The following is a 57,671-nucleotide window of genomic DNA, read 5'->3' as shown; positions in this document are numbered from 1 at the left end:
TATGTGACCGTCTCAAACGGCAATGCGCCGTCGATGAAAATGGTCTTGCCGTCTACATGGGCAATGCCGTGACCTTCGTGGTCAAGCGATTCGATTTTTGCTATGGGCATGAAAACAACCGGCTGAATTCGATCAGGAAAACCCAACATTGTAGCGGATAGCGCAAGGGTCTGCAGCCTTAAGCCAAAGCAGCCGCCTAGTGTTCCCCCATAGCCGTTCCAGATCTGGCCTGCTACGGGGGAAAAGCTGACGATCAATAAGGGCTGGCTGTCGGGCGTACCACAATTTCACTGACATCCACGTCATAGGGTTGATCAATGGCAAAGGCGATCGCCTTGGCAATCGCTTCTGGTTTGATGGCAATCTTACGGAAATCTTCCATGTACTGCCGGGTGGGCTCATCCGAAATGGAGAGGGCAAGCTCCGACTCAACAACACCAGGGCTGACAATCGTTACCCGGATGCAAGTTGTCTCCTGCCGCAATCCTTCCGAAATCGCCTGGACCGCAAATTTGCTTGCACAATAGACTGCTGCAGCTGGAAAGACCACCCGACCGCCAATTGAGGAGAGATTGATGACATGGCCTCGCCCGCGCGCTGTCCAGCCAGGCAGCACTGCTGCAATGCCATGCAACACACCGCGAATATTCACATTGATCGTCTGTTCCCACTCCGCCACTTTGAGCGCGCTCAACTTGGAGAGCGGCATGATGCCTGCGTTGTTGATCATGACATCAACCGGGCCATTGCCCTTTACGGTCGAAACAGTGGCAAGTGACGAGAAACCGATGTTAGGACTGATTCTACGAATTGACCATTTGATGACCGCCGAACTGGCCATGGAGCTTGATGAAATATCCCCACTGCCTCAGAACAAGCCCAAGCCCCTTTACTCGACACGGCTGGATGACAAGCTTGAGGACTGCACCCTACGCTTGCTGGAAGCGCTCACCACCTATCAGGAGACCAGGCTGCTGGGGCCATCGATTTTGCGTGAGCTGGTGTATCGGGTATTGACCGGTGAACAAGGTGGCAGTCTACGCGCAGCCCTGTCGCAGGGCGGGCATTTCAATCGAATTGCCAAAGCGCTTCGGCAGATTCATGCGCAATACGAGCAGACACTGAACGTCGCCGCGCTTGCTGAAGCCGCCAACATGAGCGTGCCGGCTTTTCATGCGCACTTCAAAGCCGTGACATCGACCTCTCCGATTCAATATATCAAGGCCATCCGTCTGCATCAGGCCAGGCTGATGATGATACGTAACGGCACTACTGCCGCCGCCGCATCCGTGAAGGTCGGCTATGAGAGCGCCTCGCAATTCAGTCGGGAATTCAAGCGGCTGTTTGGCAGAAGCCCGACTGAAGAAGTGCAGACGTCCTGTCGCTGACACAACCTACTTGGAGCCCACCCGCCAAGCCACGGCCCGTTTTTCAATGACTGTATCCCCAGCTCACAGAATCCATCATGAGCGGTGGCACTACAGCCTTTCCGGGTAGCAATGCCGTGTTCTGCCTTACTTTTTGACCCACTCACCACCGGGCTTTTGCACGAACCACCCACCTTGGGCCTTGTCGATCCAACGTTGCGCAAAGGTGGAACGGATCTCGGCTTCCCATTCTGGATGGTTGTTGGCGCGCGCAATTTCTTTATACAGCTGGCCACGGTCACGGTTTTCCTCTGATACCAGCTGATTCGCCTGGGCGCGTTGGGGCAAAGGCACGGCATTGGCATCTCGCAGGGCAACCAGGCCATCCTTGGTCAAACCCACGGCGCCGCTGGCATACAAGGGGGCCAGCGCCCCATGGCGGGATTGCATGCTGCCTTTGATCTGTGAAATGGCCGGGGTATTGACCTCCAGATCGGCAGCCGCCCACACTTGCCCGACCAGTGCGGCACCAATCAACATGCCAGTGACGGTTTTCATCCAGTTCATCTTGGGCTCCTATTGGGCAGAAGGTTGGGCTGCAGGCTTTTGTTCATCGTTTGATTTGGGGTGTTGGCCTTCCTGCCATACCTCATCGATGATCTTGTCCGCAGCTTTCTCAGCCGCAGCTGCCGGAAAGTAGATATTGATGGTCACGCAGGCCGTCATGGCCAGCGTGCAGGCCATGGCCAGTGGCCATTGCCACATTTGTTTTCTGATATTCATCTTGGCTCCTATTGGACAACAGGCTTCAGGTTGTCCCGGGTGATGCGCTTGAGTCGCTCGATCAGCTCATCCCAATCGACTTGACGATTGTAGCCCATCACCGTGATGGCAGGCACGCCCCCGCCCTTGACAATCACATAGCCACCTGGCGCGGGCTCGACGCCCGTCATGGTACAGACACCATTGTGCAAGCGACAACTTAACCCCAGCTGACTGTAGCGGAAGTTCTCGAAGATGCGCAGTACGCTTTTCTGCAGTGCCACCGCCGCCCCACCCCCGCCCAGCGCGGAGATGTTCTGCACTGCGCGTTGGCTGATCCGTCTGGGATAGCTGCCCGCGCTGGACATCAGCTTGGCGTCGAACCGCAACGGCTGCCAGTTTGACAATTCCAGCCCCTGCACCGAGGCATCCACTTTGCCGGCGATGCTGCCAAAGGAAAATGTCTCGGTCAGCATGCCCAGATCCAGCTCGTGCGCGGTCAGATCCGCCGTCAGCGAGGGCACGCCCAGGGGGTTGATCAGCTTCAGCTTGGCCAGCTCGATGGTGCCGTCGAAGACTTTCATCTGTAGCGTGCCATCCATCGACAATATCTGATCGTGAAAACTGACCCGGGGCACTTTGCCTGACAAGGTGCCTTTCATGCTGGGCCAGCCCATGGCGGTGGAGAATCTTGGCATCGAAATCGGCGCCAATGCGCCACTGAATGCCCACTGCCAATTACCAGCCACCTTGGCGGCATGGAAATCCTGCAGATCCAGCCGACCGTCCAGAATGGGCAGGCTGGCCTGTTTGACTTCGACATCCCAGCCATTGAGCCGTAACGGCACCCGCGTTGCGCCGATATCGACCTTCAGCAAATGCCCACCATCGAACGACAGCTCAGCCAACGTCGGCTGGTCCACGCGCCAGGGCAACGTCAGCCCGACCTGCTTCAAGGCGAAACGCTGCTGGTTATCGATCAGATCGGCTTTCCGTAAGGCGATATCCAACGACTGCAAGGCGCCGTCACGCATGCTCAGGTCGATGTCACCCTCGCCAGTCACCTCGAGATCAGCCGCTGCAGTGCCCGCCAGCCAAGGTTTCAGCAGGACGCCATAGGCCTGTGCCAGCGACAGCGATTGTCCGGTCAGGCTCAAGCGCTCAACCCCCTGCGCAGTTGACCAGGCCAAGCTCAATGAGGCACGGCCAATGTCCGCCATGTTCAGCTTGGCCTGATCCACCGACAGCCCGGCAGGTGACCAGACCCCCTGCGCAATGAGCTGATGCCCGCCACGCGGGAAATACATCGGGTTCCAGAACACCTCGCCCTGCTGCCAATCCAGCTGGCCTTGCCACTGCCATTGCTCACCGGCGCGCTGCGCCACCCAGCTCAGCTGTCCAGCCAGCTTGTCCCCGGCGTGCAGGCCCGTTTGATCAGCAAATACCAATTGCTGGATGGCCAGCTGCCCACTCACCGCAGTCACCGCCTGTTGATCCAGACGAATCTGGACCTGGCCGGAGGCACGCCCATTGGTGATCATCGGGCCATCATGGGGCAGCAGTGGCGACAGCCTGGATAGATCAGCCTGCTGCAGTTGGATATCGATCTTGGGGGATCGTCCGGACAGCTGCCCCTCTACCCGCCAATACTCGCCTGGCGGCTGCAGCTCCAGCTTGAAGCGTTTGGCCTGCGGCCAGTAATCCAGCGCGACGGGCACCGGCTTGGGCAATAACAGCTGCCCTTTTTCACACCGCAGGCGCTGTTTCGTCATTTGCAGATCCGGACAGTGATAGCGTACGTTCTGATGTTGATGGCCCTGCCAATGGAGATCGCCAATCCGGGCATCCAGCACTACTTTGTCCTGCATCGTCAATGTCGCGGTCACATCACTCATCCCAACCGCTGGGTGGCTCAAGCCCTTGATATCCATCGACAGCGTAGCCGCCTGCGCTGTGACCGCCATGCTCAGCAGCCATGCCAACCCTACCCGCTGTAACAGGCTGATACGAAATATAAAGAAGTATGGAAACATCAATAACCGGAAATCGTCTAACAGTCACTATTGAGTATGGCAGCCTACGCTGGTTCACATCGGCACCATTTCGGCAGGCCGGTCTACACTGAAAATGGAACATGCAACATGCCTATCCATGCATGTTGCGGCGCACGAAAGCCAAGGCTGGAAAACTTCGATACAATGCGCCCGCGCGGCAACCGTACCACGGTTTCACGCCTATTATAAGGACTGGCTTACCCGGCCAGGCTGGAGCGCTGAGTGACGGGCGGTTTGCGTTTGCCTGTCTCCGGTTTGATTGCCTATGTCGGCCACATGGGTGAGACACCTGGCTTGGCCTCCGTAAGCGGCATTCCACAAGAAGGAAGGAGAATTCGATGACCGCCAATGGTATTACATTGGAGGACAAATACCGCCTGGAGTCTGGGCGGGTGTTTCTCAATGGCACACAGGCGCTGGTTCGCCTGCCCATGTTACAACACCAGCGCGATATCGCCGCTGGCCTCAATACCGCAGGTTTCATCTCTGGCTACCGGGGCTCTCCTCTAGGTGGCATCGACCAGGAACTCTGGCGCGCCCGACAATACCTCGAACAACACACTATCAAATTCCAACCCGGTCTGAATGAAGACTTGGCCGCAACGGCGGTCTGGGGTAGCCAACAAGTCGGCTTGTTCTCTGGCGCCAAATATGATGGCGTCTTCTCCATGTGGTATGGCAAAGGGCCGGGTGTCGATCGCTCGGGTGACGTGCTGCGCCATGGCAATGCAGCGGGCAGCAGCAAGCATGGCGGGGTACTGCTGATCGCGGGGGACGATCATGCGGCGAAATCCTCCACCCTACCCCACCAGACCGATCACGTCTTCGATGCTTTCATGATTCCGGTACTCAACCCAGCCGGGGTACAGGAATTCCTGGATTTTGGCATCCATGGCTGGGCCATGAGCCGTTATTCAGGCTGTTGGGTGGCGCTGAAAGCCATTTCCGATACAGTGGAAAGCTCGGCCATCGTCGAAGTTGACCCGAACCGGGTGCAGGTGAAGTTGCCAGAAGACTTCCATATGCCGCCGGAAGGGTTGAACATCCGCTGGCCCGACCCCCCCCTGGTGGTGGAGGAGCGGCTGCTACATCACAAACTATATGCGGTGCTGGCTTATGTCCGCGCCAACAAGCTCAACCGCATCGTCATCGACAGCCCCAAGCCCAGGCTCGGCATCATTACTTCAGGCAAGAGTTACCTGGATGTGATGCAAGCGCTGGATGATCTAGGTATCGATGAGCGGATGGCAGCTGAAATCGGCCTGCGGGTATTCAAGGTGGGCCTGACCTGGCCATTGGAAAGCGAAGGGGTACATGACTTCGCCAAGGGGCTGGACGAGATTCTGGTGATCGAGGAAAAGCGCCAGGTCATTGAATACCAGCTCAAAGAGCAACTCTATAACTGGAGCGAGGATGTCAGGCCGCGTGTCATCGGCAAATTCGATGAAAAAGGCGAATGGGTCCTGCCTGAAGGCAACTGGCTGCTACCCGCCTGTGGCGAGCTGACCCCGGCCATGATCGCCCGGGTCATTGCTTCCCGCATCGCCCGCTTCCACACCAGCGAAATCATCGAAACACGCTTGGCGTTTTTTGCCGAAAAAGAGCAGGCGCTGAAGCAACCCCGCGAGATCATCGCCCGTCAACCGTATTTCTGCTCTGGCTGCCCACACAACACCAGCACCAAGCTGCCCGACGGCAGCGTGGCTCTGGCTGGCATCGGTTGCCATTACATGGCCATGTGGGTCACCCCTGGCACCAAAATGTTCACCCAAATGGGTGGCGAAGGCGTCACCTGGGTCGGCATCCAGCCTTTCACCGAGACCAAGCATGTCTTCGCCAACCTGGGGGATGGCACGTATTTCCACTCAGGCATCCTGGCGATCCGTGCGTCCATTTCGGCCAATATCAATATCACCTACAAGATTCTGTATAACGATGCGGTAGCGATGACAGGCGGCCAACCCGTCGATGGCACACTGACCGTGCCCATGCTGACCCGCCAGCTGGAAGCAGAAGGCGTCAAGAAGATCGTCATCACCACCGATGACCCGGCCAAATACGAAGGTGTCACTGGTTTGGCGAATGGCATCACCATCCACCATCGCGACGAGCTCGACAACATCCAGAAAATGCTGCGCGAGATTCCAGGGGTGACCATTCTGATCCATGACCAGACCTGCGCCGCTGAAAAGCGACGGCGCCGCAAACGCGGCAAGATGGTTGACCCCGCCAAACGGGTAATGATCAACGAGCGGGTCTGCGAGGGCTGCGGTGATTGCTCCAAACAATCCAATTGCTTGTCGGTGCTGCCGGTCGAGACGGAATTTGGCCGTAAGCGCAAGATCGATCAATCCAGCTGCAACAAGGATTTCTCCTGCATCAAGGGTTATTGCCCAAGCTTCGTCACTGTCGAGGGCCCGGCCAAGCTGAGAAAGAGCGTACAAGGCACCGCCGCCTTCGGCAGCTTGCCCCCCCTGCCCCAGCCCACATTGCCGGACATCAGCCATCCGTATGGCATTCTGGTGACCGGTGTGGGCGGCACTGGGGTGGTCACCATAGGTGGCGTGCTTGGCATGGCTGCAAGGCTGGATGAAATCGGGGCCACGGTGCTCGACCAGACCGGTCTGGCCCAAAAAGGCGGCTCGGTCACCACTCACCTGCGCTTTGCCGACCGGCAGAGCAAGCTGCACGCGGTGCGGATTGCTGCTGGTGATGCCAATGCGATTCTCGGTTGCGACCTGGTCGTGGCCGCCAACAACGATTGCCTATCGAAGATGCGCAAAGGCTTCACCCATGCTGTGGTGAATACTTACGAATCGCCCACCGGTGATATCACCAAAAATCCAGACATGAAGTTCCCGGCAGCATCGATGGAAAAGACCATTCTGGAATCGGTCGGTGATGACCGCTTCGACATGGTCAATGCCACGCAACTGGCCACCGCACTGATGGGGGATTCGATTGCCACCAATATGTTCATGTTGGGCTATGCCTGGCAGAAAGGGTTGATCCCAGTCAGCGAGGCGGCCATTCTGCGGGCCATTGAGCTGAATGGCGCAGCGGTTGACATGAACAGACAAGCCTTCGTCTGGGGCCGCCACGCTGCCCATGATGCGGCCTTTGTCGAGCGGATCGCCTTCCCTGAGCTGGAGGCCACCATCAAACGCACGCTGGAAACCACGGTGGACGATATCGTGGCCCATCGTGTCAACTACCTGGCTGGGTATCAAGACACTGCCTATGCTGTCCGTTACCAGGCATTGGTCGAGAAAGTGCGGGCGCATGAAAAGCGTATCAATCCATCCTCTGAAGTGCTCACCCGCGCAGTGGCCCGTTACTACGCCAAGTTGCTGGCATACAAAGATGAATACGAAGTGGCGCGGCTGTATACCGATGGTGAATTCCTGAAATCGCTACAGGAGACCTTTGAGGGGGATTACAAGCTGACCTTCCACCTGGGGCCGACCTGGTTGCAGAAAGAGGGTACGCCACGGAAATTCACCTTTGGCCCGTGGATGATGCAGGCATTCAAGCTATTGGCCCGATTCAAACATCTGCGTGGCGGCAGGCTCGATGTATTCGGCTACCAGCACGAGCGCAAGGTCGAGCGGGCGTTGATCAGGGAATACGAAGACACCATCGAGCAACTGTTGACGCAACTGAAACCGGAGAACCTCGCCCTGGCTGGTGAGATCGCTGCGCTGCCAGAGAAGATCCGTGGCTATGGCCACATCAAGCTGGCCAGCATCGAAGCAATCCGCCGGGATCGTGAGCAGAAGCTGCAGGCCTTCCGCGCCGTGCAAAGCGCACCCAACGCAGTAAAAGCCCAGCCGATCCGTATCTGACCCACCCACACCATGCAGACGCCCCCGTCTGCATGGTTTTCGCCTACCGACATCAGCCGATACCTGACCTGCTCTCCGCGCCATCTGGACGGCAGCAACCGCCGTCACACAGCAGTCGTGCGCCCTCCCGCCCATCTCAGGTCTGCCTGACAAACACAATGGTTGCAATACCCAATGTATACCGCCCCGTCGATCAGCACCGTGCCCAGCAGGAAGTGCAGCTACGCCAAGCCATTGAATGAAAATGGGCTATCGACGAAAACCACCAGCAGAATCTAAGATGAAAGTATCGGAACCGACCAGGAGCAGGCCATGAGCAAACGACTCCACTCCCTCTGTCGTGCGTGCATTTTCGTTGCCGGCACCACCTATGCCGCACTGGCCACAGGCGCCCCGCCCCCATGGGCACCTGCCCATGGCCACCGGGCCAAACAGCATCAATATGTCTATTACCCGGAACGGCAGGTGTATTACGAAGCGGAAAGGCAATTGTGGTTCTGGCTGGATGGCGGGAGCTGGCAGATTGGTGCCAAATTACCGCTGAGCCTGGGCGTTCGTACCAACGAGGGTGTCAAAGTGGTACTGGAAACCGAGAAGCCTTACGAAGCCCACGACTATGTCGTCAAGCACTATGGCAAAGGTCGCCACAAAGGCAAGGACAAACACGGTCGGGATTGACCTGCCCCCCCAACAGCGGATCAGCCAGACCAAACTCCGCAGGCACGATTCCGTCGCTCGGCCCGCTTGTGGATAGAAGCTGAAAGCAGCGTCTGTCATTCAGTGATCCACCCCAGCGGCTTGCCCAATGGTGCAAACCTGATAGCCAACTGACATGGATCACGAAATCGTGTTGGGACAATTAAGGCTTGGCGCCGTCCACCGGCTCCGCATCTGACGACGCCGCATCGATTGCCGCAGACGTCACCTTGGCCGCGCCTTTGACGGTGCCGACTGCAACATCGGTCGCCACACCGGCAGCCGCCACGCCCACGCTGACCGTTGCACTGGCGACCGAGCCCGCAACGCTCAGTACCGTACAGCCACTCAGCCCAGCCATGAGCAAACACGCCATCAAACCATTCTTCATCATATCCTCTTCACCTTGGGCCTGTTCGGCCACTCAAACTGACACTGTTACAATGTATCCGATCAACGATCCGCCGCACACCGAGCCGCCACGGGAGCAATACCGGCGGGCGCTCGGCCACGGCGCCAGTGTAGAGGATTCCTGAGGGTGTTGATACAGGAAGACGGCCACTGGCCACGAAGGCTGTACAGACGGTGCAACGCCCCCTGGACGACATCGCCCCTGCGTGGGCGACGGCACCAAGCGGCCATATCGACACACCAGCGCGGGACATGAATCAATCCGCACATCTCGCCTTGTGGCGGGCTCGCTTTTGCAGCAAAATTGCGGGCTGCCTGAAAACCCACCCATTCCCGGATTGAAATGAAACAACTCGCTTTGAAAATCGATGTCGATACCTACCATGGCACCCTGATTGGCGTACCCGCCCTGGTTGAGGTACTGCAACGATTTGGAGCCCATGCCACCTTTCTGTTCAGTCTGGGGCCGGATCACACTGGCCGGGCCATCAAGCGGGTCTTCCGGCCTGGGTTCATGAAAAAAGTCTCGCGTACATCGGTAGTCGAGCATTACGGCATCAAGACCTTGCTGTATGGCACCTTGCTACCCGGCCCGGATATTGGCAAGCACGCAGGCAATATCATGCGACAGGTGCGGGACGCTGGATTCGAGGTGGGGATTCACACCTATGACCACATCGCCTGGCAGGACTATGTGGCACATAAGGATGCAGACTGGACCCAAAAACAGATGCGGTTGGCCTGCGAAAGCTTCGAACAGGTTTTTGGTGAACCAGCCCGCACCCATGGTGCGGCTGGCTGGCAGATGAATCGCCACGCCTATCGCTTTGAGCAGGCCCGGCATTACCCTTACTGCTCGGATACACGCGGCACCCACCCATTCATTCCTGTCTACGAGGGTGAGATCATCGCCTGCCCGCAGCTTCCTACCACCTTGCCCACCTTGGACGAGCTGATCGGCGTAGGCGATCTGACCACCGACAATGTCGCTCAGCACCTCCTGCAGCTCACCGAGGCCGAACCAGCCCAAGGCCATGTCTACACCTTGCATGCCGAGCTGGAAGGCCGCAAGCTGCTGCCGGTGTTCGAGGCCCTGCTGACCGGATGGCAGGCCCAGGGTTATCAGTTGGTTTCAACCTTGCAGCTGTTCGAATCACTGGATCTGTCCACCCTGCCCTATCACAAAGTGCTGATGGGGGAAATCGAGGGACGCTCCGGCACCTTGGCTTTACAAGGCCCAGCGTTTTTGGCTTGAGCAGTACGAGCGGTCGGCCACTGACATCGACTTGTCACTTGCCATTCGCGCTGATTTGCACAACAATGCAATCAAGCCAGTTGTGTTTGGGCTTTACCCTGACCACATCATCTTGCGTTTTTGCCATTCCATCTCTAAATCTGCCAAGCTGTTGATCCAGCGAGAGAAAGACAGGTCTGGATGGTTGCTTTAGACATGGAATGTCCATCCTGTCACAGGCGAAACTGCATGCTCAATCAACTTGTTCCTGATTTTACGCTTCCTGCAACCGGCAATACGCCATTCCAGCTCACTGCCCAGCGCGGCAGACATTTGGTCATCTATTTCTACCCCAAAGACAACACGCCCGGCTGCACCACGGAAGGCAGCGATTTCCGCGACCACTACGCCGAATTCCTGGCAGCGGGTTGTGATGTGGTCGGCGTGTCTCGCGACAGCATCAAGTCGCATGAAAACTTCAAGGCCAAACTGGGCTTCCCGTTTGCCCTGTTGTCAGACCCGGATGAAACAGTCTGCGAGCTGTTCGGCGTCATGAAGATGAAGAATATGTATGGCAAGCAGGTGCGAGGTATCGAGCGCAGCACCTTTGTCATCGACCAAGCCGGTGTACTGCGGCAGGCATGGCGAGGGGTGAAGGTGCCCGGCCATGTCGAAGCGGTGTTGAGTTTCGTCAAAGCCTTGTAATCAAGAGCGGCCACGTGGCCGCTTTTTTTATGGGCAGGGCGCAGGAGCCTGCGCCATTGCCCCCGATGTCCGAGCCAACATGGAGCGCACCTGAAATGTCCGCAGCCAAAAAATCCAAGGGCAAAGCCCAACAGACCAAATTGTTCGTGCTCGACACCAATGTGCTGATGCACGACCCGACCAGCCTGTTCCGCTTCGAAGAGCATGACATCTATCTGCCGATGATGACGCTGGAGGAATTGGACAACAACAAAAAGGGCATGTCAGAAGTCGCCCGCAATGCCCGCCAGGCCAGCCGCTTCCTTGATGAGCTGGTGACCGTGTCGCATGAGACGGCCATCGAAGATGGCATCCCACTGGCCACCCGCAATGAGCATGCTGCCACCGGCCACCTGTTCTTGCAGACCCAGGCCATCAATACCGAGCTACCACTGCGTTTGCCGGTCGGCAAGTCGGACAACCAGATCCTCGGTGTGGTGATGTATCTGCAGCAAGTCTTTCCGAAACGGGAAGTGATTCTGGTGTCGAAAGACATCAATATGCGCATCAAGGCGCGGGCACTGGGATTCGCGGCAGAAGACTATTTCAACGACAAGGTGCTGGAAGACACCGATCTGCTCTACACCGGCATGCTGGAGCTACCGGCTGATTTCTGGGACAAACACGGCAAGGGGATGGAGAGCTGGCAGGAAAGCGGTCGAGCCTTCTATCGAGTCAATGGCCCGCTGTGCAATGCCATGCTGGTAAATCAGTTTGTCTATCAGGAAGGTGGCGAGAAGCCGTTCTACGCCATCGTCAAGCAGCAGACGGCCAAGCAGGCGGTGCTGGAGGTGCTGAAGGATTTCAGCCACCACAAGAACAATGTCTGGGGCATCACGGCACGCAATCGCGAGCAGAATTTTGCACTGAATCTGTTGATGAACCCCGATATCGATTTCATCACCCTGCTCGGGCAGGCGGGCACTGGCAAGACACTGCTGACGCTGGCCGCGAGCCTGGCCCAAACTCTGGAGCATAAGATCTTCAGTGAAATCATCATGACACGAGTCACTGTGCCGGTTGGTGAGGATATCGGCTTTCTGCCCGGCACCGAGGAGGAGAAAATGGCCCCGTGGATGGGGGCGCTGGAAGACAACCTGGATGTGCTCAATCAGAATGATCAGGAAGCAGGCGAATGGGGCCGGGCAGCCACCCGTGACCTGATTCGCAGCCGCATCAAGGTGAAATCACTCAATTTCATGCGGGGGCGCACCTTCATCAACAAGTTCCTGATCATCGACGAAGCGCAGAACCTGACCCCTAAACAGATGAAGACCCTGATCACCCGCGCCGGGCCCGGCACCAAAGTGGTGTGCCTGGGGAATATCGCCCAGATCGACACGCCCTACCTGACCGAAGGCAGCTCTGGCCTGACCTATGTGGTCGATCGTTTCAAAGGCTGGGGACACAGTGGTCATATCACCCTGCAACGGGGCGAGCGCTCACGGCTTGCAGATTATGCTGCAGAAGTCCTATAACGTGTAGAAGCGGCCTGCCAGCGAGGTGGGCCGATCCGACCATCATCACTTTCCAGACGATCTCGTCATTCGAGGGGATATGACCATTCTGGCCGTTTTCAACCAGAAAGGCGGTGTGGGCAAGACCACCACCGCGCTGAACTTGGCCGCTGCCATGGCCCACAATGGCATGGAGCCGCTACTGATCGATCTGGACCCGCAAGCTCATCTGACCGCAAGCTGCGATGTCACCGTCAATTCCGACGAGAGCATTTATGCCTTCTATAAAGACAATCGACCGCTGACCGAATTGGTCAGGCCCTTGCCCAACGGGGTGAATCTGATCCCGTCGCATGTCGAGCTGGCCAAAGTCGATACCTTGTACCGCAAAACCGGTGGTGTGATCATGCGGCTGCGCCATGCGCTCTACGACGAAATGCTGGCCAGCTCCGGGGTGCCGATCATCATCGACTGCTGCCCTTTTTTGGGCATTTTGTCCATCAATGCCATTGCCGCTGCGGACGGCATGCTCATCCCCATCGCTGCCGAATATTTGGCGATGAAAGGTGCCACGCAACTGCAAAACACCCTGGAGGCCATGTCCAGATTGGCTGACAAGCGTATTGCCCGCCGTTTCGTGGTCACCCGCTTTGTGCCCAACCGCCGGCTATCATCACATATCATTGGTGACATGCAGGAACGTTACGGTGAGGAACTATGCAAAACCCGCATCCACGAAAACTCCGCCATCACCGAATCGGCTGGTTATAACCAGGACATTTTCTCCTTCGCCCCGAAAAGCAAAGGGGCAAAGGATTACGGCTTTTTGCTGGATGAGCTGGTCGAGTCAGGCTTCATCCAGCTCCCGCCCAAACCCTGACCTGCCCCGCCACTCGACCAGATCACGCACCCGCTTGGTCTGGTTTTCATGCGCCATGCAACAGGCCCGCCTAGTCATTGCCTCGCACCATGCCAATATCATTGACGTGAACTACCAAGCTATGGCTCACTTTGAAATCGGCATCTCAATACCACAGGCGATCAGCCCGCCCCAGCTGAGGACGGGCAGTCAGCCACCTTGCGTATTCAACTGTGACGGTTGACGTCGACGCACATCCGTCACCTTTCAGAAGGATATCGGAACCATGCGATCTTTTCCGCTCACTCAGCTCACCCTGACCTGCGCCCTGATACTGCTCAGCGCCTGTGGCGACCCGGAGAAAAGCCTGTCCATCACCGCTGCCACACCCTCTTCCGGCGCGACCAGCGTTGACCCAAGCACAACCTTCAGCGTCCAGTTCTCAGAGGACATGGACCCCGCCACCGTCAGCAGCAGCACGGTCAAGTTGACCGGCGCACAGGGCGAGATCCCCGCCACGGTTGTGGTGAATGGCCGTGAGATCCGCCTCACCCCGAATGCGTTACTGGGCCTGGCCGGGCCTTATCAATTGCTACTTGGCGCGGAGCTCCGCAGCACCAAGGGCAAAGGTCTGCCCGGCAAGACCACCATCAGCGTCACCACCCGCGCAGGCCAATGGGAAGCAGTCAGCACCAGCATGACTGGCACGGGCGCGGTCAACAGATTGGTCACGGCGGCAGGCAAGGATGGCAGTGCAGTCGTCGCCAATCTGTTCAAGTCCGGCAACAACACCGTCGGCCTACGCGTCAGCCGCTTCGACCCGGCCAACCGGCAATGGATCAGCAGCGAATTGGACCCTGGCAGCAGCGGTCAGGCAGCCAATGTCGTTGTTAAAGTGCTGGACAACGGCGATGCCTGGGTCTCCTGGAACAGCTCGACCAATCTGCTGACGGGCGGGGGCAGTCAAGCCGCCTACAGCCGTTTCAGCAAGGCCCAGGGCAGCTGGAGCGCCCCTGCAGCCGTCGGACAAGGTGTCAATACATTTGATGCCGATCTGACGCCACTGCCAAAGGGGGGTGCCACCCTGGTTTGGCACTACCAGGGTGCAAGTCTGGCGGATATCTACACCCGCACCATGGACAGCGCTGGCACCCTCAGCAACCCAATCAAGCTGGGCACTGGCGCCGCCCGAAGCAGCTGCGCCACCCAACAGGCCGATGCACAGGGCAATATCACCGCAATTTGGCATGCAGCCGACAACGCCGGCCAAGCAGTAATGGTGTCGCGTTTTGACAGCAGCACCCAGCAATGGAAAGCGGCAGAGTCACTCTACCGCACCAGCGGTGGAATCGATTGCCATGTGCAGCTCAAAGCCGATGGCGCGGGCAATCTGGTCGCCGCATGGATACAGCGCGCCAGCACAAGCGGAACAGGCAATGAAGATTTTGCCCTCTACACCAGCCGCTTTCGCCTCAGCGATGCCCGCTGGGATACCCCTCGGCAGCTCGATTCCGTCAATGCCCTGCGCACCAGTGCTCCGCAGATCTCAATCGACCCGGCGGGCCAAGCAGTACTGAGCTGGATGGTGACCCTGTCCGACAACCTGCTGGGCGTGACCTATAGCATCAAAGCAGCCAATTATCCGCTCGCGAGTGCGCCAGGCCAAACCTTACTGGTCGGCAATGGCACGGCGCAGCAGTTGACCCAGCCCGTCACGCTGCGAGATGCCACGGGCAACCCCACCTTGGCCTGGTCGGTCGATGGCAAGCTCTTGTCGCGGCAGTACAGCAATGGCGTCTGGCAAAGCATCGAAACACCTGCCAGCAACCTGACCCGCGACAGCAATCAGCTGGCCATCGCGGCAGATGATGCAGGCGGTCTGGCAACCTGGCTGGTTTCGGACAATCTGTCCAATATGAGTGTCTTCACCATGCGCCTCAATACCGATGGCCGCTGGGAAAGCCCTATCCAGCTGGCCACCGGCAGTGACACCACAGGCACGACGCTCATCACCACCGCCATGACCAATGGACGTGCCCTCGCCGCCTGGAATCGAGGAACGGCCATCGCCAGCCGCGTCTATCGCTGATATTGACCCTGCCACCAGACCGGCTCGCAGAGGCTTCATCGACACACGTTCAAGGCAGATGCCGACCACTTGCTGGGCTCGGGAACTCAGCGCTCAGCAAGTGGTCTATCCCAACGGTTTGCGGCAAAAAAGCCAGCCCAAGAGCGGGCCAGTACCCCGCTCTGGCCCACTGCATTGGCCAGCCATGGCCGAAATGATCCAATCATCATCGACTCGAAACCGGGCCGTCAGTCTTCAGCTGAATCACGCTTATCAGCATTTCGCTGACAAATAAGTAATTTTACGATAGCGAATGACATTGACTTGAACGAACAAATTCAATTATCATAAAAACAGGTTATGACAAATAAGAGAAAAGTGCCATGAGCGTCACCGTCAGAAGTCTGATCGATTTCGCCAATCATGACCTGGTTTTCGATGACCGGGAAACACGTGAAATATTGGCCTATTTCTGGCCCAGCTATACAAAGACCATCAACAGAATGGCAATGTCCGCCGAGGCCCGCCGCTTTGCGCAACAGGTGCTGGTATGCACGATTGACGCCAACTATGCGCAAGGGCGCATCGAGATGTTCTCGCACTTCCTCAATAGCCGGAAACCCAATATAGGCCTGAAGCGATACGCCAAGAAATTGGCAGATAAGCACAATCGCAATTGGTTCCGCCACGCTTCGCAAAAAGACCTGCAGAACGCAGAAATCTATTCAACCATTCAAGAGCTTGTCATCAAGAAATACAGCAAGATCATCGATGATCTGTTGATCTCTGAGTGGTCAGCCAGCGCTTGATGGAGTCCCCTGGCCCCTGTGACAGCGCGTCAATCGTTGCAGGGGCTTTTTCGCTCATGACAATGAAATCAAATCATCCGCATATCGGATAATCTGAAAACAACTTATCCTTTTTGCTGACTCACATTCAGAACACCAGATACATTAGGCCGAAGCCGCCTCTGTTGATCCTGTCCCATCTGTTATCGCAAACTGCTAACCATCACTTGGTAGTGCTGTCGGCTGTTGCCCGGCCCACCTTGGCGAAATGATACCCAACATCAAACGTTGAACCGCTCTGTTGCTTTGTTCAACAACATGGCATCGTGCTTGAGACGTGTCACCAACGACTCCAGTTCATTGGTCTGCTGGCTGGTCTGAGAGGCCATCACGGCAATGCCTTGTACGTGGCGGGCCACATCCTGCCCACCGGCATTCTGCTCGTCCAAGGCAGCAGTCATTTCTTCCACCCGCTGCACCACCTGGAACGAGCTATCACGGATCTGGCTGATGGACTGACCGGCGGCACTGGCCAGATTCACCCCATCCTCCACCATGGCCACTCCTTGATCCATGATTGAAACCGCACGCTTGGTTGCGCCTTGCACGCTATCGATCATCTCTGCAATCTCACGGGTGCTTTGCGCGGTGCGCTCCGCCAGCTTACGCACTTCATCAGCCACCACGGAAAACCCTCGGCCCTGCTCCCCGGCCCGAGCCGACTCAATTGCGGCATTCAAAGCCAGCAGGTTGGTCTGATCAGCGATCTCGTTGATGACACTGACGATCGAGGAGATCCGGGCGGACTGTTCGCCCATGAAATGGACTTCTTTTGATGCATCCTTCACTGAATTGGCAATCTGGGTCATGGCACCGGTAGCCTTGGAAATCACCTCAGCGCCACTTTGAGACAAGTCTCCGGAGTTACGCGACAGAAATTCCGCATCTTTTGCGCCATCTGCCAGACGGCTGATGCTGACGGACATCTGCTCCACGGTTGCAGCCATGGCCTCGGCAGCATTGCTCTGGACGGTAGCGCCTTGCAGGACGGTTTCGGTTGCCAAGTGGATCTGCTCAGCGGCGTGTCCCACATCGCTCGATGCCTTGGTGATCTCTGCGATGGCGCTGGAGGTCGCCTGTTGGACATCATGAATGGCCCGTTGCAGCTGGCCCAACTCGTCTTGCCGATTCATGGTCACCGGCATTCTGAAGTTGCCTTGCGCCAGCATGGAAAGGTCTTGCAGCACCCCCTGCAGCGGTCTGGTGACCATCTTACGCAACATCAAGGACAACAGCACCGACAGCAGCACCGCTGCCAGTAAGGAGCCGACCAGGACGATATTCCGCACCGATGCCCCCACCGCATGGATTTCATCCAGGTCCCTCGCTGTGCCGACCACCCATCCCCAATCCGGCACCTGGCTGAATGACACCAGCCAAGTATGCGTCGCCCCTTTCTCATCTGACCAGTTGAACACAGATGTACCCTGCCCGCTATCCAACATGCTCTTCAAAGCCGCTGCGCCTGCCAGCTTGTCATCGCTGATCACATTTTTGCCCTCTAGGGTCGGATGGAATTCCACATGCCCAAAAGGCTTGCCTGGCCGCATATCTACCGCAAATGAGAACCCGCCATCATTTTGATGTTGGGTTTTCAAATCCTGTTTGATCTTATCAAGCGATTGGGTGAAATCCAGCCCGATGTACAGTATGCCGATCAGCTGGCCTGATGCATCTTTGATCGGTTGATAATGGGTCATGAACTGTTTGCCAAACAAGGTAACCCGCCCCGTGTACGCCTCGCCGGCCTTCATCTTTGCATAGGCAGGCGATTGGCGATCCAGCAAGGTGCCGATGGCGCGTTCCCCATTTTCCTTTTTGACCGATGTACTGACACGGACAAAATCATCACCCTGTTTGACAAAGATGGTCGCATTGCCACCGGTGCGCTCAGCGAAATTATCAACCTGTGCAAAATGATTGTTCAACATCACCTCGCCCGCCTTGATCGTTGGCACATCACGATCAGCCACCTTGACCAGGCCAGAGTCCAGTGTGAATCCCCCAGGAAAAGAATCCCAAAACAAATGGGCCGTCCGGACAACGTTTTCCTTCAGCGTGTTGTTATAGGCGGAAAGCAGCCTGACCATGCCATCACGCGATAGGCTGACTTCACGCTCTTCTGCAACGGAAAATCGTGAGCCCACATGGCGCCCCAGCAAAATGGCCATGGCAATGAATACCGCGACGATCAGGATGCCGGCACTCAATGAAACCTGCAGATTGATGGATGACTTGGACAAACGCATGATGACACCTCACCCTATTGAATATGGATCTTGCAGACTCACCGCCCTGCTCACATTATTGTTTGACGCTTTTTCAGGTTATATGATCCAAACATCCAATCAAGATGAAATTTAAAGATATGAACTTACGCAATTACGAATTATTGAAAATATTCAATCTACCAATAATACCCGTCACGCTGATATTTGACGGACTCATTGCATGTCACCCATAAATATGCCGCTGTACGGCTGATTGAATATTTTCAGGTATTGTCTTGCAAATGGGCCGGACGACCATTTGCCACAATGCGCTGATCAGATATAGGAACGGCTTGGCTTGCCTTCAAACCGACAGGCTCACAGTTGATTGATAGCGGAATCAGAATCCCGTATCGATTGCGCGCCCACCCGCCTGCAGGCTGGCATCCGGGATGCCCGCTGCCCGCCAAACGGGTGGTGCGTGAGAAGTGATCAGTGCTTTTGTAACAGATTGAGAATGCTGGAGAAATCCAGCCCACCCTGACCAGCCAGGCTGTGCAGATGGTAGAGACTCCGAGCCGCCGCGCCCAATGGGGTGGCAGCTTTGCCCTGCAGGGCAGCTTCCATGGCCAAGCCCAGATCCTTCAGCATCAGATCAGCACCAAACCCACCTTCATAGCCGCGACTGGCAGGGACGCCATCCATGACGCCGGGCCAAGGGTTATAGACCTCTGTGCTCCAGTTCCGCCCAGAGCTTTTCTGGATGATGTCAGACAACACTTTCGGGTCCAGCCCCAAGGAGACACCCAGATTCAATGCTTCTGCGGTGCCGATCATGTGAATGGCAAGCAGCATGTTGTTGCAGATCTTGGCAGTTTGCCCTGCCCCATGTTCGCCAGCGTGGAAAATATTCCTGCCCATTTTCTCCAACACCGGGCGAGCACGCTCCAGAGCCGTGGCCGAACCACCCACGATGAAGGTCAACGTGCCAGCCGCCGCCCCTGCGGTGCCACCGGAGACTGGCGCATCGATCATCTCCAGCCCTCTGGCCTCGGCGGCCTTGGCCACGCGCTGTGCCGTCTGCGTGGCAATGGTGGAGCAATCGATCAACAATGCGCCTGCGGGCACGGCACCCAGCAATGCGCCGTCCCCCAGATACAGGGATTCGACGTGCTGGCTGGCAGGCAGCATGGTGATCACGATATCCGCCCCTTGCACCGCCTCCATGGCCGATGCCGTCACCCGTGCCCCAGCGGCTTGCGCAGCAGCCAGCGAGGCAGGCATCAGGTCAAAGACCTGCAACGAGAAGCCTGCTTTCAACAGATTGAGCGCCATCGGGCCGCCCATATGGCCCAAGCCGATAAACGCAATGGTTTGCATGATGTTGTCCTCTTGATGGGGTATTTTTATGGTATGGATGAGGTCACCAATCCGCAAAAGGGTGTTCGGCACTGCCCCACGGCGGCAGATAGTGTCCGTCGATATGAGCCTCGGTGACGGCATCCAGCGTTGCGGGTGACCAGGCAGGCCGGTTGTCCCGGTCGATCAGCAATGCGCGCACGCCTTCGCGGAAGTCATGGTGCAGACAGCATTGCACCGACAGGCCCAGCTCCATGGCAAACGCTTCCTCCAACGACATATGAGCAGCATGCCGATAGATGTCGTAGATCAGCTTGGCCGAGGTGGGCGAGCCTTTTTGGAAGGTGTTGATGCCACGCTGGATCCAGGCATCCTCACCGGCATGCGCGACGAGTGCAGTGGCGATCTCTTCGACACTATCGGCATCAGTGACCTGATTGATGAAATCGAGATGACGACGCACCGGCGATTCCGGCAGGGCGTCCACATGGCGATGGGCGCGCAGCAGCTGTGACAGTTGCTGATGGTTGTGCCGATAGTCCTCACTCCAGGGCACCTCGCACAGTGCAGCCATCACATCGGCCTTTTTCTGACTGCTGACACAGTAATCAGCCAGCTTCACGAACAAAGCGTCCGCCGCATTCAGATGCGCGCCGGTGAGGCCCAGATACAGGCCCACCCGCCCTGGCATGCGATTGAGAAACCACGACCCGCCGACATCTGGGTACAAGCCAATGGTGATCTCGGGCATGGCAATGCGTGACTTTTCGGTCACCACGCGATGCGATGCCCCAGCCATCAGGCCCACCCCGCCCCCCATCACGATGCCATGCCCCCAGCACAGCACTGGCTTGGTATAGGTATGGATCAGGTAATCCAGTCGGTACTCCTGCTCGAAAAAGGACTCGGCATAGGGATTGCGCTCGTGCCCATGTTCGACCATCGATTGGTAGAGCTTGACGATGTCCCCACCCGCGCAAAACGCCTGCTCACCAGCACCTTGCAACACCACCATGGCAATGCTGTCGTCCTCCTCCCAGGCATCAAGCTGCTCACTGAGCAGCTCGATCATCTCCAGGCTCAGCGCATTCAGCGATTTCTCGACATTCAACGTGGCCACGGCCACCGCTTTGCCTTGCCGGGCCGGCCACACCTCGAACAACACGGGTTCGGTCATCATCTCGCTCACTCAGCGGTTCTTCCATTCAGGTTTACGTTTTTGCAGGAAGGCATTAACGCCCTCTTTCTGGTCTTCGGTGTGGAACAGATCGGCAAATGCCTCACGTTCGGCTGGCAAGGCATGGAACATGGGTTGAAAGCGGGCCTGCTGAATCAACTGTTTGCACTTGGCCACCGAAGTCGGGCTTTGATTGGCCACCTTGTTTGCCAGTGCCAAGGCCGCTGCTTTTGCGCCACCCGTCGGCGCGATTTCCTCGATCAGACCGATCTTCAGGGCCTGATCGGCACCGATGCGCTCGCCGCATAGGATCATGCGCTTGGCCCAGCCTTCTCCCACCAGCCAGGACAGGTTCTGTGTACCGCCTGCGCAGGGCAACAGCCCGACCGTCGCTTCGGGCAGAGCCATCACCGCTTGCTCCTCCGCGATCCGGATATCGCAGGCCAACGCAACCTCCAACCCACCGCCCATGGCATAACCATTGATGGCCGCGATCGATACCCCTCGGAACTGTGCCAGCGTCTCAAACCCTTCACCGAACACGCGCGCCATATCCCGCGCAATCGCCATGTCGCCACCCGCGAACAGATTCAGATCCGCCCCTGCGGAAAAGAATTTCTCCCCTTGCCCGGTCAGCACCAGCGCATAGATGTCCGGGTCGGTATTCAGCTCCTGCACCATCCGCTTCAGCGCTGTCAGGCTCTCGATATTCCAAGTGTTGGCAGGCGGGTTGTTCATGGTCAACAACGCTGTGTGTCCGTGCTTTTCCAGGGTCAGAAGTGATGTCATGGTTACCTCTCGTCTTATCGACAATTCAAAAAGTTGATGATGTGGCACAAGGTCAGCGCAAGCCTTCCAGCGCATCAGTCTTCAGCGCTTCGCGGCTGATGATCACCCGCATGATTTCGTTGGTGCCCTCCAGGATCTGGTGCACCCGACAATCGCGGACGTAGCGCTCCAAAGGATATTCCTTGATATAGCCATACCCCCCGAAGATCTGTTGTGCATCGACACAGATCTTGAATGCGGCATCGGTGGCAAAACGCTTGGCCATCGCGCAATAGCTGGTGGCATGATGCGCACCCGCATCCAGCTTGCAGGCAGCCAGCCGGATCATCTGCCTGGCCGCCACCAGCTCGGTCACCATATCCGCCAGCTTGAATTGCAGCGCCTGGAACTCGGCCAGCGTCCTGCCGAACTGGCTGCGCGCCTGCATATATGCCTGTGCCGCATTGATGGCGGCCTGCGCCGTACCCACCGAGCATGTTCCAATATTGATGCGCCCGCCGTCGATACCTTTCATCGCCATTCGGAAGCCTTCCCCCTCTTCGCCCAACCGGTTTGCCAGTGGCACCTGCACATTGTCGAAGCTGATCACACGGGTCGGCTGGCTGTTCCAGCCCATCTTGCGCTCTTTCTTGCCATAGCTGATGCCCGGCAGATCCGCCGGCACGGCAAAGGCTGAAATGCCCTTGGCACCAGGCTCGCCCGTACGTGCCATCACCACCAGCACATCGGTGTCGCCCGCCCCGGAAATGAAAGCCTTGGCACCATTCAGCAGATAGTGCCCACCCTCGCGCCGTGCGCTGGTCTTCAGGCTGGCGGCATCCGATCCCGCACCAGGCTCGGTGAGGCAATACGAAGCCAGCTTGCGGCCCAGTGTCAGCTCGGGGCACCATTGAGCTACCACCTCAGGCGTGCCCCAGGTGGCGATCATCCAGGTCGCCATATTGTGGATGGTGATGAAAGCCGCCGTGGAGGTACACCCCGCAGCCAGCTCTTCAAATACAATGGCCGCATCCAGGCGCGACAGCCCCAACCCGCCGGCGGACTCCGGTGTATACAGCCCGCAGAAACCCAGCTCGCCCGCTTTGGCGATGGCATCTTTCGGGAAGATGCACTCCTCATCCCACCGTGCAGCGTGGGGCGCCATTTCATGCATTGCAAACTCGCGCGCCGTACGCTGGAACGCGAGCTGGTCGTCATTCAGTTCAAAATCCATCAGATCTGCCAATTCATGTTGTCACATTGCCGCAGCACAACCGCTGCCCAGGCCAAGGCAGGCCATCTTGCCGATACCCGCCCTGGCAGCACCGATCAGTGCAGGGAAATGGTGGTATTCACCTTGCCCACGGTCACCGCATCATCAAACCAGCGCTCGGTGATGGTCTTGGTCTGCGTGTAAAACAGCACCACCTGCTTACCATATGGCCCCAGGTCACCCAGCTTGGAGGCGCGTGAGCCGGTAAAACTGAACAGCGGCACGGGAACGGGAATCGGCACATTCACACCGACCTGACCGACTTCGATGTCCTGCTGGAAGCGTCGCGCCGCCGCGCCGCTCTGGGTAAAGATGGCGGTGCCATTGCCATTGAGGTTGGCATTGATGAATTCGATGGCTTCATCAAGTGTATTGACCGAGACGATGCACAACACCGGCCCGAAGATCTCCTGGTCATAGATGTCCATGCCCGGCTTGACGCTGCTGAAGATGGTCGGGCCGACGAAATTGCCCTGCTCATAGCCAGCCACGCTCACCTGGCGCCCATCCAGCTCCAGCCGGGCACCCTGTTCCATGCCTTTTTCGATCAAAGTCGTCACCCGGTCTTTGGCCGCGCAGGAGATCAATGGGCCAAGATCAGGGTTGTCGCGCCCGGCCCCAACCTTGAGGGTCTTGGCCTTGGCAACCAGCTCGGGAATCCAGTCATTGGCCTCGCCCACCAATACTGCGACCGAAATCGCCATGCAACGCTGCCCAGCTGCACCAAACGAGGCGCCGACCAGCGCATTCAAGGTCTGCTCTTTGTTGGCATCGGGCAGCACGATGGCGTGGTTCTTGGCGCCCATCATGCACTGCGCGCGCTTGCCATTGAGCGATGCACGTTGATAGACATGGGTGCCGACTCTGGTCGAGCCGACAAAGCTGATCGCCTTGATGTCAGGATGGTCGCAAAGGGCGTTCACCGCCTCTTCGCCACCATGGATCACATTCAGCACCCCTGGCGGAATACCCGCGTCCAGCGCCAGCTTGACCAGCTTCATGGTCACCAGCGGGTCTTGCTCTGAGGGCTTGAGGATGAAGGTATTACCGGTAACGATGGCCATCGGGAACATCCACAGCGGGATCATCGCCGGGAAGTTGAAGGGCGTGATGCCCGCACACACGCCCAGTGGCTGCAATACGGTGTAGGTGTCGATGCCGCTGCCGACGTTTTCGACGAACTCCCCCATCTGCAGTGAACCGATATTGGCCGCATGCTCGACCACCTCCAGCCCACGGAATACATCGCCTTCAGCATCGGCCAGGGTCTTGCCCTGTTCGGCGGTCAGTGTGGCAGCCAAGTCGGCCATATTGTCGCGGATCAGTTGCTGTAGCTTCAGAAAGACCCGCGCACGCGCGCCGATTGGGGTCTTGCGCCAGGACTGAAACGCTGCCTTGGCGGCGGCCACGGCTGCCTGGATCTCATCTGGCGTGGCAAAAGGCACGCGGGCCAACACTTCCTGTGTGGCCGGATTGATCACTTCTTTCCAATGCGTAGTGCGGGATTCCACAAACTCGCCATTGATCAGCAGTTTGACGGTGGGGGTACTCATACATCCTTCTCCTTCTGGTGAAGCCTCGTTGGGGCTTCCTGATGATGACCGCCCCATCTTGTGAACAAGGCGGTCTGTGATTGTGCCTATCGGTGGCCAGGCCCATATGTTGGGAATCGACAGCGCCTCTCGGATTTGACCTCGGTGGATGCCATTTGCCAGCAGGCCTGGAAAGCCCTGGGCCGTGAGCTTCATACTGGCCCTGCCACAAGGCATGGCCCTAAGCATCCATTACCCAGTCTCTGATCACCTCAATGCAGATGGCGCTGATCGTCGATCAGTCGGCCATCATCTGGAAGTGCACCAGGCTGGCTGAACACAACATCCGCCCGCAATTTGCACACGTCGCGCACTGAGTTGGTCACACGCTGGGCCAGCTCATCACTGGGGTAGATGGTTTCACAGTGGATGGACAGCTCATCGAGATGCTGATGGCGCAGCACCACCAGTCGCGCCCGTGTGATCTCCTGATGACGCGCCACCACCTGCGCAACCTGCTGCGGGTAGACAAACATACCCCGCACCTTGACTGTCTGATCAGCCCGACCCAGCCAGCCCTTGATGCGCATATTGGTCCGACCACATGGCGACACCCCTGGCAAGGAGGCGGACAGATCGCCGGTCGCGAAGCGGATCAGCGGATACACCGGGTTGAACAGGGTCACTGCGACTTCGCCGGTCTCCCCTGGCGGAACAGGCTGCCCGGTATGCGGGTCCACCAGCTCCAGTAACACGCCTTCATCCACCACCAGCCCCTCCCGAGCAATGGTTTCGTAGGCGATCAGGCCCAACTCGGCGGTGGCATAGCATTCGAATACCGCCACGCCATGTTCGGCAAACCAAGCCTTGAGCCCCGCTGGGCAGGCTTCACCAGAAACCAGCGCATGGCGCACGCTCAAGCGTTTCTGCTTCAGCGCTATAGCCTTGTCGATCAGAATCTTGAGCAGCGAAGGCGTGCCGCAATATGCCGTCGGCTGCAGTTGCTGCATGGCGGCCAATTGCAGCTCGGTGTTACCCGTCCCCGCCGGAAAGACAGCGCAACCCAAGGCCCGGGCTGCTGCATCCGCCATCCAACCACCGGGCGTCAGGTGGTAGCTGAAGCCGACATGCACCAATTCACCGGCGCGCACCCCTGCAGCGAATAACGCACGCGCCATCCGCCAATGGTCACCCACTTCGCCTTGGGGCTCATAGATCGGCCCGGGCGACTGGAACAAGCGCACCATGGCGGACAGCTGCGCCGCCGCCAATCCCCCCAGCGGAGGCTGGGCCTGCTGCAGGCCAATCAGATCGGCCTTCCGGGTCAATGGCAAGCTGGCGAGGGCATCACGGCTGCGGATCGCCTCGGGGTCGACGCCTTTGAAATGCTCACGATAGTGGCTGGTATGTTTGATGGCGTGCTCGATATAGCTGGGTAGCTGAGTAAACACGGCTTGGTCACGCGTGGCCGGTGTTCTGGTTTCCAGGCTGTCGAAATGCTCGGTCATGCACCCTCCGACACAGCCTGGGTCAACAAGCGACGCTGTTTTGCCGGCAGCTTGGCCACGATCAGGCGGTGTGATTCACGGATCAGCGTAGCGATGGCATCGCCAGGTAATGGGCAGTCTGTCGTCAACATCACCCAGTGATAACGTGCCAGATAAGGTGCTGGCTCGATCCCCGGCTGATCGGTCAGCTCCAGGAAACGCTCGGCATCGACCTTGATCGACAGCCGACGTGGTGGGGTATGCTCCAACCCAAAGATGGCGTACATCTTACCTGCGACGCAATGGCACTCGGCGTCTCCCCACTTCACATCCCGCTCACTGCCCGGCAGGGTTTGGCACAACGACTGCATGTCTGCAAAATTCATGGTGTGTCTCGTTCAAGCCAGCCACCGTTTGCGGCGGCGATAGTGTTTGACATCCTTGAAGCTCTTACGGCCCTCTCCGGCCAAGCCCAGGTAGAACTCCTTCACATCTTCATTGGCGGCCAAGGCGGCAGCGTCGCCATCCATCACCACCCGGCCATTTTCGAGAATGTAGCCGTAATGCGCGTAACGCAACGCAACCATGGTGTTCTGCTCGGCCAGCAGAAAGGAAACCCGTTCACGTTGATTGAGATCTTTGACGATGCCGAAGATCTCCTCCACGATCTGGGGCGCCAGCCCCATCGATGGCTCGTCCAGCAGTATCATCCGGGGGCGGGCCATCAGGGCACGGCCTATCGCCGTCATCTGCTGCTCGCCACCCGAGGTGTAACCCGCCAGGCTTTTACGGCGCTCCTTAAGGCGTGGAAAGTAGGCGTACACCTTGTCCAGATCCTGTGCGATCGCCGCCCTGCCCGCCTTGTTGGTATAGGCACCGGTCAGCAGGTTTTCCTCCACCGTCAGGTGTGGAAAGCAATGCCGTCCTTCCATCACCTGGATCACCCCCCGCCCGACCAGCTGCGCCGGGGTCATCACATCGACCCGCTCGCCCTTGAACTCGATGCTGCCCTTGGTGACCTCGCCCCGCTCGGCCTTCAGCAGATTGCTGATCGCCTTCAGCGTGGTGGTCTTGCCGGCGCCATTGGCCCCCAGCAGCGCCACGATCGAGCCCTCGTGCACATCGAACGACACCCCCTTCAATACCAGGATCACATGGTTGTAGATCACTTCGATGTTGTTCACCGACAACAGATACGGGTTTTCTGCAATGCCCATGGCTGGCTCCAGGCTGGTCGATCGAGGTCAATTTTCCTTGCTGCAATCCCTTGGAGTGATGCCCTTCTCCTTGGCATATGCCGCTGCGGAAGCTTCGATCATGGGTCGTACCAAGGCTTTGTCCGACGCGATCCAATCAGTGATCGGAATCCATCTGGTGCCATCCCATTGCTGGAAACGCACCATGCCCGCCCCTTCGTGATCCAAGCAGCTGGTGGCGAGCGGCGGCACCAGGCCGACCGCACCCAGCTCTTTCAAGCGCTTGTCGTCGATCTTGAGGTGTTCGAGCCCCCAGCGCACCTGCTCACCCGTCAATGGCTTTTTGCCAAATTTGGTTTGCGCCACGCGGATCGCCTCCACATTCAAGATACCGTGCACCACGCCCCGGTTGTAGTTGGCGTGGCCCACCCGGTTTGAGTCCTGCATATTGCCCTTCCCGGCTTCGTAGACCACCCGCTTGATATCCTGCACCACCGGGTAGTTAGCGCCAGAGGGCGCAAAGGCAGCAGCGATATAGCCTTTGGCCACCCCACCGGCAGGCACCACGTCATCCTCAGCCCCGGCCCACCATACACCGACCATTTTGTCTCTTGGGAAGCCAACCTTGGCTGCCGCCTTGATGGCCGCCGCACTCATCACCCCCCAGCCACGCAAGATCACCCAGTCCGGCTTCAACTGGCGGATCTGCAACCATTGCGACTGCTGCTCATTGCCTGGCGCGGGCACCTCGATATTGATCAGCTCGAAGCCATATTTCTTGGCCTGAGCCTCCAGCACTGGGATGGTTTCCTTGCCATAGGCCGAGCCATGGTAGAGGTTGGCGATTTTTTTGCCCTTGAGCTTATCCATGCCCCCTTCGCGCTGGCCGATGAACTTGATCTTGGTGGTGCTCTGGCTCCAGTAATTGGTCAGCAATGGAAATACCCATGGAAAGACCCGGCCATCGGAAGCATCGGTACGACCATAGCCAATCGACACAATCGGGATCTTGTCCTGCGCAGCGCGCTCCAGCACGGCATAGGTGATGCCGGTGGAGAGGAAGTTGAACATCGATGCCCCGGTCGGCCCTTTGCCTTTCAGGCGGTCATAGCACTCCACACCCCGATCCACCTTGTATTCTGTCTCGCATTCCTCATAGGTCAGCTTCACCCCGCCGACGCCCCCTTCTTTGAGGTTGATGTAGTTGAGGTAATCGATGAAGCCCCCATACACACCCGTGCCGCCCGCCGCATAAGGGCCGATACGGTAGCTCGGCATTGGGATGAATTGCTCGCCCGCAGCCCAGGATGCACCCGCCAGCCACGCCATGCTACAGCTGACCAAGGTGATGATGCGCCGTCTGATCATGGTCTACCCCTTTCTGTTTTGCAATGCAGAATCCTTGCCTGGATGCGGCAACAGGCTCAATGCGGAAACGGCCACAGCCGCAGCTTTTCCTTGGCAATACGCCATAGCTGGGCCAGGCCCAGCGGCTCGACGATCAGAAAGGCCATGATCAACGCACCGAACACCATGTATTCAATATTGGACAGCAACTGGCTGCTGACCGCACCATGCAGCCAGCCCGCCATCACATTCAACAGAATCGGCAGCAGCACAATGAACGCAGCCCCCAGAAAGCTACCCAGCACCGTTCCCATGCCACCGATGATGATCATGAACAGAATCTCGAAGCTGCGCCGCAGGTCGAATGCCTGCGGTTCGACCGTGCCGAGAAACACAAAGGCCCACAATGCCCCAGCCACCCCGCAGTAGAACGAGCTGACCGCAAAGGCCAGCAGCTTGGTACGCAGAATAGGGATGCCGATCACCTCGGCGGCCACATCCATATCCCGCACCGCCATCCAGGCACGACCTGTGCTGGCTCGGATCATGTTCTTGGCGGCCACGGTCAGCACCACCACCACCGTCAGCGTCAACAGATAGCGCATCTGCGGCGTCTCGATCGGCATACCGAACACCTGCATTTTGGGCGCGGAAATCACACCCGATGAGCTGTAATTGGAAAACCAGCCGAATTTGGTCAACGCCCACTCGATGAAGAACTGTGCCGCCAGCGTTGCCACCGCCAGGTAAAACCCCTTGATACGCAGGCTGGGCAGTCCGAATACCATCCCAACCAAGGCCGCCACCAGTCCGGCCAACATGAAAGCCGCCAACAGCGGCATGCCCGGCACCCGCAGCATGAAGTTGTAGGCCGCAAACGCGCCCACCGCCATGAATGCCGCCGAACCCAGCGACAGCAACCCAGCGTAGCCGGTCAGGATATTCAAGCCCAAGGCCGCCAGGCTCAAAATCAGGAAGGGAATCAATATCGAGCCGATCAGATACTCACTGGCCCACAGCGGCACGGCAATGAATGCCACCAACATCACGCACCACAACGCGTAACGATCCTGCACGATAGGAAAGATGGCAGAATCAGCCTGATAGCTGGTTTTGAATTGTCCGGCCTCACGATAGATCATGTGCTTGCTCCTCAAACCCGTTCGATATGCCGCTCGCCAAACAACCCTTCAGGCCGCACCAGCAGGAAAGCCAGCGCCAACACATAAGGGAACCAGTTTTCGATACCCCCGCCGATAAAGGGGCCGATATACACCTCGGCCAGCTTTTCACCCGCGCCGACGATCAAGCCACCGACAATGGCACCGGGGATGGATTCAAACCCACCTAGAATCAGCACGGGCAACGCTTTCAGCACCACCAGTGTCAACGCAAACTGCACACCCAGCCGCGACCCCCACAGCAGCCCCGCCACCAGTGCCACCAGCCCGGCCACACTCCAGACAATGGCCCAGACATGCTGCAAAGGGATACCGATCGACAAAGCCGCCTGATGATCATCCGCCACGGCCCGCAAAGCGCGACCAATGCGGGTGCGGTTGAAAAACAACGCCAGGGCAGTCACCAACACGCCAGCCGTGCCGGCGGCAAACAGATCGAATTTGGAAATGGACAGGTTGTAATCATCCAACAGCCAGCCAACCGGTTCGTCGGTGATCCCCAGATCCAGGCCATGCACCTCGGTTCCCCACAGTGCCTGCCCAAACCCTTCCAGAAAGAAACTCAGACCGATGGTGGCCATGAACAATGAAATCGGGGGCTGATTGACCAGCTTGCGTAACACCACGCGCTCGATCGCCAACCCCAGCATCACCATCACCGCCAAGGTCAGCAGCAGCGCCAGCCAGAACGGCACGCCCTTGGCCAGAATGCTGACAAAGGTCAAGGCGGCGAACAGCACCATCGCGCCCTGTGCGAAATTGAATACGCCCGATGCTTTGTAGATCAACACAAAGCCGATCGCGACCAGCGAATACATCACGCCAGACAGCAGACCACCAATCAAGACTTCAAAGAAGAACTGCATGGTTCCCCTCCCTGCCCGTGATGGGCAATCAGTGTGTGGTGCCCAGATAAGCCGCAATCACGGCGGGATCGTTGCGTACCTTGTCCGGCGGGCCATCGCCGATCTTCTTGCCATAATCCAGCACCACCACCCGGTGCGAGATGTCCATTACCACCCCCATGTCGTGCTCGATCAACACGATGGTGGTGCCGAATTCATCATTCACGTCCAAAATGAAACGGCACATGTCCTGCTTTTCTTCGACATTCATGCCTGCCATCGGCTCGTCCAGCAGCAGCATCTCCGGCTCTGCTGCCAACGCCCGCCCCAGCTCGACCCGCTTTTGCAGGCCATAGGGCAACCGCCCGACCGGTGTCTTACGGATCGGCTGGATCTCCAGAAAATCGATGATCTCCTCGACCTTCAACCGATGTGCAATTTCCTCACGCTGGGCCGAGCCCCAGTACAAAGCCTGGCTCAGAAAGCTGCTGCGCATCTTCAGATTCCGACCAGTCATGATGTTGTCGAGCACACTCATGCCCTTGAACAGGGCAATGTTCTGGAAGGTACGGGCAATGCCCTGTCTGGCCGCCTCGTGGGGCCTCATCAGCGCACGGGTCTTGCCTTTGTAGGTGATGCTGCCCTGCTGCGGGTGATAGACGCCATTGATCACATTCAACATCGAGCTCTTGCCCGCGCCATTGGGGCCGATGATCGACAGAATTTCATGTGCCCGCACATCCAGGCTGATATTGGTCAGCGCCTTGACGCCGCCGAACGACAAAGAAATATTGTCCACTTTCAACAAAACATCACCGATAGCCTGCCCCATTACGCAGCCTCCTGACGAGCGCCAATGACAGCAAAGGTACGCACTTCCCAGATTTTCAGATCCGCGCGGATCGTGCCTGTCCGCCCATCCTCGAACCGGACCTGGCTCTCCACTTCACAATGATCACTGCCATCGTAAAGAGCATCGATCAGCACCTGATATTTCTCCGCGATGAAACGTCGGCGCACCTTGCGGGTACGGGTCAGCTCGCCATCATCGGCATCCAGCTCTTTGTGCAGGATCAGGAAACGTTTGATCTGCGAGCCACCTAATTTGGCATCCTGAGCCAAGTCCTCATTGACCTTCTTGACACATTCACGGATCAGCTCATACACCGGCACCTGCCCGGCGAGATCGGTATAGCCTGAGTACGGCAGATTATGGCGCTCCGCCCAGTTTCCCACCGCCTGCATGTCGATGTTGATGAAGGCGGTAGCCTCATCGCGCCGGTCACCGAACGCCACGGCCTCTTTGATATAAGGAAAGAATTTCAGCTTGTTCTCGATGAATTTGGGCGCAAACAATGTGCCATCATTCATCCTGCCCACGTCCTTGGCCCGGTCGATGATGCGCAGATGGCCTTCCTCATCAAAGAAACCTGCATCGCCGGTATGGAAAAAGCCATCGTGCGTGAAGGCTTCCGCCGTTGCATCTGGCCGCTTGAAATACTCTTTCAGCAGGCCAGGGCTTTTCACCATGATCTCCCCCGAGTCATCCAGGCGGATCTCCACCCCCCGCATCGGCTTGCCGACCGTGCCCAGCTTCACACCGCCATTCGGGTGCATACACACCGACACAAACGTTTCGGTCATACCATACAATTGTTTCAGGTTGATGCCCAACGAGCGGTAGAAATCGAACAGATCCGGGCCAATTGCCTCGCCGCCGGTATAGGCCACCTTGACCCGGCTCAAACCCAATACATTTTTCAGCGGTGCAAACACCAGCAGATCACCCATCCAATAGGTCAGGCGCTGCTGCCACGGCAGCGCCTGACGATCCAGCAACGCCGGGCCGATGGTTTTCGCCTTGGCCATGAAGTATTCAAACAACTTACGCTTGAGCCAGCTGGCGTCATCCATGCGGATCGATACCTGCGTCAAGATGCTCTCGTAGATGCGTGGTGGCGCAAAGAAATAGGTCGGCCCCACCTCTCGCATATCGCTCATGACGGTTTCGGAGGATTCCGGGCAGTGAACGGTGAACCCCGTCACCAGCGCCTGGGCATAGGAAAACAGGTGATCCCCCACCCATGCCATGGGGAGATAGGCCATGGCCAGATCATGTCGATCCAACCCATCGAATTCAGCATCGACCTGTGCCATGGTGATACAGGCCGAATGTGTGTGGCAGACGCCCTTGGGCTGCCCTGTGGTGCCAGAGGTGTACAGCATGATGGCGATGTCATCCGACTGCCCCAGATCCACCTCCCGCAAAAACAACGCAGGCTGCTGCTGGTGCTTGACCTCTCCCTGTTGGCGCAATGCGTCATAGCCGATCAACATCGGGTCGTCGTAATGGCGCATGCCGCGCGGATTATCAAAGACAATGGCTTGCAGATTGGGGCAACGGGTACGGATGTCGAGCAGTTTATCGACCTGCTCCTGATCCTCGACTACCGCAATGTGGATCTCTGCGTCCTCCAGCACATAGGCCATTTCATCAGCGACGGCATCCTGATACAAAGGCACCGGCACCCCGCCCAGCGCTTGTGCAGCCAGCATCGACCAATACAGATGTGGCCGGTTGTCCCCGATCACCCCCAGCCGGTCGCCTCGTCGGAAACCCAGCTCGGCCAGCCCGCAAGCCAGTATGCGCACCTCGTGCGCTACTTGCGCCCATGTCCAGGTCTGCCAGATACCGAGGTCTTTCTCACGAATCGCGGGGTGACTGCCATGTTGGGCGGCCAGCCCAAGCAGTAAGCGGGGAAATGTGTCGGCTCGACCGGTAGATACAGGTCGCGCAAACCCTGCTGGTTGCTGCATATCCATGTCTCCATCCTTCCGTTTGTTCTGGCAAGCAGCTCAACCGGCCTCGCCAGAGTGCGCGGCCTAATCAAACTTGTTGTAGCAGGCAAGCCAGTGGGTAGCGAGTTTTTATTTGGAGTCCCACACTGGCAGCCCAAGCTGAACATGCGTGTTTCTGTATGATAGGGCGTGGATATATCTGTGATTTTTATTGATTGCAGCAATCGCCGTCTGGCGCGGCATTTCAGCATTTATTACGTTAACGTAAACGTAACTTATGGGATGAATTTAAAAGGATTGGTCTTAAGCTGTCAACGGGTTGGCTGCATCCCACCAACTTTTTTTCATCATGCAGTGCAGCAAAGGACAAACCGCGCCTGCTATGCCCAACCTGGGACAATGGCATCACGCAGCTTGGCCCCTATGGTACACCTTGTTCGGCATGATGCCATTGGATGATGACAATCCTCCGTCAGCCGACCATCACTCCTCATGCCGCCCCATTGCCGCTTCGACCGTAGCACGGGTCTGGTGAGGGGCAAACAGCTCGATGAATGCATAGGTGTAGCCACGCAGGTACGCATCGCGACGAATGCCGATGCGGGTGGTACTGGCCTCGAACAGGTGACTGGCATCAATGGCCCGCAAGCCGACATCCCGCTGTGGCTCGAACGCCATGCTCGCGATCAGGCCAACACCCAAGCCCAAGCCCACATAGGTCTTGATCACATCGGTATCGATGGCGGTCAGCACCACATTCGGCGTGATGCCACGCGACTCGAACGCTTTGTTGATCTTGGATCGCCCCGCAAAGGCGAAGTCATAGGTGATGATTGGATAGGCTGAGATCTCCTCCAGGGCGACATCATGCCCCAGCGCCAACAACGGGTGTCCCTCTGGCACCACCACGCTACGATTCCACGAATAACAAGGCAGCATGGTCAATTCAGAGAACAACTCGATACCCTCAGTGGCAATGGCGATATCTGCCTCCCCTGCCACCACCATCTCGCAGATCTGGGTTGGACTGCCCTGCTTGATCGACAATCTGACCTTCGGATACTGCTCGACAAATTGATGAATGACGCTTGGCAGCGCATAACGTGCCTGGGTATGCGTGGTCGCGATCGTCAGGCTGCCGACCGATTCGTTGGCGTACTCCTCGCCCACCCGTTTCAGGTTGGCGGCCTCCCGCAAGATCCGCTCCGCAATCTTCAGAATCTCCTTCCCCGGCGGCGACACATCCACGACTCGCTTGCCATTGCGGATGAAGACCTGAACACCCAGCTCATCCTCCAACAACCGGATCTGCTTGCTGATCCCTGGCTGTGAAGTGTGCAGCTTTTCAGCAGCATCCGACACATTCAGTCCTTGCCTGGCCACTTCCACCAGATAACGGAGTTGTTGCAGTTTCATGGGTTTGCACTCTATTTAATAGCTCACGGTTATAAAATAGTAACACATTATTCTTTTGCGCATATAAGCCCATTGTTTAAGATGGCCGATCAATCGACCAATCAGGCAGGGCCGGTGGGCCTCAGCCACATCACGCTGATTGACGCCCAAACAACCACCTGGAGTCATGCACCAATATGGAGTGGATTTACACCGTTTCCGGCCTCGTCGTAGGCTTCATTGTCGGCATGACTGGCGTGGGCGGCGGGTCACTGATGACGCCGATCCTGCTCTATTTTGGCATCAACCCAGCAACCGCCGTGGGCACAGACCTGCTGTATGCGGCGATCACCAAGGCCGGTGGCGTGTATATTCACCAGAAACAGCGCAACATCGACTGGCAGATCACTGGCTGGCTGGCGCTGGGCAGCGTGCCTGCCGCACTGGTCACGGTCTGGGCCATGCACCATATCCACACTGATATCAGCACCCTGAATGCCCTGATCAAGCGTGCGCTGGGTGTAGCATTGATCGCCACAGCCATGGCCATTCTGCTGAAAGGCAAGCTGCTGGCCTTTGCCCAGAAACATGCGGGTGATTGGCTTGCCCTGCCCGATTACGAGCGCCGTGGCATGACCTTGTTCGTGGGGCTGGTGCTGGGCGTCATCGTCACCCTGTCCTCGATCGGTGCGGGCGCACTGGGCACCGTAGCCCTGTTTTTACTGTACCCACTCATTTCCACCTCGCGGCTGGTGGGCACCGAGATCGCGCATGCCGTGCCCTTGACCCTGGTCGCTGGCCTGGGCCACGCCGGGCTGGGCAATATCGACTGGCATGTCCTGGGCTCACTGCTGATCGGCTCGCTACCGGGCATTTACCTTGGCGGCAAGCTGTCCGGCGGAATCTCGGATCGATACCTGCGCCCCGCATTGGCGCTCATGCTGGCCATTGTCGGCACCAAATTGATAGTCTGATGCCTTTTTTCTGGAGTATTCCATGAGTCTGCAAATCAAAATCGATGCTGCAATGGCCTTGCTACGTCATATCGGCGACGCATTCAGCCCAGCCGTCTTCGCCAACAGCCTAGGGGCTGAGGACATGGTGCTGACCGATCTGATCGCCAAGTCCGGTGCTGCGATTGAAACCTTCAGCCTGGACACAGGCCGTCTGCCAGCGGAAACCTACGCCTTGATGCAGGAAACCAAGGCGGCCTACCCGGCCCTGCCCATCAAGCTGTACTTCCCGCAGACCGCGCTGGTTGAGGAATATGTCAATCAGCACGGGATCAACGGCTTCTACGATAGCGTCGAGCTACGCAAGGCCTGTTGCCATGCTCGCAAAATCGAGCCACTGCAACGTGCGCTGTCTGGGAAGAAAGCCTGGATCACCGGCCTGCGCCGCCAGCAATCGACCACCCGCACCGATCTACCGGAACATGAATTCGACCACGACAATGGCCTGGAGAAATTCAACCCTCTGGTAGAGTGGACAGAAAAAGAAGTCTGGGAATACATCCGCGCACAGCAGATCCCCTACAATGCGCTACACGACAAGCATTATCCATCGATCGGCTGCGCACCCTGTACCCGGGCCATCGCGGTGGGTGAAGACATCCGCGCTGGCCGCTGGTGGTGGGAAGACCCGGCCAACAAGGAATGTGGGCTGCATGTCAAGATACGATGATCCGCCAGCTTGTCATGGGAGAAAAATTACGAAAAAATGCGGCTTTGACAGCCGCTTTTTTTCTGCATGGGCCCAACTGCCATGCAACCCCACAGTGACAATGACAGACTTTCTCTCTTCTTTACAAAGACTTCCAGATCAACTCCCCACTGGCACCTACGTAATGTGGGCACCCAGCGAGCAGGAGCCTTTTTTCACCCCATCAGTCGCACGTGAGCTGATTGCCCGTTGCTATCAGGCCATGAATCGGATCGAGACCTATGTGCTCGCGCTGTTGTTGCGGCAGCTGGGCTACATCGAGCCAGACGTGGCGCGCATCCAGCTGCCTGAGCAGCTGGCGGAATTCCCGGTCACAGATGGGCATGGTGTGAATTTCCTGCTGACAGCATCGCGCGAAAAAGGCATTCGCCTGCACTTTGACCAGACCATCAGCGCCCGAGAGCGGAATGAGGTACTGGTCGGTTTTCTGACCTTGGTGGAGTCGGTTCAGCAGATCGTATCCGAACGCAAGCTGGCGCAAGACACGGCGGATGCCGAAATGCCCATCAACTGGTGGTATGCCATCGACCAGACTCTGACTGCCGTAGAAGGCAATGGCGAACCCGTCAAAGCCTTGGGTAAGGTCTTGTTTGAATAGCACGTGCTGCATCTCGCCACGCAGGTGGGATGCTGCCTACCAACCACCTTCGTAAGTCGGGCGCTTGGCCAAGTCGATTTTGTCATCGATCTGCCACCACCACGGCCCATTGGCCAGGCGGCCCCTGTCCTGCCCTACTCCCTGGCCATGCCAGTAGACGCCACCGGGCCAAATACCAGACAATCCCCCCGCGATGACGCTGCAATCCGCGGCTGTCGGCCCATCTGGCCTGCCATCACCCACATGGCGGGTCACGCGATGATGACATGATCCCAGAGGAGGATGAGATGGATGCGAAGAACAAGACGTTTTTGATAGCAGGTGGCGGCTCAGGTCTGGGTGCTGCAACGGCCCGATTGCTGGTCGAGCAAGGGGCCAATGTGATGATTGCCGATCTGAACGAGCAGACCGGGCACGCCCTGGCTGAATCGCTCGGCACCAAGGCCCGATTTGCGAAAACCGATGTCACCAGTGAGGCTCAGGTGTCGGCAGCCATCCAGCTTGCGCTCGATACCTTTGGCAGCCTGTGGGGCGCCGTCAACTGTGCAGGCATCGCAACAGGAGAAAAGGTGGTTGGCAAGGAAGGCCCTCATCGGCTGGAGTCCTTCAGTCGTGCCGTCCAGATCAACCTGATCGGCACCTTCAACGTCATCCGCTTGGCAGCCGACGCCATGAGCCGGAATACACCGGATACAACGGGTGAGCGTGGCGTGCTGATCAACACGGCTTCCGTCGCCGCTTTTGATGGGCAGATCGGGCAAGCCGCCTACGCCGCATCGAAAGCAGGCATCGTCGGCATGACCCTCCCCATCGCCCGCGAGCTGGCACGGCATGGCATCCGGATCATGACCATTGCCCCAGGGCTGTTTGATACACCCATGATGGCCGGCATGCCAGAGGAGGTTCGCCAATCACTGGGCCAGCAGGTGCCCTTCCCCTCACGCCTTGGGCAGCCCGATGAATATGCCGCATTGGTCAGGCACATCATCGAAAACCCCATGCTCAATGGTGAAGTGATACGCCTTGACGGTGCGATCCGTATGGCTGCCCGATAAGCGCTATCACTGTGCCATCCTGGTGGCAGGCCGACCTGGCGCCGGTCTTCCACCCTCGGTAATGCGAACGATACCGAGCACCCATCGGCACGCACCATGAAATCGTGCCAGCAGAACATGGCCCCTCCCGCGCAACCGCTTCCAATATCTGGCATTCTCCGCACAAAGGCCAGTCAAACAGGATGCCATCCTCTATGCTCTGAATCAACTTCCTTCTGAATGCGGGAATCGTTAAGTGACCCAAAGCTTGCCCTCGCACCAATGACCATCTGTAATGATTGAATATCCATTCATCGGAAAGAATGGCTGACGCTAAAAAAAGATTCAGCTATGCTGGAATCAGGGAGGCAGGACAGCACTGATACAAGGCAGCATGCGGCTTTACGCTGCAATGCAATATCGTGATCCACAAAAAAACTGCCTTGGCGATGGAATTCCCCTCGCGTTTTCGGGACTAATCCTCTAAGCCCAATATTTGGGCTTGGCACCGGCCGAACTGACTGGTAGAGACACAAAGGGCATGACACATGGACATCTTTGAGAACTACGCAGCACGTTACGAAAAAACCCGGGAGGAGGAATACTCCCTCAAGGAATACCTGGATATCTGCAAGCGGGATCCGCTCGCGTATGCTACTGCAGCCGAGCGTATGTTGGCTGCGATCGGTGAGCCAGAGCTGGTTGACACCCGCAACGATACGCGGCTGTCGCGCATCTTTGCCAACAAGGTGATCAAGGTCTACCCGGCATTCCGCGAATTCTATGGCACGGAAGAAGTCATCGAGCAGGTGGTGGCGTATTTCCGGCATGCTGCACAAGGGCTGGAAGAGAAGAAACAGATTCTCTATCTGCTGGGCCCTGTGGGTGGTGGTAAATCATCCATCGCTGAAAAACTCAAATACCTGATGGAGAAAGTCCCGTTCTTTTGCATCAAGGGCTCTCCTGTCAATGAATCCCCCCTTGGGCTGTTCAGCGAAGACGAAGACGGCCCGATCCTGGAAGAAGACTACGGCATCCCTCGCCGCTATCTGAAAACCATCATGTCGCCCTGGGCTGTCAAACGGCTGCACGAGTTCAATGGTGATATCAATCAGTTCCGTGTCGTCAAGCGCTACCCATCCGTCCTCAAGCAGATTGCCGTCGCCAAGACCGAGCCTGGCGACGAGAACAATCAGGACATCTCGTCTCTGGTCGGCAAGGTCGATATCCGCAAGCTGGAAGAGTACGCACAGGATGACCCGGATGCTTACAGCTACTCGGGCGGGCTGTGTCTGGCCAATCAGGGCCTGATGGAATTTGTCGAGATGTTCAAGGCACCGATCAAGGTGCTGCACCCATTGCTGACGGCCACACAAGAAGGCAATTTCAAAGGTACGGAAGGGTTTGGCGCCATTCCATTCGAGGGCATCGTGCTGGCGCACTCAAATGAGTCTGAATGGAAGCAGTTCAAGAACAACCGCAACAATGAGGCCTTCCTCGACCGGATCTATATCGTCAAAGTACCGTATTGCCTGCGCGTCAGCGAGGAAGTCCGCATCTATGAGAAGCTGGTACGCAATTCTTCACTGTCGCAAGCACCGTGCGCACCAGGCACTTTGAAGATGATGGCGCAGTTTGCCGTGCTGTCTCGCCTCAAAGAGCCTGAGAACTCCAGCATCTACTCCAAGATGCAGGTCTACGATGGCGACAACCTCAAAGATACCGATCCGAAAGCCAAGTCGATGCAGGAGTACCGCGACTATGCCGGAGTGGATGAGGGGATGAACGGTCTATCGACCCGGTTTGCTTTCAAGATCCTGTCCAAGGTGTTCAATTTCGACCATACCGAGGTGGCCGCCAATCCGGTGCACCTGTTGTATGTGTTGGAACAGCAGGTAGAGCGTGAGCAGTTCCCGCCCGAGGTCGAGCAGAAATACATGGCCTATATCAAGGAATACCTCGCGCAACGTTATGTGGAGTTCATCGGCAAGGAGATACAGACAGCCTATCTGGAAAGTTATTCGGAATATGGTCAGAACATTTTCGATCGTTATGTCACCTTCGCTGATTTCTGGATACAGGATCAGGAATACCGCGACCCAGATACAGGTGAAAGTTTCGATCGCAATGCCTTGAACAATGAACTGGAAAAGATCGAGAAACCAGCAGGCATCTCCAACCCGAAGGACTTCCGCAACGAAATCGTCAATTTCGTGCTGCGGGCACGGGCGCAGAATGGCGGCAAAAACCCGACCTGGACCAGCTACGAGAAGCTTCGTACCGTGATCGAGAAGAAAATGTTCTCGAACACCGAAGAATTGCTGCCCGTCATCTCGTTCAACGCCAAAGCCAGTGCCGAAGATGCCAAGAAACATCAGGACTTTGTTGATCGCATGGTGGACAAAGGCTATACCGCCAAGCAGGTGCGCCTGTTGTGTGAATGGTATCTGCGAGTACGGAAATCCTCGTGATGCAGGTCAGCAGCTGGCGGGCGGGGAACCGCCCGTAGCTGATCTGACCGGTCTTCCGTGGCTTACGCCAACGGACACGGCCAACAAGGCGATGTGGCGAGTTGCAGCACCGGCTGTCGAGCGGACAGCCCGGCTGCAGTGAGTTCCTGTCACTCGGGCTGCATGGCGAGTGATGGAAGGCAAGCAGGAGAGTGTTTTGACTTACCTTATCGACCGGCGACTTCAGGGCAAGAACAAGTCAGCGATCAATCGCGAACGCTTTTTACGTCGTTACAAAGCGCAGATCAAGGATGCCGTGGCGCGGGCGGTGAAAGGTCGCTCGATCACGGATATCGATAGTGGAGAGAAAGTCTCCATTCCCGTCAAAGACATCAGCGAACCCACTTTTGGCCACACCCGGGGCGGCGTGTGGGAAACCGTCCATCCTGGCAATAAGGAATACATCAAAGGGGATCGCGTGAATCGTCCACAGGGTGGCGGGGGCGGTGCAGGCAAAGGCAAAGCAGGCAACAGCGAGGAAACGACCGAGGATGATTTTGTATTCGAGCTGAGCCGCGAAGAATTCATGAATTATTTCTTCGAGGATCTCGAACTGCCGAATATGGTGAAGACTCAATTAGCCTCGACCACCGAGTTCAAACAGCATCGGGCTGGCTTCACGGTATCCGGCACGCCTTCCAACATCCATGTATTGCGTTCGTTACGTGGCGCGCTCGGGCGGCGGATTGCCGTGGGCGGCCCTTCACGCCGACGGCTCAAAGAGGCCGAGGCGGAGCTGGAGGCTTTGTTGAAGGATCTGCCGGAGGATCATCCGGAAATCCAGGCGCTGCGGCATGAGATCCACCATCTCCGGACACGGATTCTGGCCATCCCTTTCATTGATCCGTTCGACCTGCGCTACTCCAACCGAGTCAAGATCCCGAAACCGGCCAATCAGGCGGTGATGTTCAGCATCATGGATGTCTCCGGCTCGATGGATGAGCAAAAGAAAGACACGGCCAAGCGTTTCTTCATTTTGCTGTATCTCTTCCTGACACGGGTTTATGACAAGATCGAAGTGGTATTCATCCGCCACCATACCTCAGCTGTTGAGGTGAATGAACAGGAGTTCTTCAATTCCCGTGAGTCCGGCGGCACGGTGGTATCCAGCGCGCTGCACCTTCTCTTGAAGGTCATTCGAGAACGCTATGCCAAAGGCGATTGGAATGTCTATGTCGCACAGGCTTCTGATGGCGACAATTGGGACAGCGACTCGATCACCTGTCGAGAGCTGCTGACCAATAACATCATGGAGTTGGTGCAATACTTTGCCTATGTCGAGATCACAGACGGGCCCGCACAGAATCTGTGGGAGGAATACACCCAGGTCAAGGACTATCATCCACACTTTGCGATGCAGAAAATCGAGTCACCGGCTGATATCTATCCGGTGTTCCGCGAACTTTTCAAGAAACAGCCGAAATGAGTATGGATCTGACCACCCCTCGCCCAGGTCGGCTGCCTGACCAATCGGAATGGACTTTTGAGCTGCTGGAGCAGGTTCATAAAGAAATCCGTCGGGTTGCCGAAGGCTTCAAACTCGATACCTATCCCAATCAACTGGAGGTGATCACTGCCGAGCAGATGATGGATGCCTACACCTCGGTTGGTATGCCTGTCAGCTACCACCATTGGTCGTTCGGCAAGCACTTCCTCAGCACCGAGAAAGGCTATAGACGTGGCCAGATGGGCTTGGCCTATGAAATCGTGATCAACTCCAATCCCTGCATCGCGTACCTGATGGAGGAAAACTCGCTGACCATGCAAGCGCTGGTGATCGCCCATGCCAGCTATGGCCACAACTCTTTTTTCAAGGGCAATTACCTGTTCCGCACCTGGACTGACGCGGATGCAATCATTGATTACATGGTGTTTGCCAAGAATTACATCTCAGACTGTGAGCGACGCTATGGCGTCGATGCCGTCGAGGAGCTGCTGGACTCTTGCCATGCCCTGCAGAACTATGGCGTGGATCGCTATAAACGCCCCGCCAAATTGTCACTGGCGGAAGAAAAAGCACGTCAGAAAGACCGCGAGGAGTATCTGCAATCGCAGGTCAACATCATCTGGCGCACCCTGCCCCGCCGCGATGAAGCCCCAGCGGCACAGGAGATTCAGCGCTTTCCGGTCGAGCCGCAGGAGAATCTGCTGTATTTCATTGAGAAATTCGCCCCGCTGCTGGAGCCCTGGCAGCGTGAGGTGGTGCGTATCGTGCGCAAGATTGCCCAGTATTTCTACCCGCAACGTCAGACACAAGTCATGAATGAAGGCTGGGCGACCTTCTGGCATTACACCATCCTCAACCAGATGTATGACGAAGGGCTGCTGAGTGATGGCTTCATGATGGAATTCCTGCAAAGCCACACCAATGTGGTCTACCAGCCACCAGTCACCAGCCCGTATTACAACGGCATCAACCCTTATGCGCTGGGATTCGCCATGATGCGCGACCTCCGCCGCATCAGTGAGGAGCCCACCGAAGAAGATCGACGCTGGTTCCCCGATATTGCCGGTGGCGACTGGCAGAAAACGTTGGATTTCGCGATGCGCAATTTCAAGGATGAAAGTTTCATTGCCCAGTACCTTTCACCCAAGCTGATCCGCGACTTCCATTTCTTCTCGGTCTTGGACGATGATGAGGACGAGAAGCTGTTGATCTCGGCAATCCATGACGATGACGGCTACCGCCACATCCGCCACAAGCTGGCCGACCAATACAATCTGGGCAACCGCGAGCCCAATATCCAGGTGTATTCCGTCAACACCCACAGCGACCGCTCACTGACCTTACGACACACCCAATTCCAGCGCCGCCCCCTGAACCAGCAAACCGAAGAAGTCTTGAAACACGTCGCGCGATTGTGGGGGTTTGATGTGCAACTGGAAGCAGTTGACCCAAAGGGTAATGTGGTGCAGCGATACGAGCACCATCGCGAAAAGCGCCAGGGCAGGTAAACGCCTGTTTTCGCTATATTTTCAACAGTGGCTCCGACGCCTTCCTTTTGAAGAGGCGTTCACCATGCATTGGAGTGCGCCCAACACCCGGTCAGTTCAAAATCCGACCCAGCCCGCCGCGCAGGCTGGCGTATTGATGCACCCCCAGACCAAGAATGATCAGGGCGGTGCCCGCCCACACCACCGGGTCCGCAGGTTCTCCATTCAGCACCTGCCCAAGCAGCATGGCCGTGACCGGCGTGATCAGCTGGATCAAGGCTACTTTACCAGCCTGCATGTGTTTGAGCAGATAGAAAAACAGACTGAAACCAATCACCGAGGCGACGACTGCCATATAGGCGATTGCCAGTGCGGTTCGGGTCGTCAGGTGATCCGGCCAAGCCTGGCCGAATGACCACCAGGCGATCACGTACAGTGGCACGCCCAGCGTCAGCGAGCCAGCTGTGATGCTGAACGGGTCCAGTTCGGCACCAATGCGTTTGACCCACACCGTCGCCAACGCCTGCACCACTGCGCCCACCAGCACCGCCACCACAGCATACCAGGCCGTGCCGCCTTGCAGGATGGATGCATGATGGATCACCGACAGGCCAGCCAGCCCCATGAACAGACCAATCAATTTGCGACGGGTAAAGCGTTCGGACAACCACCACGACGCAAACAGCCCCGTCCAGATCGGGCCGGTGCCATAGAGAACGGCAATCAGACCAGAGGGAATGAATTGTGCCCCCCAGTAGGTCAACATCATCGACAGAAATTGGGTCAGGCCTGCGACAGCATAGGTTTCGACGGATTGCCGATCGAATCGCACCGCTGTCTGTTTGAACCAGCACACCGCCCAGATCAGCACCAGCGCAACAGTCATGCGGCTTGCCACGCCAAACAGGAAACCGTGCTCCTCAACACTCCAACGGATGCCGAGTGCAGTAGTAGACCAGATGAAAACGATGGCGAGATAAGCTGAACCAACAGACATGATGACTGATCGATGAGTGACGTGTATAAGGCGCCGGATCAGCCCGATGACGCCACAGGGGTTGCCTGTGGCCAGAGAGCGCGGGCCTACAGTTCATGGCCATCGGCTGCGCAAAATGATGGGCGGATTGTCTCCCCGCCACCCTGATGCTGTCAACCACAACCGGCGTCGGAATGGCCAGCACAGTCATTGTGCGGCGACAGCCGTGCCGATTCGTCAAACCCACCGGATACGCAATGCACAGATGGACACCCATAGCGCGGCAATGGCTATCACCATCATACCACCACGCAGATCGCTCCACTGCGCGACCAAGCCGATGACAGGTGGCCCCATCAGGGAGCCGACCGAGCCAATGGTGGTCACGGTGGCCAAGGTGATGGGGCTAAGCCGTGCTGCTGCGGAGTAGATACATGGCGATATCGCCGCCACCCCGGCGCCCACCAACGAGAAGCCCAGCAGAGCTGGGATCAACCCGCCCAGTGCCAGCGCCAATGCCAGTCCGGTGAATGCCACCACCCCACCTACCACCACCAGCCATTTATCGCCCCACCTGGCTCGCCAGCTATCGGCAAACAACCTGGCCACCAGCATGCTGGTGGAGACTGCCGCAATGCCCAAGGGTGCCTGATTCACCGAGGCACCCACGATTTCGCGCAGGTACAGCGCTGACCATTCGGTCATCGAGCCCTCTGCGATAGTGCCGAAAAACAGTGCACAGCCCAGCCATAGCGTCGTGACATCTGACCAGTTACGCTTGGTATTGTGTCCCTGGCTGGCGGTGGGTTGGTCTGACAACAACCCAGGCGAGGCATAGCACAGCAAACCGGTAATGATCAAAGAGGCTGCAATGAAATGTCCCCAGAGATTCGTCGTCAGATGGCTCAAGCCCGAGGCGAATACAGCTGCACACATCAGGCCCAAGCTGAATACCGCATGCAGACGAGACAGAATCGCCTGCCCACCAACCCGCTCGACCACCACGCCCTGGCCATTCATGGATGTGTTGACCAACGCGCACAACACCCCTTCAGCGAACATCACCAGCAATGCCGCCGGATAGTTGGGTGCCCACGCCATGCCCACCAACACCACCGGCAGCAAGCTCACGGCGAGCACGCACAGCCGACGCGAGCCCAGCCGCAGCAACAAAATGCTGATCAGCGGAAAAGCGCAGATGGCCCCCAGACCAGACGCCAACAATAAAGTACCAACCTGAGCGGCCCCCAAACCCAAACCTACTTTGAGATCGGGGATGCGAGACGCCCAGGTCCCGACATTGAAACCCAGTGCCAGGAACAATGCGGCCACCGCCCACTGGCTACGCCGAATCGGCACTGTGGCTGGCGCGGGGGCAGGTTGTGTTGACGAGTTGTCCAGATCTGTCATGCCATGAGACGACTGCTGCATTGTGTCAATCCACCCGAGTCAGAAAAACCATCCAAGTCATCAGGCAGGCAGCCGCAAAGCGATTGCCATGCCAACGCCTACACGACCACAGTCAGCAGCAAGCCAAACCGAAGGCCATCTTATTTACGCACCGCTCTGTCGCCTCTGCCAATGGCGTACAACGCGATATAATTCAATACCAACACAATACCATTTAAAATTCAAAATAGACACTGCATCAACCTTGGCCGATGCCATCCACACTGTCTAGGTGCCCGCCAGGCCTTTTCTGTCGCTTCCGCATAGACCCGCACACCAGTGCAATCAGACAGGTCTGGCCCAGTGATACAGCCCGACCAGCATCAATACCAATCCATCACCATAAGTAGCAAACCCGGTCAAGCGAGCAGGCCAGAATACAGCTCGTAAAATGGCGACCAGGATGTACTGGAAGCAAGATGAGGCCATTCAGTTGACCGGCCACATGACAAGCCCCGGCATGGTCAGCATTCTGCCGGCACGGCCTGGGGGACGAGTTCGGGTGCCTATCCAATCATGGGCTACGGGTTGATGCCGATGGCTCACGCCAGCCAGCAATCACCGCTGCACTCAGGCTGAGATCGATCAGTCGCCGCCGGGCGGGCCGTCTGGTGTCATCGGTGGGTGGGGCATGGGCGGGGGAGGCAATTGAGCCCGTTGTTCTGGGCTTAGGCTATTGAAGAAGTGTTCTCGTGCTTGTTTTTGTTGCTTGAAGAACGACTTGATCTGTTCACGTTGCTCGGGCGTAAAGCTCTCATACAGCTGGCGCCGGGCTTCTGGCGACAAAGCATGGCGGCGGCGTGACAGCTCGCGTTGAGATTCCGTGAAACCCTGCTCCAGCCGCTCGCGCGCCTGCCGCCACTGCGCTTGCATTTCCTCGAATTGCTGTTTCTGTACTGGCGTCAGGATCTCATTCAGCTTCTTACGGCGCTCACTCCAGGCATCATCGGGTTGGGGCACGCCAGATCGTGCGCCCCCTCCCCACCAATTGGGCATTGCACCTTGCCCACGCCAGCCCTCGCGAATCCGCTCTGCTTCCTCTGCGGTCAGTTTGCCGTCACGTAAAGCACGCTCCAATCGACGCTCGCGATGTTCCATCGGCGCTGACTCATCGGCACTACGCGCCCCGGCAGGTGGCTTGCCCTGGTGGCTTTCATCAGCCATCACCGGGCCACACAGTACCAGGGCGATCAACCAGGCACACCAACAGGTTGGCCAGTGGCTGGCCAACTGCGATGCGGGGTTGAGCTGAATTCGGTAGGTTGTCACCATGCACATCATCAATCATTGTTGCTGGGCCGCACGGCCCTTGTGTTCATTGGGCATCAAGGCATCTGCTGCGTTCAATGTGCCAAACGCCACATCCTTTTTGAACAATTGACCGGGTCCCTGGTCAATTACACTCGGTAGTAGATCCACCCATCACTATCAGATAGGCCATCAGATGCATTGATGTCCAGTCTTGGCGCAGCTTGCTCGACAGATTACCCGGCCTTACTTTTTCCTGCCTGACATTCTCTGCGCCATGTGTAAAGCAGCTGTGTTACGCCATGTGTCGCTTGTAAAAATTCGCAAGCAGCATCCACAATCAATACAGCTTTTAACAATTGGTGTTCGAATCCACCACCCCACGCTTGATACACTGTAGCCATGAATACAACCACGCCCAAACGCATCCTGGTCATCGATGATGACCCACGCCTACGTGAGCTTTTGCTACGTTATCTGACTGAGCAAGGCTTTGATGTCGATGCCTATGCCGACGCCAGCCAACTCGACAAGCGGCTGCAGCGGAATAGGCCTCACCTGCTGGTGCTGGATCTGATGCTGCCTGGTGAAGATGGTCTGGCCGTATGCCGTCGGCTACGCGCCCAGCACGATCTGCTGCCCATTCTGATGCTGACTGCCAAAGGGGATGATATCGACCGTATCCTGGGGCTGGAGATGGGCGCAGATGATTATCTGGCCAAGCCGTTCAACCCGCGTGAGCTGGTTGCCCGCATCAATGCCATTCTGCGTCGGCAATCCCCCACCCCTGCGCTGGCAGCCGATTACAACGCGGAAGAGATCTATGAATTCGCTGATTTCGTTCTGGATGCGGGCTCTCGCAAGCTGACCAAGGCAGGCGCGGATGTCTCGCTGACGCATGCGGAGTTCTCGATTCTGAAAGTGCTGGCCATGCACCCACGGCACCCGTTATCGCGGGAGCGCTTGATGGAGCTGGCACGCGGTAAGGAACACGAAGCGTTCGACCGATCCATCGATGTGCAGATCTCGCGGCTGCGCAAGTTGATCGAAACCAATCCTACCGAGCCGAAGTTCATCCAGACCGTCTGGGGATTTGGCTATGTGTTCGTACCTGATGGTGGCCAGCGCTGATGCCTAGATCGCTGTTTGGCAGGCTGGCCGCAATGTTGGTCGGCCTGGTGATGGTCAGCCAGTTGTTCACCCTGGGCCTGCTGCACTACAACTGGCGTCACCAGATGGCTCAGCAGATCTCGGAAGAGGTGATCGATGCCCTGGCCGATCTGGAATCCACCCTCGCCAACATGAATGCCGATGAGCGCGCCCTCTATCTGGACGCCTACAATCGCCCCTTTTCCATCAACCTGTTACCGCGAACTGCAGCCCGCCCACCCATCAATCATCAACCCCTGGATGGCGACCTGGATGCATTGCTGATCCATTTGAAAGCGGATGGCCTGGCATTCAACGATGTCCGCTTCCAGCTCCTACCCAAGCCACTTCTGTGGCTACAGATCAATATGCTCAATGAGCCGCACTGGCTGGTCATCCCCATCGGCAGCCCTCAGCCGCAACTACGGACAACCCTGAGCCTGGCAGTGTTGGGCTTCTCGGCCATCGCAGTAGTGGCCGCATTTTTCTTTGCCTGGTACCTGAACCGGCCACTGAAGCAGTTGATTTCCGCCGCCCGCCAACTGACCCAGGGCGAACACCCAGCGCCACTGCCAGAGGGCAAGATGCGCGAAACCCGCAGCCTGGCCAAGACCTTCAACAGCATGACACAAGCCCTGCAACAGGCAGAAACTGATCGCCGGGTCATGCTGGCAGGCATATCACATGATGTCCGCACCCCACTCACCCGTCTGCGGCTGGGAGTAGAAATGATGCAGGATAACAGCCTGCGTGAAGGCATGCTGACCGACATCGATGACATCGATCGGATCGTCCGGCAATTCCGCGATTTCATCGCTGGCGAGCCAGAAGAGCAAGCTCAGGTCTGCGATCTGAATGAATTGTTGCGCGACACCCAAGACCGCTACCAGCGGCAGGGGCTGATGTTGCAGATCCAACCTGCGGTGGACATCCCCTTGGTCAAGGTGCATCCACTGGCCATCCAGCGCCTGTTGACCAACCTGATCGACAATGCCCGGCTGTATGGCGCACCGCCGATCGAGATCACCATCAAGCAGATCGACGCCCGGCTGATCTTACAGGTGCGTGACCATGGCCAGGGCATTCCATCCCACATGATCCTGACACTGATGCAGCCTTTCACCCGGCTCGACCCGGCCCGACGCGCCGACGGAGGCAGCGGGCTTGGGCTGGCGATTGTGCGGCGCATTGCCGATGCCCATCGGGCCGAGCTGCAAGTCAGCAATCACCCGGCAGGTGGCTTGCTGGTGTCGATCGCCTTTCCAATTGCAACACAAGCGCAAAACGCCTAAAATACAATTGCATTTTGCGCAAGGAGCCGTAGCATGCCGCAAGCCAAACCCTTCACATTCGTTGCTGTCGAGGCACAAGACGACGGTGATGACTACAGCCGGTTATCACAATTACTCGCCATTCCAGTCAACGATGAGCTGGGGCTGGCCGAGCAGATCAGCGCAGGACTTCCGCTTGCAGCAGTCGCCATGTTGACCAATGCGGGTATCAAGCGCTCTGAGATCATCAGCCTGGTTGCCCCGGCACGCACCCTGCAACATCGCCAGAGCAAAGGCGAGCCACTCAACCCCGAAGAAAGCGAGCGGGCGGTTCGACTGGCACGGGTGCTCACCCAGGCCGAGGTGGTGTTTGCGGAACATGAGGCCGCCATTGCCTGGCTCAGACGCCCGCTCCAGCGCTTCAATGGCAAATCACCGTTGGATATGCTGAAAACCGATGTCGGCTGCCGGCTGGTCGAAAACTACCTGAACGAAATCGACGAAGGCTACGCCGCCTGAGCAACCATGCACCCACCCCAGACACTCTGGCGCATCAGCAACTATGCAGATCTGAGCGGGAAAGGCGGCCTGATCGGCCCGGCACGCTGGCATAGCAAGGGTAGACCAATCATCTACCTGGCCACCTCGCCCGCCAGCGCTCTGCTGGAAACCCTGGTTCACCTGGAAATCAGCACGCTGACTGCCCTGCCCCGCAACTATCAGTTATTGCGCATTCAGGTCGCGGACACCGTCAGTGCAGCGGCCATCGAGCCTGACCACCTTACTGATGACTGGCGGACCCAGACCCTGCTGACCCGCAGCATAGGCGATCAATGGCTGCGACAAGGCGCATCTGCCTTGTTATACGTCCCCAGCGCCATCGTCCCCTTCACCCAGAATGTGCTGCTCAACCCGCTGCATCTCGACGCCAGCCACTGTCAGATCCTCAGCGCTCAGCACTACCCTTTCGATGACCGATTGCTCAGACAGACTTCGCCGGGCTAAAACACGCTGTAAGCTGCAATGACATCCACGGCAGGAGCCCTCCGCAACCCAGCGGCCACGGCAAGACAAAACGGCCTCTGTCGAGGCCGTCTGTCGTGGTATTGATATGGCAATGCTGTTTCAAGCCGCGTTCGCCAATCTCGGGTAGACCCGCACCATGACGATCCGTGGTCCTTTCATGCGTTTGACCACGACATCGAATTCATCGAACGTGATGCGGTCGCCTTCCTTGGGCAGATCGCCCAGGCGCCACATCAGCAGCCCCCCGACCGTATCCACGTCGTCTTGATCGATATCGACGCCCAGCGCACGCTCAAGAGTGAAGATCGGCAGGCTGCCCTTGCCGATCAGCGAGCCATCATCTAACCGGGTCCATTCATTCTGCGTGTGACGGAACTCGTCACGGATTTCACCCACCTGGGCGGAGAGCAGGTTGTCCAGCGTCACGAAGCCCAACGGCTCACCGTCCTGGTAGGTCACCACTGCAAAATGAGGCGCACCCTCGCGAAAACGGCGAAACAGCTCCATGGCCGACATGCTGGGTGACACCAGCTGCGCTGGCCGGACCAGCGCATCCAGATTGCTGCCGGCCTCGCCTTTATTCAATGCAAAAAAGACATCTTTCAGATGCAATACGCCCATCACCTTGCCGTCTTTGCCGATATAGGGGTAGCGGCTATAGCGTGTCTGCACCATGCGATCGAGGTTCTTTTCCACCCCATCCGTGGCGTGCAAGGCCACCATTTCGCTGACGGGGCGCATCAGATCGGCCACATCCAGCTCACGGAAATCCAAGGCCTGCGCCAAGACCCGCCATTCCTCATTGGTAAACTGGTCGGACTCTTCGGAGCCGCGCAGAATCAGCTTCAACTCATCTGCGGAATAATGGGTGTCATGCGATACGGTGGCATCCAGGCGGACCAGTTTCAATATCCAGTTAGCACTGGTGTTCAATGCCCAGATGGCTGGATACATCGCCCAGTAAAAGCCATAGAGTGGCGCGGCAGTCCACAGCCCGACGATTTCAGCACGGCGGATGGCCATGGATTTGGGGGCCAGCTCACCCACCACGATATGCAGGTAGGAAATGATGAAAAAAGCGACGAAAAACGATATACCATGAATCAGCTTTTCTCTTTCGACACCCAGCGCCGAGAACACCGGCTCCAGCAATCTGGCAAAGGCAGGCTCACCCACCCATCCCAGGCCCAGCGATGCCAAGGTGATGCCAAGCTGGCAGGCGGATAGATAGGCGTCGAGGTTGCTGTGGACTTTGGCCAGGATACGGCCACGGAAACCATGCGCTTTGGCGATGGCCCGGACACGTGTCTGCCGTAATTTGACGAGACCAAACTCAGCAGCCACGAAAAAACCGTTCAAAAACACCAGAACGATGGCGAGGAAAAGTAAACTGATCTGACTACTCATATCAAGGGACGACAATCGACCGGCTTGTACCGGACATTTCAATCATGCAGCCCCTAGCGCTCCCTGGGTTGTTCATAATCCATACATCTTAGCCGATTCAGCCAGGGGTGTCTTGCCTGCCAAGCCACCAAGGTCACGCCCGGCAAGGGCAATCCAGGTTACACTTGGCTGGATCACCGCACATACATCCTTAATGGTATTGGAAGATGGCTGAAGACAGCGATCAGGAACGGACGGAACCCGCCTCGGGCAGGCGGCTGGAAGAAGCCCGGCAGAAAGGCAATATCGCCAGATCAAAGGAGTTGCCCACCTTTGCCGTCACCATGACCGGCATTGCGACGCTGGTGCTCATGGGCCCAAGCTTCATCGACTTCATGCAGCAGGTGGTTCGTGATGGGCTGACTTTCGACCGCAATCTGCTGGCTCACCCGCATCAAATGCTGGAAGTGCTCTATAAAGCCTGTGCCGATGCCTTACTGGCTTTCCTGCCGTTCATGTTGGCGGTCACCATTGCCGCCATCGTGTCACCGTTGCTGCTCGGAGGCTGGTTGCTGACCTTCGAGGCCCTGGAGCCAAAATTCAGTAAGCTCAATCCATTGTCGGGCATCAAGCGGTTGTTTTCAATGAGCGCATTGGCAGAGGGGGCCAAAGCCATTCTCAAGTCCTTTCTGATCGGCGGTGTGGCAGGCTGGGTGATCTGGTTAGAGCGTGGAGAGTTCCTGGCCCTGATCACCGAATCCCCCTTCTCAGCCTACACCCACACGGCGGCACTGGTGGCCTACACGCTGGAAGTGGTGGCGGGCTCGATGATCATTCTGGTGATACTGGATGTACCGTTCCAGCTGTGGAATTACCAACGTAGCCTACGCATGACCAAAGAGGAAGTCCGGCAGGAATCGAAGGAGTCCGAGGGATCACCCGAAATCAAAGCCCGTATCCGAGCCCTGCAGCGTGAAGCGGCACGCAAGCGGATGATGCAGGAAGTACCCAAGGCCGATGTGATCGTCACCAACCCGACCCACTACGCTGTCGCGCTGAAGTATCAGAGCAGCATCATGCGTGCCCCTACGGTCGTCGCCAAAGGCTCGCACCTGCTGGCCGAGCGTATCATCGAGCTGGCAGGTGAACATGGCGTCACCATCATGCGGGCGCCGCCTTTTGCACGGGCATTATACTTTCATGCGGAATTGCAACAGGAGATCCCCGCCAAGCTGTACACCGCAGCGGCAGAAGTGCTGGCCTATGTCTATCAGCTGCGCCATTATCGCCAATATGGTGGCCATGCGCCGGATCTGCCGGAGCACTTGCCGGTACCCGATGAGCTTGACCCGGAAGCGGAACCCAAGACCGATTGACGTGTTGACTGAACCTAGACGGCCCGCACACGGCCCAGCGTCATTGATGCAAATCGTCTCAACAGCAAGGATTCAACGACAAGTGCCGCCATGATACCCAGCACCGGCATCATGGGCTCACGATAGCGGAAGCTCACATAGAACAGCATATGTACCGCTGTGTAGCACCCAATGGCCACCCATAGCAGCACGAGCGGTCTATGCCATAACGCACGGATCAACAGTGTGCCCAGTGCTGCAGCCATCAACAACACGAATTGGATGCCCCACAACGCGCGCACGACACGCTCGGCACTCGATCCCTCACCCTGACCTTGATGGAATGGCGGGGTCCAGAAATAGGCGGCTTTTTTCAAGGACAAACTCAGGAAAGGCACCGGATTGGCCTTGATCCAGGCAAGGGCATCTTGCTTGAGCACGTCAGAAGCCCGCACCTCACCCAGCTTTCGCAAATCACCCCAGCTCGCCCCTCGTGGGGTGTCTGAGATGGAGAGATACATGCCAGTTGCCGCCGGGTTGTTACCCAGATACAGATTGAACCCACCGTTGGTATTCAGGACCGGAGCACCAATCACCTGCTGATTACGGATCATCCAGGGCACAACCAGCAGGGCGGCTGCAATGAGCATCACCGTCGCCAGCACAATGCGCCTGGGTGGCGGGACGGGTGCCAGCACCAGCGCCAATACCACCATGCCCAACAAAGACAGGCCCGCATTGCCCACCAAGGCCAACAGGCCCAGCAATATGCCGCAGCCCACTGCCACCCGCACCGATGGCGCCCTGGCCAGACGTAGCGCACACCAGACAACGCCCAGCATGATCGGCGTCATCAGGTTTTCCTTGAACAAATAGACGGTGTACACACTGGCCGGCAAGTAGACCGCCCAGACTGCAGCCGACACCAACCGCCCCAGCCGCCCAGCCCCTGCTTCCTTGGCGGCCAAGTAGCAGAGCACGATGGACAGCCCGCCCAGGCACACGTTGGCCATGCGCATCGCCTGCAGATCCTCGCCCGCCAGGAAAAAGACCGGTGCCAATACCAACAGCGGGTACCCCACGTTATACATGGCACGATTGCCCATCTCATCGACAATGCCATGACCCCCCACCCAATTGAGCGCCATGCTTTTATAGGCAAGCTCATCGCCCTCCGGCACATGGCTAAAACCGGCCATGGCAGCGAGTCGTAACGCCAGGCCGATCACCACAAACAATGCCAGCCATGGCCAGTCCGGTTGTTGCTTATCACTGTGTGAATGCATCAGCTTCTCCCGATCAGCACGATCCCCGCACAAATCAACGCAATGCCTGCCATGCGCGGCCAAGTCATCTGTTCACCCAGCCAATATCCCACGACTGCAGTCACCACGAATCCCAACCCGACCAAGGGGTAGGCTTTGCTCACATCCCATTTGGCCAACACATTGAGCCAGACCACTGCGCCCAGGGCATAGAGCAGGAACCCCCCCAGGACATATTGATTGGACAGCACCATCAGCCAGGTCTTCAAAGAACGCGGTTGTACCAACAGCGCCTTGATACCTGGGCTCGACATTCCTGTTTTCAGGGAAAACTGAGCCGTGACCGACAACGCAATGCTGACCAGAGCAATCAAGAAAGTATTCATGACAAGGCCCCAAAGGTCAGAAAGTGCGCAGCCAGCATCACAACGACCATGGCCAGGATAGTGAGGCGACTGCCCCGATCCTTGGCTGCAAACACCACGGGATCATCGTGCATCTCTCCTCGTGCGGTTTTGACCCATAGCCGAGCCAGCCAATAGATCAACCCAACCCCCACCAGCCACAACAGCTGAGGACTGCTGTAACGGCTCTGGGTTTCCGGCGCATGGATGAACAAGCCAAACACCACCACGGCGGACAGCGCAGCCCCCACGCCAAGCGGCCACAGGACGACCAGATCCGTCACCCGATAGTCCCGACCGTGCAAGACAGCCTCCCCGTTCGCACCCAGCACGATCAGCTCGGCACAGCGTTTCACCAAGGCCAGGCTGAGAAAGATGAATACCGAGAACGCCAACAACCAGGAGCTGACCGCCACGCCAATCGCCACTGCTCCCGCCAGGATTCGAAGTGTGTACAGGAGCGAAAGCAGCAACACATCCACCAACATATATGACTTCAGCACCCAGCTGTAAGCACTGGTCAATGCCAGATACGCCATCAACGTCCATACAAACTCGCTGGACACCAGCCAGGCCAGGCCAAAAGCAACGGCCAGGGTACTGATCGATGCCCCCAATCCGCCCAGGATGGGCAGTTGGGCGCTGGCAAAAGGCCGCAACCGTTTGCGCGGGTGAGCCCGGTCGTTTTCCAGATCCCCCAGATCATTGAGGATATATGTCGCGGAAGCCGTCAGGGAGAACGCCAGAAACGCCAGCACCATATTCAGCATCTTACCGGCATCGGTAAACGAAAAAGCGGTCAGCATCGGAACCAGCAGCAGGAGATTCTTGAGCCATTGATGCACCCGCAAAGCCCGCAACCAGACAAAGCAGCCGACTTGTGGAGCGTGGAATTCACGCTCTACCCGCACCCGCTGGCGTACCACCTCTGCCATCCGCTCCGGCACATCCACCAACACCGCACCTTCCGCCGCCAGCCAGATCGGCAGGTCAGCCCGGCTGTCACCGGCATAGACAAATGCATCCCCCACCCGCTCCCGAATCGCTTGCAACTTCGATGCGCCTTTCAGATTATGGTGGGTGTCCGATGCCAATACCTGATCGAACAGGCCCAGATGCCCCGCCACCGAATCAGCTATCGTGCGATGCGCAGCCGTGGCCAGGATGATCTGGCGCCCCTTGGCTTTCTCATCCTGCAGGTAATCGATCAATGGCGCACGATATGGCAGATGTTGGGCGGCAATGCCCGCCCGCGCCGCGACACATGTCTTGAACCCAGCTCGTCCTCGCATCAGCCATATCGGCATCCGCAGCAGATTCAATGGCGATTGCCTTACTACCTTCAGCACAGACTCCACCAGCGTGTCAGTCGGTGTGAGCGTTCCATCCAGATCCACAACCAGCGGTACATCCGTAACAAGCGGCATGACACATCCTGTTTACCGATGGATCAACGCACCCTGGCAGCCCCCCCGCCATTGGGCATTGCTGAAATCACCGAGAGAATGGTTGAACAATATGAATCATAGTTAAGGATAAAGACAACAACATTGAAAAAAACCACATACCAAGCCAGAACAACGTTGGATTCGCGGGGAACATACGGCGCTGCTGATGTTATTTCATCGCCGCTTTGGTGCAGCCCCTGAAATCAGGCCGCCAGCCCCGACATGCAAATGGCATGATAACGCAATACCGATAGCGGAGCGACACTGCCGATTGATGTGCCTGCTCGGCCTAGCCAATGCTCGTCCTGCCCCTATCGGCAGCACCGCAGGCGCACGTCGGCATCAGCAGAAGCATGGCGCAAAAAAAGCCGGACAGCGTCCGGCTTGGATTTTCCCATTGATCAGCAGAGATCAAGCGGACAGCACATCTGCCATGGCTTGGGCAACATAATCGACATTGCCTGCGTTCAACCCCGCCACACACATGCGGCCAGAGCGCACCAGATAGACCGCGTATTGCTCACGCAGGCGATCTACCTGCTCTGGGGTCAGCCCGGTGTAGCTGAACATACCGCGCTGGTTCAGGAAATAGCTGAAATCACGGCCTGGCACCTTGGCGGCCAGCACGTCATGAAGCTTTTGGCGCATGGCCTTGATGCGTACCCGCATCTCGGCCACTTCGGTTTCCCACTCAGCGCGCAGGGCCGGGTCGAGCATCACCGCAGCGGTGATCTGACCACCATGGGTGGGTGGGCTGGAATAGTTACGGCGCACGGTGAATTTGAGCTGGCCCAGTACCCGGTCAGCTTCCTCGGCAGTTGGGCACACCACGGACAGGCCACCGCAACGCTCGCCATAGAACGAAAGATTTTTGGAGAAAGAATTGCTGACCAGAAAGCTGACACCCGCATCAGCCATGGCGCGGATGGCGAAACCATCTTCTTCCAGACCATCGCCAAAGCCTTGATAGGCAATATCCATG

The 57,671-nt window shown here is 57.5% G+C and carries 49 protein-coding genes and 1 pseudogene (2 of these 50 running past the window's edge); 21 read left to right on the top strand and 29 right to left on the bottom strand.

The genetic code is table 11. The annotated features are described in order from the left end of the window. Window positions 1–110: the 5' end (the start) of a 23S rRNA (uracil(1939)-C(5))-methyltransferase RlmD gene (gene rlmD, locus HNQ59_RS04795; protein WP_184035915.1), read on the bottom strand. It extends 1,192 nt beyond the left edge of the window; only the first 110 of its 1,302 coding nucleotides appear in the window; the start codon lies at window positions 108–110; the stop codon falls past the left edge of the window. 143 nt (window positions 111–253) lie between these two features. After that, window positions 254–748 (bottom strand): annotated as a pseudogene (locus HNQ59_RS04790) (SDR family oxidoreductase); the annotation flags it as partial. 40 nt (window positions 749–788) lie between these two features. Between HNQ59_RS04790 and HNQ59_RS04785 the strand changes: the two are divergent. Next, entirely contained in the window at window positions 789–1,388 is a 600-nt protein-coding gene (locus HNQ59_RS04785) for an AraC family transcriptional regulator (protein WP_246490844.1), read from the top strand. Window positions 1,389–1,514: 126 nt separating this feature from the next. On the opposite strand, the gene HNQ59_RS04780 is transcribed toward HNQ59_RS04785, so the two are convergent. Genes HNQ59_RS04780 through HNQ59_RS04770 form a run of 3 tightly spaced genes read right to left on the bottom strand, consistent with a single transcriptional unit; the run spans window position 1,515 to window position 4,162 of the window. Further along, window positions 1,515–1,934: a YdbL family probable chaperone protein gene (locus tag HNQ59_RS04780; RefSeq protein WP_184035909.1), complete on the bottom strand. Its 420-nt coding sequence runs from the start codon at window positions 1,932–1,934 to the stop codon at window positions 1,515–1,517. 9 nt (window positions 1,935–1,943) lie between these two features. Further along, complete coding sequence (locus HNQ59_RS04775) at window positions 1,944–2,132, bottom strand: hypothetical protein (protein ID WP_184035994.1); 189 nt, start codon at window positions 2,130–2,132, stop codon at window positions 1,944–1,946. Between the two features lie 26 nt (window positions 2,133–2,158). Next, a complete protein-coding gene (locus HNQ59_RS04770; RefSeq protein WP_184035907.1) occupies window positions 2,159–4,162 on the bottom strand; it encodes a translocation/assembly module TamB domain-containing protein in 2,004 nt (667 codons plus the stop codon). Window positions 4,163–4,521: 359 nt separating this feature from the next. On the opposite strand from HNQ59_RS04770, the gene HNQ59_RS04765 reads away from it, so the two are divergent. Together HNQ59_RS04765 and HNQ59_RS04760 are read left to right on the top strand one after the other, a co-directional pair. Beyond that, complete coding sequence (locus HNQ59_RS04765) at window positions 4,522–8,028, top strand: indolepyruvate ferredoxin oxidoreductase family protein (protein ID WP_184035905.1); 3,507 nt, start codon at window positions 4,522–4,524, stop codon at window positions 8,026–8,028. Between the two features lie 312 nt (window positions 8,029–8,340). Further along, window positions 8,341–8,706 carry a hypothetical protein gene (locus HNQ59_RS04760; protein ID WP_184035902.1) on the top strand — a complete coding sequence of 122 codons (366 nt, stop codon included), beginning with the start codon at window positions 8,341–8,343 and terminating at the stop codon, window positions 8,704–8,706. Between the two features lie 181 nt (window positions 8,707–8,887). Here the strand turns inward: HNQ59_RS04760 and HNQ59_RS04755 are convergent, their stop codons facing one another. Continuing rightward, the gene (locus tag HNQ59_RS04755; protein WP_184035900.1) at window positions 8,888–9,118 is read right to left on the bottom strand and encodes a hypothetical protein; all 231 of its coding nucleotides are present in this window, start codon (window positions 9,116–9,118) and stop codon (window positions 8,888–8,890) included. 360 nt (window positions 9,119–9,478) lie between these two features. On the opposite strand from HNQ59_RS04755, the gene HNQ59_RS04750 reads away from it, so the two are divergent. The 6 genes from HNQ59_RS04750 to HNQ59_RS04725 all read left to right on the top strand — a co-directional run bounded on the left by HNQ59_RS04750 (window position 9,479) and on the right by HNQ59_RS04725 (window position 16,306). Then, window positions 9,479–10,390 carry a polysaccharide deacetylase family protein gene (locus HNQ59_RS04750; RefSeq protein ID WP_184035898.1) on the top strand — a complete coding sequence of 304 codons (912 nt, stop codon included), beginning with the start codon at window positions 9,479–9,481 and terminating at the stop codon, window positions 10,388–10,390. Window positions 10,391–10,618: 228 nt separating this feature from the next. After that, on the top strand, window positions 10,619–11,074 hold the full coding sequence (locus HNQ59_RS04745) for a peroxiredoxin (protein ID WP_184035896.1): 456 nt from the start codon (window positions 10,619–10,621) through the stop codon (window positions 11,072–11,074). A gap of 95 nt (window positions 11,075–11,169) precedes the next feature. Continuing rightward, window positions 11,170–12,591, top strand: a complete 1,422-nt coding sequence (locus HNQ59_RS04740; RefSeq protein WP_184035894.1) for a PhoH family protein — start codon at window positions 11,170–11,172, stop codon at window positions 12,589–12,591. A 79-nt stretch (window positions 12,592–12,670) separates the two neighbouring features. Beyond that, on the top strand, window positions 12,671–13,450 hold the full coding sequence (locus tag HNQ59_RS04735; protein ID WP_184035892.1) for a ParA family protein: 780 nt from the start codon (window positions 12,671–12,673) through the stop codon (window positions 13,448–13,450). 265 nt (window positions 13,451–13,715) lie between these two features. Further along, window positions 13,716–15,518, top strand: coding sequence for an Ig-like domain-containing domain (locus HNQ59_RS04730; RefSeq protein ID WP_184035890.1), 1,803 nt, complete (start codon window positions 13,716–13,718; stop codon window positions 15,516–15,518). 362 nt (window positions 15,519–15,880) lie between these two features. Further along, window positions 15,881–16,306: a hypothetical protein gene (locus HNQ59_RS04725; RefSeq protein ID WP_184035888.1), complete on the top strand. Its 426-nt coding sequence runs from the start codon at window positions 15,881–15,883 to the stop codon at window positions 16,304–16,306. A 260-nt stretch (window positions 16,307–16,566) separates the two neighbouring features. Here HNQ59_RS04725 and HNQ59_RS04720 read toward each other — a convergent pair whose 3' ends face one another. The 15 genes from HNQ59_RS04720 to cysB all read right to left on the bottom strand — a co-directional run bounded on the left by HNQ59_RS04720 (window position 16,567) and on the right by cysB (window position 34,935). Then, window positions 16,567–18,594 (bottom strand): methyl-accepting chemotaxis protein, encoded by a 2,028-nt coding sequence (locus HNQ59_RS04720; RefSeq protein WP_184035886.1) that lies wholly within the window; start codon window positions 18,592–18,594, stop codon window positions 16,567–16,569. Between the two features lie 453 nt (window positions 18,595–19,047). Further along, window positions 19,048–19,935, bottom strand: coding sequence for a 3-hydroxyisobutyrate dehydrogenase (gene mmsB / locus HNQ59_RS04715; RefSeq protein WP_184035884.1), 888 nt, complete (start codon window positions 19,933–19,935; stop codon window positions 19,048–19,050). 43 nt (window positions 19,936–19,978) lie between these two features. Further along, on the bottom strand, window positions 19,979–21,094 hold the full coding sequence (locus HNQ59_RS04710) for an enoyl-CoA hydratase/isomerase family protein (RefSeq protein ID WP_246490843.1): 1,116 nt from the start codon (window positions 21,092–21,094) through the stop codon (window positions 19,979–19,981). A 9-nt stretch (window positions 21,095–21,103) separates the two neighbouring features. Continuing rightward, window positions 21,104–21,880: an enoyl-CoA hydratase gene (locus HNQ59_RS04705; protein WP_184035881.1), complete on the bottom strand. Its 777-nt coding sequence runs from the start codon at window positions 21,878–21,880 to the stop codon at window positions 21,104–21,106. A gap of 52 nt (window positions 21,881–21,932) precedes the next feature. Further along, window positions 21,933–23,093 carry an acyl-CoA dehydrogenase family protein gene (locus tag HNQ59_RS04700; RefSeq protein ID WP_184035878.1) on the bottom strand — a complete coding sequence of 387 codons (1,161 nt, stop codon included), beginning with the start codon at window positions 23,091–23,093 and terminating at the stop codon, window positions 21,933–21,935. Window positions 23,094–23,188: 95 nt separating this feature from the next. Continuing rightward, window positions 23,189–24,685: a CoA-acylating methylmalonate-semialdehyde dehydrogenase gene (locus HNQ59_RS04695; RefSeq protein ID WP_184035875.1), complete on the bottom strand. Its 1,497-nt coding sequence runs from the start codon at window positions 24,683–24,685 to the stop codon at window positions 23,189–23,191. Window positions 24,686–24,936: 251 nt separating this feature from the next. Continuing rightward, window positions 24,937–26,172, bottom strand: a complete 1,236-nt coding sequence (locus tag HNQ59_RS04690) for a phenylacetate--CoA ligase family protein (RefSeq protein ID WP_184035872.1) — start codon at window positions 26,170–26,172, stop codon at window positions 24,937–24,939. Beyond that, window positions 26,169–26,537 carry an MmcQ/YjbR family DNA-binding protein gene (locus HNQ59_RS04685; protein ID WP_184035869.1) on the bottom strand — a complete coding sequence of 123 codons (369 nt, stop codon included), beginning with the start codon at window positions 26,535–26,537 and terminating at the stop codon, window positions 26,169–26,171. Before HNQ59_RS04685 ends, HNQ59_RS04690 begins: the two co-directional genes overlap by 4 nt. Before the next feature lie 12 nt (window positions 26,538–26,549). Further along, window positions 26,550–27,368 carry an ABC transporter ATP-binding protein gene (locus tag HNQ59_RS04680; RefSeq protein ID WP_184035866.1) on the bottom strand — a complete coding sequence of 273 codons (819 nt, stop codon included), beginning with the start codon at window positions 27,366–27,368 and terminating at the stop codon, window positions 26,550–26,552. 27 nt (window positions 27,369–27,395) lie between these two features. Beyond that, window positions 27,396–28,715, bottom strand: a complete 1,320-nt coding sequence (locus HNQ59_RS04675; protein WP_184035863.1) for an ABC transporter substrate-binding protein — start codon at window positions 28,713–28,715, stop codon at window positions 27,396–27,398. 56 nt (window positions 28,716–28,771) lie between these two features. Beyond that, entirely contained in the window at window positions 28,772–29,836 is a 1,065-nt protein-coding gene (locus HNQ59_RS04670; protein ID WP_184035861.1) for a branched-chain amino acid ABC transporter permease, read from the bottom strand. An 11-nt stretch (window positions 29,837–29,847) separates the two neighbouring features. After that, on the bottom strand, window positions 29,848–30,741 hold the full coding sequence (locus tag HNQ59_RS04665; RefSeq protein WP_184035858.1) for a branched-chain amino acid ABC transporter permease: 894 nt from the start codon (window positions 30,739–30,741) through the stop codon (window positions 29,848–29,850). A 28-nt stretch (window positions 30,742–30,769) separates the two neighbouring features. Beyond that, window positions 30,770–31,552: an ABC transporter ATP-binding protein gene (locus HNQ59_RS04660; protein WP_184035855.1), complete on the bottom strand. Its 783-nt coding sequence runs from the start codon at window positions 31,550–31,552 to the stop codon at window positions 30,770–30,772. Further along, the gene (locus HNQ59_RS04655) at window positions 31,552–33,543 is read right to left on the bottom strand and encodes an AMP-dependent synthetase/ligase (protein WP_246490842.1); all 1,992 of its coding nucleotides are present in this window, start codon (window positions 33,541–33,543) and stop codon (window positions 31,552–31,554) included. The genes HNQ59_RS04660 and HNQ59_RS04655 overlap by 1 nt, the downstream gene beginning before the upstream one ends. Before the next feature lie 459 nt (window positions 33,544–34,002). Further along, the gene (cysB, locus tag HNQ59_RS04650; protein WP_184035853.1) at window positions 34,003–34,935 is read right to left on the bottom strand and encodes an HTH-type transcriptional regulator CysB; all 933 of its coding nucleotides are present in this window, start codon (window positions 34,933–34,935) and stop codon (window positions 34,003–34,005) included. A 176-nt stretch (window positions 34,936–35,111) separates the two neighbouring features. Between cysB and HNQ59_RS04645 the strand changes: the two genes are divergently transcribed. The 7 genes from HNQ59_RS04645 to HNQ59_RS04615 all read left to right on the top strand — a co-directional run bounded on the left by HNQ59_RS04645 (window position 35,112) and on the right by HNQ59_RS04615 (window position 43,733). Beyond that, complete coding sequence (locus HNQ59_RS04645; RefSeq protein ID WP_184035850.1) at window positions 35,112–35,888, top strand: sulfite exporter TauE/SafE family protein; 777 nt, start codon at window positions 35,112–35,114, stop codon at window positions 35,886–35,888. A gap of 22 nt (window positions 35,889–35,910) precedes the next feature. Then, window positions 35,911–36,597 (top strand): phosphoadenylyl-sulfate reductase, encoded by a 687-nt coding sequence (locus HNQ59_RS04640; RefSeq protein ID WP_184035848.1) that lies wholly within the window; start codon window positions 35,911–35,913, stop codon window positions 36,595–36,597. A gap of 163 nt (window positions 36,598–36,760) precedes the next feature. Next, complete coding sequence (locus tag HNQ59_RS04635; RefSeq protein WP_184035846.1) at window positions 36,761–37,234, top strand: hypothetical protein; 474 nt, start codon at window positions 36,761–36,763, stop codon at window positions 37,232–37,234. Window positions 37,235–37,521: 287 nt separating this feature from the next. Beyond that, window positions 37,522–38,289, top strand: coding sequence for a 3-hydroxyacyl-CoA dehydrogenase (locus HNQ59_RS04630; protein WP_184035844.1), 768 nt, complete (start codon window positions 37,522–37,524; stop codon window positions 38,287–38,289). Window positions 38,290–38,816: 527 nt separating this feature from the next. Further along, window positions 38,817–40,739 (top strand): PrkA family serine protein kinase, encoded by a 1,923-nt coding sequence (locus HNQ59_RS04625; protein WP_184035842.1) that lies wholly within the window; start codon window positions 38,817–38,819, stop codon window positions 40,737–40,739. A 196-nt stretch (window positions 40,740–40,935) separates the two neighbouring features. Further along, the gene (locus tag HNQ59_RS04620; protein WP_184035840.1) at window positions 40,936–42,204 is read left to right on the top strand and encodes a YeaH/YhbH family protein; all 1,269 of its coding nucleotides are present in this window, start codon (window positions 40,936–40,938) and stop codon (window positions 42,202–42,204) included. After that, entirely contained in the window at window positions 42,201–43,733 is a 1,533-nt protein-coding gene (locus tag HNQ59_RS04615) for a SpoVR family protein (RefSeq protein ID WP_425491332.1), read from the top strand. The genes HNQ59_RS04620 and HNQ59_RS04615 overlap by 4 nt, the downstream gene beginning before the upstream one ends. Window positions 43,734–43,824: 91 nt before the next feature. On the opposite strand, the gene HNQ59_RS04610 is transcribed toward HNQ59_RS04615, so the two are convergent. The 3 genes from HNQ59_RS04610 to HNQ59_RS04600 all read right to left on the bottom strand — a co-directional run bounded on the left by HNQ59_RS04610 (window position 43,825) and on the right by HNQ59_RS04600 (window position 47,409). Further along, on the bottom strand, window positions 43,825–44,709 hold the full coding sequence (locus HNQ59_RS04610) for a DMT family transporter (protein WP_184035837.1): 885 nt from the start codon (window positions 44,707–44,709) through the stop codon (window positions 43,825–43,827). Between the two features lie 216 nt (window positions 44,710–44,925). Next, window positions 44,926–46,119 (bottom strand): MFS transporter, encoded by a 1,194-nt coding sequence (locus HNQ59_RS04605; RefSeq protein WP_246490841.1) that lies wholly within the window; start codon window positions 46,117–46,119, stop codon window positions 44,926–44,928. Window positions 46,120–46,722: 603 nt separating this feature from the next. Continuing rightward, entirely contained in the window at window positions 46,723–47,409 is a 687-nt protein-coding gene (locus HNQ59_RS04600; RefSeq protein WP_184035835.1) for a hypothetical protein, read from the bottom strand. Window positions 47,410–47,787: 378 nt separating this feature from the next. Between HNQ59_RS04600 and ompR the strand changes: the two genes are divergently transcribed. From ompR to HNQ59_RS04580, 4 genes are read left to right on the top strand one after another with little or no spacing between them, the layout of a single operon-like run. Continuing rightward, window positions 47,788–48,516 (top strand): osmolarity response regulator transcription factor OmpR, encoded by a 729-nt coding sequence (gene ompR, locus HNQ59_RS04595; RefSeq protein WP_184035833.1) that lies wholly within the window; start codon window positions 47,788–47,790, stop codon window positions 48,514–48,516. Then, window positions 48,516–49,826, top strand: a complete 1,311-nt coding sequence (locus tag HNQ59_RS04590; protein ID WP_184035824.1) for an ATP-binding protein — start codon at window positions 48,516–48,518, stop codon at window positions 49,824–49,826. Before ompR ends, HNQ59_RS04590 begins: the two co-directional genes overlap by 1 nt. 33 nt (window positions 49,827–49,859) lie before the next feature. Continuing rightward, window positions 49,860–50,324, top strand: a complete 465-nt coding sequence (gene parS / locus HNQ59_RS04585; RefSeq protein WP_184035822.1) for a type II RES/Xre toxin-antitoxin system antitoxin — start codon at window positions 49,860–49,862, stop codon at window positions 50,322–50,324. Window positions 50,325–50,330: 6 nt separating this feature from the next. Continuing rightward, a complete protein-coding gene (locus HNQ59_RS04580) occupies window positions 50,331–50,810 on the top strand; it encodes an RES family NAD+ phosphorylase (protein WP_184035819.1) in 480 nt (159 codons plus the stop codon). Between the two features lie 120 nt (window positions 50,811–50,930). On the opposite strand, the gene HNQ59_RS04575 is transcribed toward HNQ59_RS04580, so the two are convergent. Further along, window positions 50,931–52,238 carry a hemolysin family protein gene (locus tag HNQ59_RS04575; RefSeq protein WP_184035817.1) on the bottom strand — a complete coding sequence of 436 codons (1,308 nt, stop codon included), beginning with the start codon at window positions 52,236–52,238 and terminating at the stop codon, window positions 50,931–50,933. A 206-nt stretch (window positions 52,239–52,444) separates the two neighbouring features. Between HNQ59_RS04575 and flhB the strand changes: the two genes are divergently transcribed. Beyond that, entirely contained in the window at window positions 52,445–53,593 is a 1,149-nt protein-coding gene (gene flhB / locus HNQ59_RS04570; RefSeq protein WP_184035814.1) for a flagellar biosynthesis protein FlhB, read from the top strand. A 14-nt stretch (window positions 53,594–53,607) separates the two neighbouring features. Here the strand turns inward: flhB and HNQ59_RS04565 are convergent, their stop codons facing one another. From HNQ59_RS04565 to HNQ59_RS04550, 4 genes are all read right to left on the bottom strand, one after another. Continuing rightward, the gene (locus HNQ59_RS04565) at window positions 53,608–54,858 is read right to left on the bottom strand and encodes an ArnT family glycosyltransferase (RefSeq protein WP_184035811.1); all 1,251 of its coding nucleotides are present in this window, start codon (window positions 54,856–54,858) and stop codon (window positions 53,608–53,610) included. Continuing rightward, a complete protein-coding gene (locus tag HNQ59_RS04560) occupies window positions 54,858–55,223 on the bottom strand; it encodes an EamA family transporter (RefSeq protein WP_184035808.1) in 366 nt (121 codons plus the stop codon). Before HNQ59_RS04560 ends, HNQ59_RS04565 begins: the two co-directional genes overlap by 1 nt. Next, on the bottom strand, window positions 55,220–56,668 hold the full coding sequence (locus tag HNQ59_RS04555; RefSeq protein WP_184035805.1) for a UbiA family prenyltransferase: 1,449 nt from the start codon (window positions 56,666–56,668) through the stop codon (window positions 55,220–55,222). The genes HNQ59_RS04560 and HNQ59_RS04555 overlap by 4 nt, the downstream gene beginning before the upstream one ends. Window positions 56,669–57,100: 432 nt before the next feature. Further along, a protein-coding gene (locus HNQ59_RS04550) for an amino acid aminotransferase (RefSeq protein ID WP_184035802.1) crosses the window boundary here: on the bottom strand, window positions 57,101–57,671 show its final stretch. The gene runs 626 nt beyond the window's last position; only the last 571 of its 1,197 coding nucleotides appear in the window; the start codon falls outside the window, past its right edge; its stop codon occupies window positions 57,101–57,103.

Source organism: Chitinivorax tropicus (genome assembly GCF_014202905.1).
Classification (GTDB): Bacteria; Pseudomonadota; Gammaproteobacteria; order Burkholderiales; family SCOH01; genus Chitinivorax; species Chitinivorax tropicus.
This window is presented reverse-complemented; position numbering and strand designations above follow the sequence as displayed.

Bases quoted from the DNA above. Each gene is read 5' to 3' on its own strand.
- HNQ59_RS04720 (WP_184035886.1), bottom strand. From the start codon at position 18,594: ATGCGTTTGTCCAAGTCATCCATCAATCTGCAGGTTTCATTGAGTGCC.
- ompR (WP_184035833.1), top strand. From the start codon at position 47,788: ATGAATACAACCACGCCCAAACGCATCCTGGTCATCGATGATGACCCA.
- HNQ59_RS04565 (WP_184035811.1), bottom strand. From the start codon at position 54,858: ATGCATTCACACAGTGATAAGCAACAACCGGACTGGCCATGGCTGGCA.
- HNQ59_RS04670 (WP_184035861.1), bottom strand. From the start codon at position 29,836: ATGATCTATCGTGAGGCCGGACAATTCAAAACCAGCTATCAGGCTGAT.
- HNQ59_RS04680 (WP_184035866.1), bottom strand. From the start codon at position 27,368: ATGGGCATTGCAGAAAACCCGTATCTGTTGTCGGTGAACAACATCGAA.
- HNQ59_RS04770 (WP_184035907.1), bottom strand. From the start codon at position 4,162: ATGTTTCCATACTTCTTTATATTTCGTATCAGCCTGTTACAGCGGGTA.
- flhB (WP_184035814.1), top strand. From the start codon at position 52,445: ATGGCTGAAGACAGCGATCAGGAACGGACGGAACCCGCCTCGGGCAGG.
- HNQ59_RS04740 (WP_184035894.1), top strand. From the start codon at position 11,170: ATGTCCGCAGCCAAAAAATCCAAGGGCAAAGCCCAACAGACCAAATTG.
- HNQ59_RS04660 (WP_184035855.1), bottom strand. From the start codon at position 31,552: ATGGGGCAGGCTATCGGTGATGTTTTGTTGAAAGTGGACAATATTTCT.
- HNQ59_RS04765 (WP_184035905.1), top strand. From the start codon at position 4,522: ATGACCGCCAATGGTATTACATTGGAGGACAAATACCGCCTGGAGTCT.
- HNQ59_RS04560 (WP_184035808.1), bottom strand. From the start codon at position 55,223: ATGAATACTTTCTTGATTGCTCTGGTCAGCATTGCGTTGTCGGTCACG.
- HNQ59_RS04580 (WP_184035819.1), top strand. From the start codon at position 50,331: ATGCACCCACCCCAGACACTCTGGCGCATCAGCAACTATGCAGATCTG.
- HNQ59_RS04755 (WP_184035900.1), bottom strand. From the start codon at position 9,118: ATGATGAAGAATGGTTTGATGGCGTGTTTGCTCATGGCTGGGCTGAGT.
- HNQ59_RS04745 (WP_184035896.1), top strand. From the start codon at position 10,619: ATGCTCAATCAACTTGTTCCTGATTTTACGCTTCCTGCAACCGGCAAT.
- HNQ59_RS04725 (WP_184035888.1), top strand. From the start codon at position 15,881: ATGAGCGTCACCGTCAGAAGTCTGATCGATTTCGCCAATCATGACCTG.
- HNQ59_RS04555 (WP_184035805.1), bottom strand. From the start codon at position 56,668: ATGCCGCTTGTTACGGATGTACCGCTGGTTGTGGATCTGGATGGAACG.
- HNQ59_RS04625 (WP_184035842.1), top strand. From the start codon at position 38,817: ATGGACATCTTTGAGAACTACGCAGCACGTTACGAAAAAACCCGGGAG.
- HNQ59_RS04645 (WP_184035850.1), top strand. From the start codon at position 35,112: ATGGAGTGGATTTACACCGTTTCCGGCCTCGTCGTAGGCTTCATTGTC.
- HNQ59_RS04695 (WP_184035875.1), bottom strand. From the start codon at position 24,685: ATGAGTACCCCCACCGTCAAACTGCTGATCAATGGCGAGTTTGTGGAA.
- HNQ59_RS04610 (WP_184035837.1), bottom strand. From the start codon at position 44,709: ATGTCTGTTGGTTCAGCTTATCTCGCCATCGTTTTCATCTGGTCTACT.
- cysB (WP_184035853.1), bottom strand. From the start codon at position 34,935: ATGAAACTGCAACAACTCCGTTATCTGGTGGAAGTGGCCAGGCAAGGA.
- HNQ59_RS04780 (WP_184035909.1), bottom strand. From the start codon at position 1,934: ATGAACTGGATGAAAACCGTCACTGGCATGTTGATTGGTGCCGCACTG.
- HNQ59_RS04785 (WP_246490844.1), top strand. From the start codon at position 789: ATGTTAGGACTGATTCTACGAATTGACCATTTGATGACCGCCGAACTG.
- HNQ59_RS04705 (WP_184035881.1), bottom strand. From the start codon at position 21,880: ATGACATCACTTCTGACCCTGGAAAAGCACGGACACACAGCGTTGTTG.
- HNQ59_RS04590 (WP_184035824.1), top strand. From the start codon at position 48,516: ATGCCTAGATCGCTGTTTGGCAGGCTGGCCGCAATGTTGGTCGGCCTG.
- HNQ59_RS04575 (WP_184035817.1), bottom strand. From the start codon at position 52,238: ATGAGTAGTCAGATCAGTTTACTTTTCCTCGCCATCGTTCTGGTGTTT.
- parS (WP_184035822.1), top strand. From the start codon at position 49,860: ATGCCGCAAGCCAAACCCTTCACATTCGTTGCTGTCGAGGCACAAGAC.
- HNQ59_RS04675 (WP_184035863.1), bottom strand. From the start codon at position 28,715: ATGATCAGACGGCGCATCATCACCTTGGTCAGCTGTAGCATGGCGTGG.
- HNQ59_RS04760 (WP_184035902.1), top strand. From the start codon at position 8,341: ATGAGCAAACGACTCCACTCCCTCTGTCGTGCGTGCATTTTCGTTGCC.
- HNQ59_RS04775 (WP_184035994.1), bottom strand. From the start codon at position 2,132: ATGTGGCAATGGCCACTGGCCATGGCCTGCACGCTGGCCATGACGGCC.
- HNQ59_RS04615 (WP_425491332.1), top strand. From the start codon at position 42,201: ATGAGTATGGATCTGACCACCCCTCGCCCAGGTCGGCTGCCTGACCAA.
- HNQ59_RS04685 (WP_184035869.1), bottom strand. From the start codon at position 26,537: ATGAATTTTGCAGACATGCAGTCGTTGTGCCAAACCCTGCCGGGCAGT.
- HNQ59_RS04600 (WP_184035835.1), bottom strand. From the start codon at position 47,409: ATGGTGACAACCTACCGAATTCAGCTCAACCCCGCATCGCAGTTGGCC.
- HNQ59_RS04635 (WP_184035846.1), top strand. From the start codon at position 36,761: ATGTGGGCACCCAGCGAGCAGGAGCCTTTTTTCACCCCATCAGTCGCA.
- HNQ59_RS04605 (WP_246490841.1), bottom strand. From the start codon at position 46,119: ATGCAGCAGTCGTCTCATGGCATGACAGATCTGGACAACTCGTCAACA.
- HNQ59_RS04730 (WP_184035890.1), top strand. From the start codon at position 13,716: ATGCGATCTTTTCCGCTCACTCAGCTCACCCTGACCTGCGCCCTGATA.
- mmsB (WP_184035884.1), bottom strand. From the start codon at position 19,935: ATGCAAACCATTGCGTTTATCGGCTTGGGCCATATGGGCGGCCCGATG.
- HNQ59_RS04700 (WP_184035878.1), bottom strand. From the start codon at position 23,093: ATGGATTTTGAACTGAATGACGACCAGCTCGCGTTCCAGCGTACGGCG.
- HNQ59_RS04655 (WP_246490842.1), bottom strand. From the start codon at position 33,543: ATGGATATGCAGCAACCAGCAGGGTTTGCGCGACCTGTATCTACCGGT.
- HNQ59_RS04690 (WP_184035872.1), bottom strand. From the start codon at position 26,172: ATGACCGAGCATTTCGACAGCCTGGAAACCAGAACACCGGCCACGCGT.
- HNQ59_RS04630 (WP_184035844.1), top strand. From the start codon at position 37,522: ATGGATGCGAAGAACAAGACGTTTTTGATAGCAGGTGGCGGCTCAGGT.
- HNQ59_RS04640 (WP_184035848.1), top strand. From the start codon at position 35,911: ATGAGTCTGCAAATCAAAATCGATGCTGCAATGGCCTTGCTACGTCAT.
- HNQ59_RS04735 (WP_184035892.1), top strand. From the start codon at position 12,671: ATGACCATTCTGGCCGTTTTCAACCAGAAAGGCGGTGTGGGCAAGACC.
- HNQ59_RS04665 (WP_184035858.1), bottom strand. From the start codon at position 30,741: ATGCAGTTCTTCTTTGAAGTCTTGATTGGTGGTCTGCTGTCTGGCGTG.
- HNQ59_RS04710 (WP_246490843.1), bottom strand. From the start codon at position 21,094: ATGATGACCGAACCCGTGTTGTTCGAGGTGTGGCCGGCCCGGCAAGGC.
- HNQ59_RS04750 (WP_184035898.1), top strand. From the start codon at position 9,479: ATGAAACAACTCGCTTTGAAAATCGATGTCGATACCTACCATGGCACC.